This window comes from Nonomuraea sp. NPDC001699, from assembly GCF_053596455.1.
Genome location: NZ_JBSFGF010000013.1, coordinates 53,663 through 109,893, shown reverse-complemented (window position 1 = coordinate 109,893; position 56,231 = coordinate 53,663). Strand labels below are relative to the sequence as shown.

At 72.2% G+C, this 56,231-nt stretch carries 49 protein-coding genes and 2 pseudogenes (2 of these 51 running past the window's edge); 28 read left to right on the top strand and 23 right to left on the bottom strand.

Annotation, left to right across the window (positions count from 1 at the left end):
• The 3 genes in view from eccCa to ACWCSU_RS33085 are tightly spaced (at most 24 nt apart) and all read left to right on the top strand, a layout consistent with a single transcriptional unit that may run on beyond the window.
• Window positions 1–1,301, top strand: the end of a protein-coding gene (gene eccCa, locus ACWCSU_RS33095; RefSeq protein ID WP_449940218.1) for a type VII secretion protein EccCa. Its footprint begins 2,632 nt before the window's first position; only the last 1,301 of its 3,933 coding nucleotides appear in the window; its start codon lies off the left edge, out of view; it ends in the stop codon at window positions 1,299–1,301.
• A gap of 24 nt (window positions 1,302–1,325) precedes the next feature.
• Window positions 1,326–1,640, top strand: a complete 315-nt coding sequence (locus ACWCSU_RS33090; RefSeq protein ID WP_449940216.1) for a hypothetical protein — start codon at window positions 1,326–1,328, stop codon at window positions 1,638–1,640.
• Window positions 1,637–2,824, top strand: coding sequence for a transglycosylase SLT domain-containing protein (locus ACWCSU_RS33085; RefSeq protein WP_449940214.1), 1,188 nt, complete (start codon window positions 1,637–1,639; stop codon window positions 2,822–2,824). Before ACWCSU_RS33090 ends, ACWCSU_RS33085 begins: the two co-directional genes overlap by 4 nt.
• 53 nt (window positions 2,825–2,877) lie before the next feature.
• On the opposite strand, the gene ACWCSU_RS33080 is transcribed toward ACWCSU_RS33085, so the two are convergent.
• Window positions 2,878–4,935 carry a protein kinase domain-containing protein gene (locus ACWCSU_RS33080; RefSeq protein ID WP_449940212.1) on the bottom strand — a complete coding sequence of 686 codons (2,058 nt, stop codon included), beginning with the start codon at window positions 4,933–4,935 and terminating at the stop codon, window positions 2,878–2,880.
• Window positions 4,936–4,990: 55 nt separating this feature from the next.
• On the bottom strand, window positions 4,991–6,205 hold the full coding sequence (locus tag ACWCSU_RS33075; protein ID WP_449940210.1) for a S8 family serine peptidase: 1,215 nt from the start codon (window positions 6,203–6,205) through the stop codon (window positions 4,991–4,993).
• Between the two features lie 418 nt (window positions 6,206–6,623).
• Between ACWCSU_RS33075 and ACWCSU_RS33070 the strand changes: the two genes are divergently transcribed.
• From ACWCSU_RS33070 to ACWCSU_RS33055, 4 genes are read left to right on the top strand one after another with little or no spacing between them, the layout of a single operon-like run.
• Window positions 6,624–9,983, top strand: a complete 3,360-nt coding sequence (locus ACWCSU_RS33070) for a WD40 repeat domain-containing protein (protein WP_449940207.1) — start codon at window positions 6,624–6,626, stop codon at window positions 9,981–9,983.
• Window positions 9,984–10,042: 59 nt separating this feature from the next.
• Window positions 10,043–10,459, top strand: a complete 417-nt coding sequence (locus ACWCSU_RS33065; protein WP_357701750.1) for a DUF6313 family protein — start codon at window positions 10,043–10,045, stop codon at window positions 10,457–10,459.
• Window positions 10,456–10,755: a hypothetical protein gene (locus ACWCSU_RS33060; RefSeq protein ID WP_357701748.1), complete on the top strand. Its 300-nt coding sequence runs from the start codon at window positions 10,456–10,458 to the stop codon at window positions 10,753–10,755. Before ACWCSU_RS33065 ends, ACWCSU_RS33060 begins: the two co-directional genes overlap by 4 nt.
• Complete coding sequence (locus ACWCSU_RS33055) at window positions 10,752–11,693, top strand: hypothetical protein (RefSeq protein WP_449940204.1); 942 nt, start codon at window positions 10,752–10,754, stop codon at window positions 11,691–11,693. Before ACWCSU_RS33060 ends, ACWCSU_RS33055 begins: the two co-directional genes overlap by 4 nt.
• A 7-nt stretch (window positions 11,694–11,700) precedes the next feature.
• Here the strand turns inward: ACWCSU_RS33055 and ACWCSU_RS33050 are convergent, their stop codons facing one another.
• The gene (locus ACWCSU_RS33050; RefSeq protein WP_364092927.1) at window positions 11,701–12,189 is read right to left on the bottom strand and encodes a pyridoxamine 5'-phosphate oxidase family protein; all 489 of its coding nucleotides are present in this window, start codon (window positions 12,187–12,189) and stop codon (window positions 11,701–11,703) included.
• Window positions 12,190–12,621: 432 nt separating this feature from the next.
• Here ACWCSU_RS33050 and ACWCSU_RS33045 point away from each other — a divergent pair, with 432 nt between their 5' ends.
• Window positions 12,622–14,166, top strand: a complete 1,545-nt coding sequence (locus ACWCSU_RS33045; protein ID WP_449940200.1) for a hypothetical protein — start codon at window positions 12,622–12,624, stop codon at window positions 14,164–14,166.
• Between the two features lie 23 nt (window positions 14,167–14,189).
• Here ACWCSU_RS33045 and ACWCSU_RS33040 read toward each other — a convergent pair whose 3' ends face one another.
• The 4 genes from ACWCSU_RS33040 to ACWCSU_RS33025 all read right to left on the bottom strand — a co-directional run bounded on the left by ACWCSU_RS33040 (window position 14,190) and on the right by ACWCSU_RS33025 (window position 17,408).
• Complete coding sequence (locus tag ACWCSU_RS33040; protein ID WP_449940197.1) at window positions 14,190–15,380, bottom strand: MFS transporter; 1,191 nt, start codon at window positions 15,378–15,380, stop codon at window positions 14,190–14,192.
• A 55-nt stretch (window positions 15,381–15,435) separates the two neighbouring features.
• A complete protein-coding gene (locus ACWCSU_RS33035; RefSeq protein WP_449940195.1) occupies window positions 15,436–16,029 on the bottom strand; it encodes a TetR/AcrR family transcriptional regulator in 594 nt (197 codons plus the stop codon).
• 106 nt (window positions 16,030–16,135) lie between these two features.
• Complete coding sequence (locus ACWCSU_RS33030; RefSeq protein ID WP_449940193.1) at window positions 16,136–16,501, bottom strand: darcynin family protein; 366 nt, start codon at window positions 16,499–16,501, stop codon at window positions 16,136–16,138.
• Complete coding sequence (locus ACWCSU_RS33025) at window positions 16,491–17,408, bottom strand: NAD(P)H-binding protein (RefSeq protein ID WP_449940190.1); 918 nt, start codon at window positions 17,406–17,408, stop codon at window positions 16,491–16,493. Before ACWCSU_RS33025 ends, ACWCSU_RS33030 begins: the two co-directional genes overlap by 11 nt.
• A gap of 113 nt (window positions 17,409–17,521) precedes the next feature.
• Here ACWCSU_RS33025 and ACWCSU_RS33020 point away from each other — a divergent pair, with 113 nt between their 5' ends.
• Entirely contained in the window at window positions 17,522–18,475 is a 954-nt protein-coding gene (locus ACWCSU_RS33020; RefSeq protein ID WP_449940188.1) for a LysR family transcriptional regulator, read from the top strand.
• Window positions 18,476–18,497: 22 nt separating this feature from the next.
• Here ACWCSU_RS33020 and ACWCSU_RS33015 read toward each other — a convergent pair.
• From ACWCSU_RS33015 to ACWCSU_RS33000, 4 genes and pseudogenes are all read right to left on the bottom strand, one after another.
• Window positions 18,498–18,951: pseudogene (locus ACWCSU_RS33015) on the bottom strand (IS5 family transposase); the annotation flags it as partial.
• Between the two features lie 163 nt (window positions 18,952–19,114).
• The gene (locus tag ACWCSU_RS33010) at window positions 19,115–19,630 is read right to left on the bottom strand and encodes a hypothetical protein (RefSeq protein ID WP_449940186.1); all 516 of its coding nucleotides are present in this window, start codon (window positions 19,628–19,630) and stop codon (window positions 19,115–19,117) included.
• Window positions 19,631–19,666: 36 nt separating this feature from the next.
• Window positions 19,667–20,536 carry a hypothetical protein gene (locus ACWCSU_RS33005; RefSeq protein WP_449940183.1) on the bottom strand — a complete coding sequence of 290 codons (870 nt, stop codon included), beginning with the start codon at window positions 20,534–20,536 and terminating at the stop codon, window positions 19,667–19,669.
• A 275-nt stretch (window positions 20,537–20,811) separates the two neighbouring features.
• Entirely contained in the window at window positions 20,812–21,243 is a 432-nt protein-coding gene (locus ACWCSU_RS33000) for a hypothetical protein (protein WP_449940182.1), read from the bottom strand.
• 832 nt (window positions 21,244–22,075) lie between these two features.
• Here ACWCSU_RS33000 and ACWCSU_RS32995 point away from each other — a divergent pair.
• Both ACWCSU_RS32995 and ACWCSU_RS32990 read left to right on the top strand, forming a co-directional pair.
• On the top strand, window positions 22,076–23,470 hold the full coding sequence (locus ACWCSU_RS32995) for a DUF4241 domain-containing protein (RefSeq protein WP_449940179.1): 1,395 nt from the start codon (window positions 22,076–22,078) through the stop codon (window positions 23,468–23,470).
• Between the two features lie 218 nt (window positions 23,471–23,688).
• Window positions 23,689–24,138, top strand: coding sequence for a VOC family protein (locus ACWCSU_RS32990; protein WP_357701730.1), 450 nt, complete (start codon window positions 23,689–23,691; stop codon window positions 24,136–24,138).
• A gap of 209 nt (window positions 24,139–24,347) precedes the next feature.
• On the opposite strand, the gene ACWCSU_RS32985 is transcribed toward ACWCSU_RS32990, so the two are convergent.
• Window positions 24,348–26,678, bottom strand: a complete 2,331-nt coding sequence (locus ACWCSU_RS32985; RefSeq protein WP_449940177.1) for a hypothetical protein — start codon at window positions 26,676–26,678, stop codon at window positions 24,348–24,350.
• Window positions 26,679–26,764: 86 nt separating this feature from the next.
• Here ACWCSU_RS32985 and ACWCSU_RS32980 point away from each other — a divergent pair, with 86 nt between their 5' ends.
• The 7 genes from ACWCSU_RS32980 (at window position 26,765) to ACWCSU_RS32950 (ending at window position 34,406) form a co-directional block, all read left to right on the top strand.
• On the top strand, window positions 26,765–28,000 hold the full coding sequence (locus ACWCSU_RS32980; RefSeq protein ID WP_449940176.1) for an ROK family protein: 1,236 nt from the start codon (window positions 26,765–26,767) through the stop codon (window positions 27,998–28,000).
• On the top strand, window positions 27,997–29,220 hold the full coding sequence (locus ACWCSU_RS32975) for a 6-phospho-beta-glucosidase (RefSeq protein ID WP_449940174.1): 1,224 nt from the start codon (window positions 27,997–27,999) through the stop codon (window positions 29,218–29,220). The genes ACWCSU_RS32980 and ACWCSU_RS32975 overlap by 4 nt, the downstream gene beginning before the upstream one ends.
• Window positions 29,217–30,227 carry an N-acetylglucosamine kinase gene (locus ACWCSU_RS32970; protein ID WP_449940173.1) on the top strand — a complete coding sequence of 337 codons (1,011 nt, stop codon included), beginning with the start codon at window positions 29,217–29,219 and terminating at the stop codon, window positions 30,225–30,227. Before ACWCSU_RS32975 ends, ACWCSU_RS32970 begins: the two co-directional genes overlap by 4 nt.
• Before the next feature lie 174 nt (window positions 30,228–30,401).
• On the top strand, window positions 30,402–31,520 hold the full coding sequence (locus ACWCSU_RS32965; RefSeq protein ID WP_449940172.1) for a protein O-GlcNAcase: 1,119 nt from the start codon (window positions 30,402–30,404) through the stop codon (window positions 31,518–31,520).
• Window positions 31,514–32,749, top strand: coding sequence for an ABC transporter substrate-binding protein (locus tag ACWCSU_RS32960; protein WP_449940171.1), 1,236 nt, complete (start codon window positions 31,514–31,516; stop codon window positions 32,747–32,749). Before ACWCSU_RS32965 ends, ACWCSU_RS32960 begins: the two co-directional genes overlap by 7 nt.
• Complete coding sequence (locus ACWCSU_RS32955) at window positions 32,746–33,603, top strand: carbohydrate ABC transporter permease (protein WP_449940169.1); 858 nt, start codon at window positions 32,746–32,748, stop codon at window positions 33,601–33,603. The genes ACWCSU_RS32960 and ACWCSU_RS32955 overlap by 4 nt, the downstream gene beginning before the upstream one ends.
• Complete coding sequence (locus ACWCSU_RS32950; protein ID WP_357701715.1) at window positions 33,600–34,406, top strand: carbohydrate ABC transporter permease; 807 nt, start codon at window positions 33,600–33,602, stop codon at window positions 34,404–34,406. The genes ACWCSU_RS32955 and ACWCSU_RS32950 overlap by 4 nt, the downstream gene beginning before the upstream one ends.
• Before the next feature lie 46 nt (window positions 34,407–34,452).
• Here the strand turns inward: ACWCSU_RS32950 and ACWCSU_RS32945 are convergent, their stop codons facing one another.
• The 5 genes from ACWCSU_RS32945 to ACWCSU_RS32925 all read right to left on the bottom strand — a co-directional run bounded on the left by ACWCSU_RS32945 (window position 34,453) and on the right by ACWCSU_RS32925 (window position 38,739).
• Window positions 34,453–34,761 carry a hypothetical protein gene (locus tag ACWCSU_RS32945; RefSeq protein WP_357701713.1) on the bottom strand — a complete coding sequence of 103 codons (309 nt, stop codon included), beginning with the start codon at window positions 34,759–34,761 and terminating at the stop codon, window positions 34,453–34,455.
• Window positions 34,762–34,929: 168 nt separating this feature from the next.
• Window positions 34,930–35,979, bottom strand: coding sequence for a serine hydrolase domain-containing protein (locus ACWCSU_RS32940; protein ID WP_449940167.1), 1,050 nt, complete (start codon window positions 35,977–35,979; stop codon window positions 34,930–34,932).
• Window positions 35,980–36,110: 131 nt separating this feature from the next.
• Complete coding sequence (locus ACWCSU_RS32935; RefSeq protein WP_449940166.1) at window positions 36,111–36,770, bottom strand: response regulator; 660 nt, start codon at window positions 36,768–36,770, stop codon at window positions 36,111–36,113.
• Window positions 36,767–37,921, bottom strand: coding sequence for a sensor histidine kinase (locus tag ACWCSU_RS32930; protein WP_449940165.1), 1,155 nt, complete (start codon window positions 37,919–37,921; stop codon window positions 36,767–36,769). The genes ACWCSU_RS32935 and ACWCSU_RS32930 overlap by 4 nt, the downstream gene beginning before the upstream one ends.
• Entirely contained in the window at window positions 37,918–38,739 is an 822-nt protein-coding gene (locus ACWCSU_RS32925) for a CPBP family intramembrane glutamic endopeptidase (protein ID WP_357701706.1), read from the bottom strand. Before ACWCSU_RS32925 ends, ACWCSU_RS32930 begins: the two co-directional genes overlap by 4 nt.
• A gap of 313 nt (window positions 38,740–39,052) precedes the next feature.
• Here ACWCSU_RS32925 and ACWCSU_RS32920 point away from each other — a divergent pair, with 313 nt between their 5' ends.
• Both ACWCSU_RS32920 and ACWCSU_RS32915 read left to right on the top strand, forming a co-directional pair.
• Entirely contained in the window at window positions 39,053–39,970 is a 918-nt protein-coding gene (locus ACWCSU_RS32920; protein WP_449940162.1) for an alpha/beta fold hydrolase, read from the top strand.
• Between the two features lie 245 nt (window positions 39,971–40,215).
• Window positions 40,216–40,770 (top strand): dihydrofolate reductase family protein, encoded by a 555-nt coding sequence (locus ACWCSU_RS32915; RefSeq protein WP_449940160.1) that lies wholly within the window; start codon window positions 40,216–40,218, stop codon window positions 40,768–40,770.
• On the opposite strand, the gene ACWCSU_RS32910 is transcribed toward ACWCSU_RS32915, so the two are convergent.
• Complete coding sequence (locus ACWCSU_RS32910) at window positions 40,755–41,774, bottom strand: helix-turn-helix domain-containing protein (protein ID WP_449940159.1); 1,020 nt, start codon at window positions 41,772–41,774, stop codon at window positions 40,755–40,757. The two genes, ACWCSU_RS32915 and ACWCSU_RS32910, sit on opposite strands and share 16 nt — an antisense overlap.
• Before the next feature lie 71 nt (window positions 41,775–41,845).
• Here ACWCSU_RS32910 and ACWCSU_RS32905 point away from each other — a divergent pair, with 71 nt between their 5' ends.
• The 7 genes and pseudogenes from ACWCSU_RS32905 to ACWCSU_RS32875 all read left to right on the top strand — a co-directional run bounded on the left by ACWCSU_RS32905 (window position 41,846) and on the right by ACWCSU_RS32875 (window position 49,461).
• Window positions 41,846–42,169: a cupin domain-containing protein gene (locus ACWCSU_RS32905; protein WP_449940157.1), complete on the top strand. Its 324-nt coding sequence runs from the start codon at window positions 41,846–41,848 to the stop codon at window positions 42,167–42,169.
• A gap of 154 nt (window positions 42,170–42,323) precedes the next feature.
• Window positions 42,324–45,362 (top strand): BTAD domain-containing putative transcriptional regulator, encoded by a 3,039-nt coding sequence (locus ACWCSU_RS32900; protein WP_449940156.1) that lies wholly within the window; start codon window positions 42,324–42,326, stop codon window positions 45,360–45,362.
• 209 nt (window positions 45,363–45,571) lie between these two features.
• Window positions 45,572–45,775, top strand: a complete 204-nt coding sequence (locus ACWCSU_RS32895) for a hypothetical protein (protein WP_357701696.1) — start codon at window positions 45,572–45,574, stop codon at window positions 45,773–45,775.
• Between the two features lie 118 nt (window positions 45,776–45,893).
• Window positions 45,894–46,202 (top strand): annotated as a pseudogene (locus ACWCSU_RS32890) (MauE/DoxX family redox-associated membrane protein); the annotation flags it as partial.
• Between the two features lie 220 nt (window positions 46,203–46,422).
• Window positions 46,423–46,962 (top strand): TlpA disulfide reductase family protein, encoded by a 540-nt coding sequence (locus ACWCSU_RS32885; RefSeq protein WP_364092883.1) that lies wholly within the window; start codon window positions 46,423–46,425, stop codon window positions 46,960–46,962.
• On the top strand, window positions 46,959–48,809 hold the full coding sequence (locus ACWCSU_RS32880; RefSeq protein WP_449940154.1) for an ABC transporter ATP-binding protein: 1,851 nt from the start codon (window positions 46,959–46,961) through the stop codon (window positions 48,807–48,809). Before ACWCSU_RS32885 ends, ACWCSU_RS32880 begins: the two co-directional genes overlap by 4 nt.
• A 16-nt stretch (window positions 48,810–48,825) precedes the next feature.
• Window positions 48,826–49,461, top strand: a complete 636-nt coding sequence (locus tag ACWCSU_RS32875) for a S26 family signal peptidase (protein WP_449940152.1) — start codon at window positions 48,826–48,828, stop codon at window positions 49,459–49,461.
• Here the strand turns inward: ACWCSU_RS32875 and ACWCSU_RS32870 are convergent.
• From ACWCSU_RS32870 to ACWCSU_RS32850, 5 genes are all read right to left on the bottom strand, one after another.
• Window positions 49,388–50,377: a hypothetical protein gene (locus ACWCSU_RS32870; protein ID WP_449940151.1), complete on the bottom strand. Its 990-nt coding sequence runs from the start codon at window positions 50,375–50,377 to the stop codon at window positions 49,388–49,390. The two genes, ACWCSU_RS32875 and ACWCSU_RS32870, sit on opposite strands and share 74 nt — an antisense overlap.
• Window positions 50,377–51,021, bottom strand: coding sequence for a hemerythrin domain-containing protein (locus tag ACWCSU_RS32865; protein ID WP_357701686.1), 645 nt, complete (start codon window positions 51,019–51,021; stop codon window positions 50,377–50,379). The genes ACWCSU_RS32870 and ACWCSU_RS32865 overlap by 1 nt, the downstream gene beginning before the upstream one ends.
• 45 nt (window positions 51,022–51,066) lie before the next feature.
• Window positions 51,067–54,381: a BTAD domain-containing putative transcriptional regulator gene (locus tag ACWCSU_RS32860; protein WP_449940150.1), complete on the bottom strand. Its 3,315-nt coding sequence runs from the start codon at window positions 54,379–54,381 to the stop codon at window positions 51,067–51,069.
• A gap of 102 nt (window positions 54,382–54,483) precedes the next feature.
• Window positions 54,484–55,359: a sigma-70 family RNA polymerase sigma factor gene (locus ACWCSU_RS32855; protein ID WP_357701682.1), complete on the bottom strand. Its 876-nt coding sequence runs from the start codon at window positions 55,357–55,359 to the stop codon at window positions 54,484–54,486.
• Window positions 55,356–55,748, bottom strand: coding sequence for a VOC family protein (locus ACWCSU_RS32850; RefSeq protein WP_357701680.1), 393 nt, complete (start codon window positions 55,746–55,748; stop codon window positions 55,356–55,358). Before ACWCSU_RS32850 ends, ACWCSU_RS32855 begins: the two co-directional genes overlap by 4 nt.
• 217 nt (window positions 55,749–55,965) lie before the next feature.
• On the opposite strand from ACWCSU_RS32850, the gene ACWCSU_RS32845 reads away from it, so the two are divergent.
• On the top strand, window positions 55,966–56,231 hold the 5' portion of the coding sequence (locus tag ACWCSU_RS32845) for a cellulose binding domain-containing protein (protein ID WP_449940147.1). 877 nt of this gene lie beyond the right edge of the window; only the first 266 of its 1,143 coding nucleotides appear in the window; it begins with the start codon at window positions 55,966–55,968; the stop codon falls past the right edge of the window.

Here is a 56,231-nt window from a genome sequence, read left to right as displayed (position 1 = left end):
GTACGGTCGCCGAGATCTCGGGCATCCTCCAGCAGCGCGAGCGGGACTTCGCCGACCACGGCATCGACTCGATCGCCGCCTACCGCAAGCGGGTGGCCGACGGCAGCGTCGAGGGCGACGGCTGGGGCGACGTGTTCCTGGTCGTGGACGGCTGGCTGACGATCCGGCAGGAGTACGAGAGCCTGGAGCCGGTGATCACCGACCTGGCCACGCGCGGGCTCGGTTACGGCGTGCACGTCATGGCGACCACCAACAAGTGGTCGGAGTTCCGGCCGGGCATCCGCGACCTGTTCGGCACCAGGATCGAGCTCAAGCTCGGCGACGCCTACGAGTCGGAGGTCAGCCGCAGCGCGTCGCTCGCGGTGCCCGAGGGCACGCCGGGGCGTGGGCTCACCAAGGACGGCATGCACTTCCTGTCCGCCCTGCCGCGCATCGACGGGGTGCGCGGCGCCGACGACCTCGCCGACGGGCTGCGTTCCCTCGTGGAGGTCGTCAACGAGTCGTGGCAGGGCCCGGCCGCCAAGCCGGTCCGGCTGCTGCCGTCCCTGCTTCCCGCGGCCGCCCTGCCCGGCCCGGAGGAGACCGGCGGGAACCGCATCGCGATCGGCATCGACGAGGCGACGCTCTCCCCCGTCATGCTCGACTTCGAGGCCGATCCGCACTTCGTCGTCTTCGGCGACACCGGGTGCGGCAAGTCGAACATGCTGAAGCTGATCATGGAGGGTCTCGTCGCGCGCAAGACCCCCAAGGAAGCCAGGCTGGTCGTGATCGACTACCGCCGGTCCTTGCTGGACACCGCGGCCACCGAGCACCGCATCGGTTACGCCGTCTCCAGCGCGGCGGCCGCGGAGCTGGTGCAGGAGGTGCGCTTCGCGCTGCTCAAGCGCCTGCCGCCCGCCGACCTGACCCCGGACCAGCTTCGCGACCGCAGCTGGTGGCAGGGGTCCGACCTCTACATCGTGGTGGACGACTACGACCTGGTCGCCACCTCGAACAACCCCCTGCAACCGCTGGCCGAGCTGCTGCCGCAGGCGCGCGACATCGGGCTGCACCTGATCCTGGCCCGTCAGATGGGCGGCGCCAACCGCGCCATGTACGACCACGCGGTGCAGCGGCTCAAGGAGATGGCCAGCCCGGCGCTGATCATGTCGGGCAACCGGGAGGAGGGCGTGCTGTTCGGCAAGGTGCGACCGCAGCCTCTCCCGCCCGGCCGCGCCTTCTTCGTGGACAGGAGATCGGGAGACCGGCTGATCCAGACGGCCTCGTTGGAATCGGAGGAAAACGGGTCTCTCCAACCGTGATGATCTCTACTATGCTCGATCTTCATGAGCAAAGGCGTCGTTGATGTTTCCTACACAGCGCTCGACGAGTGCCGGACGCGCATCCATGTGGCGTCGAAGGACTTCGCCCTCGAAGAGATCCTCAAGGTCAGCCAGTCGAAGACGCCCGCCGAGGTGACGCCACCCGACCTGTTCGGCAAGCTCGACGGGGCGGGCGACCTGGCCGCCAAGATCAGCGCCACCTGGACCGCCGTCCGGGTCGAGCTCGGCAGCGCTCAGCGCAGGCTGGAGAACGTCGAGCGGGCGCTCGACGAGGTGGAGACCAACCTCCGCAAGGCGGCGACGGACTCAGGCGCATGAGCGACTCCATCGCCGTCCTCGCGCCGGACATCACCGAGATTCCCGGCGGGGGAGAGTTTCTGACGCTGCTCACCAAGGTCACGGGCAACCCCCAGGGCATCAAGGACATCGCCTACACCTGGGAGTCGTGCGGGTCGCACGCCGCCATCGAGACCGCCGCGCTCGTCAACAACCTCAACGAGGTCGACCGGAAGTGGGACGGCGACTCCGCGGACGCCTTCACCCGCTACATGCAACAGTTCCCCAAGGTAGGCGGCGAGTTCAACACCGACGTCCACGCCTGCGCCGCGGCGCTCAAGAACGTCGCCACGGCGCTGGAGAAGGCCGTTCCGGAGATCACGACCCTTCGCGACGACACGGTCGGCCACGCGCAGCGGTACATGGTGAACTATCTGATCAACCATCCCAACACCGTCGAGGCCGACGCGAGGGCCGCGATGTTCGCCGACCCCTGCTTCACCGACGTCGTGAACGCCAACCTTGAGCGGGCCAGGAGCCTGGTCAGAACGGCCCAGGACGCCGTCGGGGCCGCCGCCACCACACTGCGTGACCACGTCCGGCCTGGCTCTCTCGACGGGTTCGGCCGGTTCACCCACATCCCCGACCCCGGAGGCCCGGACTTCGACCCGGGCGACAAGAAGGTCGTCTGGACGAGGGCGGACCACCAGGACGAGACGCGGGTGTCGGGCGGGGGCCCGGGGTCCGGCAACGGATCCGGGGCGGGCAACGGCTCCGGGGCCGGCGGCGGTGGCTCGTCGGCGACGAGCACGCCCGCGCCCAAGGCCGAGGTGGTCGAGTGGATCAAGCAGGCGCTCACCGTCATCAGGTCACCCGAAATGGCGGAGGTCATGCGCCAGCGCGGCATCGACGTCAACGACCTGGACCCGAACGACCCCAAGGACGTCGAGCGCATCTGGACGATCATCTACCACGAGTCCGGCGGCAACCCCAATTCCATCAACACCTGGGACATCAACGCCAAGAACGGCATCCCGTCCCAGGGCCTGATGCAGACCATCCCGCCGACGTTCAACGCGCACGCCCTGCCCGGCCACGGCAAGATCCTCGACCCGGTCGACAACATCATCGCGGGCGTGCTGTACACCTACAGCCGCTACGGCAACCTCGCCAAACACCCCGGCATCGCGTCCCTGGAGCAAGGCGGCGGCTACCGGCCCTACTGACCTTCAGTGGACGCCCCCGCCCGGAGGTTCCCGGGCGGGGTACGTCCGCCGGTTCAGCCGCAGTTGGCCCAGCCCGCGGCGGTGCTCCCGGCACCGACGCTGCCGGAGAACTTCACGCACCTGCCCGGGGCGGCCAGCTTGACCGGCCCCGCGTAGTACTTGTAGTCGCCGCTGTCGGTCACGCTGTCCCCGTCCTGGACGTCGAGCGTCGCGCTCACCGGGCTCTCCTTGCCCACGCCCGCGTACTTCATCGTCACCACGCAGTTCTGCTTGGTGCCGCTGTTGTACAGCTGGAAGGTCTCACCGCCGTTGAACGACTGCGACCGCTGCACGTAGAAGCCGGACCCGCACACCTGGGTGGGCGTGTAGGGGTTCTTCGGCTCCGGCTCCGGCTGGGCCTCGCTCTTGGGCTGCTCCGGCTCGGGGGCCTCCGTCGTGGGCGGCGGGGCCTGCTGGGTGCTCTTGGCGGGGGCCGGAGCCTCGGTGCTCTTCTGGGGGCTCGGGGTGGGGGCCTCGGTGCTCTTGCGAGGCGTCGGCGTCGGGGGTTCGGTGCTCTTCCTGGGGGTCGGGGTCGGCTCCTGGGACTGCTCGGGCGTCCTGGTGTTCCTGGCCGTCGGCGTCGCCGTGACCGTCCTGGTCGCCTGCGGGCTCTTCGGCTGTGAGGCCGTCGGCTGCGGCGTGGTCGGCTGCGGGGTGGCGACCGGCTGGGTGGCGACCGGCTGCGTGGACGGCGGCGACGGCGTCGGCACCGAGCTGTACACGGGCGCGGTCGGGACGCCCGACGGCTCCTCGGTGGGCAGGATGAGCGGGCCCACCCCGTACGAGTCGGCGTCGGACGGCGTCGCCCACGGCACGTCCACATCGGCCTGGTCGGTGCCGGGCTCGCCCGGTTGCGGAACCGTCCCGTCGCCGGGACCCGTCGTCCCGTTCGCCGCCGCGTCGGCGGACCCGGTGGCCCCGTCGGTGGACCTGCCCTCGGCCGCGACACCGACCGAGTCGATCCGGTCCGCGTCCGTGTAGCGGCTGGCTCCCCACAGGCCCACCCCTGACAGCACCATGAGCGCGGCGACCGAAGCGGTCAGGCCGACCGGGAACTTCCGGCGCGGGGAGGCCGGGTCCACGACCGACGCCTGCCACACCTTGGGGCGCTGCGGCGTCTCCTGGATGGGCTGCTGCAGCCTCGGCGGCTCCCACGTCTGCTGCGGCTGCCCCGGCTGCTGGGCCGGCTGCTGGGGCTGGGGCGGCTGAACCGGCACGCCTTCGAGCGGTGCGGCGCCGTCCGCCGGCGGCAGGGCGGGAGGGGCGAACAGCGGGGTGAGGCCCGGGGCGTCCGCGGGCGGCAGCTTCGCCGTGACCTCCTGGTCCGCCGACGGGCCGCCGAGCAGGCGCAGCAGCGCCGCGTACGCGGCGGGCCGCTGCCTGGCGTCCTTCGACAGCGCCGCGGACACCACGGTGCGGAGCGGTTCGGCCAGCGTTCCCAGCTCGGGCGCGCCGGTCAGCACCTCGTCGGCGTCCTGACCGAACGGCGCCTTCCCGGTGGCGGCGAAGACCACCGTGGCCGCCCAGGCGAACAGGTCGGCGGAGGGGCCGTACGGCTCGCCTCTCAGCTGCTCGGGCGAGCGGTAGCCGATCTCCCCGGCGGCCTCGCCGAGGTCCAGGTCGGTCACCCGGACGCCGTCGGCGCCCATGATGACGTTGCCGGGGGTCAGTGCCCGGTGCGTGACGCCCGCCAGGTGCGCGGCGGTCAGCGCAGTCAGCGTCCCGACGGCCACCCGTTCCACCCCGTCGGGGTCGAGCGGCCCGTCGACGGCGACGATCTCGGCCAGGCCGCGCCCCTCGACGTGCTCGCGTACGACGTACAGGTGGCCCTCGTGCAGGCCGGCGTCCAGCGTGCGCGCAATGGACGAGCTGGAAAGGCGCCGGACCTTGGCGAAGCGCGCGACGCCTTCCGCGTCGGCGTCCGGCTTCGCGGCCAGCAACTTGATCACCCGGAGGGGCGCGTCCTTCGACTCGCGGCCGAGGAAGGCCGCCCCGCGCGGCCCCTCCGGCAGGCGTTCCGACAGGTCGTGGTCGCCCAGCCTCTGTGGATCGTCTGGCTGTAACGGGTGCATCGTAGGTTCCCTTCGTATCCAGGCGCTGCGCTGCGGGCAGCGCCTGCATCAGCGGTCAACTGACGTCATTGGGCGGGCCCGGGCGCCATCCGCGGCTTCTGCCGAGCGGCAGCACCAGTGCGAGGGCGCCGGCCACGGCGGTGAGGATCAGCGCTCCCGCGGTCACGGCCAGCGCGGTGTTCCGGGCCCCGGCGTTCTGCGGGGGTACCTTGGCGATCGCGTCCGCCGCGATGGGGGCGGGCGGGGGCGCGGCGACCATGGGCCGTCCCGCGGGCTCGAAGGGCAGCACGGCGCTGACCGCCTGCACCGGGTTCACCATGCCCGCCCCCGTGCCCTTGCCGACGGATCCGTCGGCCGTGGCGATGATGCGCCGCCGTACCTGCTCCTGGTCGAGCTGCGGGAACCGGGCGCGCACCAGGGCGGCGGTCCCGGACACGTAGGCGGCGCCGAAGCTGGACCCCTCGAGATCCAGCTTGTACGACCTCCCCGGCCACGGGGCGATGATGCCGACCCCCGGCCCCAGGACGCCGACGGGCGTGGCCGTGTTGGAGGAGTCGGCGCGCCGCCCGTCGGGAGTGGCCGAGCCCACGGCCAGCACCCCCTCGTAGGAGCCCGGATAGGCGGGCACGTCCTCCTTCTTGTCGGTGATGTTCCCGGCGGCGGCGACGATCACGACGTCCCTCGCCAGGGCGTTGCGGACGGCCGCCTTGAGCGCGGGATTGTCGGCCGCCTTGATCGAGATGTTGATGACGTCGGCCTTGAGCTGGACCGCCTTGTCGATGGCCGCCGCCAGGGTGGCGACGTGGCCCTCGGCCTGGCTGCTCTGCTTGAGCACCATGACGGTCGCCCGCGGGGCCACGCCGTGGAAGGCGACGCCCGGATAGACGCGCCCGGCGATGATGCCCGTGACGGCGGTGCCGTGGCCGACGCAGTCGGTGTAGCCGGTCCCGGTGAAGTCGACGAAGTCCGACAACCAGGGCAGTTGCGGGTGCTTGACGTCGAGGCCGCTGTCGATGATCGCCACCCGGACGCCGGCGCCGGTGCTCAGCCGCCACGCCGTCTTGATGTCGAGCCGCTTCTGCGCCCAGGGCTCTCCGCCGGGCAGCTTCACCACGCCCGGTTCGGGGTTGCAGTCGCCGTCCGCCGACGTGGCGGCAGCCGGGGCGGCGGCGACGCCGAGTCCCAGGACGGCGGAGAGCAGCACCCGGCCGAGCGCGCCCGCGCGTCTCCGGCCGCCGCGCCCCGGGCGTGCCGCCGAGGTCCGGGGCATCACGGAGGCGTGGCCCGCGTTCGTACGCGATCGCTCCACCGCTCCACCAGGGTCGTCTCAGCCATCCGGATCGAACCGCGTCCGACCGCCGAACGCGGCGATCGACAGGACCAGCGGGGCGATGGGGAACGCGGGCGTCCGCGCCCGGCCGCACATCTGTCCCGATCAAGTCGATTCGTTCGAGAGGCAATCCTGCGACGCCGGGTGATCTGTGTCGTTAGCGGAGAGTGCGAGATATCTTGGCGAGGAGCGCAGGCCGGCCGGACGTCCTCGCCTCGAAGGGTTCAGGCCGCGCCGTTCATTACGCGATTCCCCGTCTCGATCCCGTCGCCTCGGATCAAGATGAGAGACGTGCTGAGCATCCAGTCCCACGAGGCCGCCCCGGGCAAGCCGCGAGCACGGAACGATGTGATGACCATTGTCCAGCCTTGACGCGCTTCTCGATCTTGAGCGGCGATTCACCGCGCCCGGTGCTCCGGAGAACGCCGTCACGGCCGAGGAATGCTCCCGCCGGCTCATCGACGCGGGCCTGTGGTGGGACGCCTGCGCCGAAACGGCCCGCACGCACCCGGAGCTGCTGCATGCCTGGGTTCGTGATGGTTGCTGGGCGCTCGACGCCATCGACGACGCCGACACGCTCGACCTCGCGGAGCCGGGCGTCGACGGCTGGGGACGGGCCGCCACCGGCGCCTGGCACGTGGCCCGCATGGCCTGGCTGGCGAGCCGGACGCGGCCACCGGGCACCGAGGAGGCCGACACCCTGCTGGCCGCCGCCGTGCGACGCTGGCGTGACAGCGGCCTGCTGCCCGGCCATGGCCTCAGCGGGCTGCCGTCCCGGGCCGCCGCACGCCATCCGCACCTCATGAGCCGCCTGGACGAGCTGGGCGGCGGACCGGCCCGCTCGATGGTCGCGCTGGAGATCTGGTCGCCGGCCGCCCGGTCACGCCTGAGGTCGCGCCGGGAACACCTGATCAGGGTGTTGTTCGACGACGGCGACACCGGCCTGCTCGGGACCCTGCGCCTGGGCGTCCTGCGGGGCGGCCCGCCCGGGTTGTTCCCCGACCCGCGGACGATGTTCGACTTCCAGGCGGACGCGGCCTTCCAGGACGCGATCACCACGTCCTGGAAACGCCAGAGCGGCGGCGGGCGCGACATGCCGTGCGTGTTGTGGCGGTTGTCCATCGACGACGTGCGGTTGCGGCGAGTGTCTGGATCGTCCCTGGGAGCGGCGTTCGCGGTGCTGCTGGAGGAGACCCTCGGACCTCCGGCGCGGACGTCCTTCGCCGTGCCCGCCGTGCCCGCCGTCCCGCGCGTGCGCTGGGCGCTCGCCCGCCCGCTGCGCACCCCGCGCACGCGGCAGGCCGTCACCGGGCGCATCGAGCCGACCGGACGGCTGGGCAGGGTCGGCGGCCTGGCCGCCAAGCTCACCCGGGCGTCCCAGAGCGAGATGAGCGTCGTCGCGCCGAAGGCCAACGAGGACTCCGACGGCCATCTGGCCGACGGCGTGCGGATCTCCTGGGCCGATGACGTGGCGGCCGCCCGGCGTCACCTGTACCGGCTGGCTCCGCAACGGGTCGGCGTCCTGGCGGGGCTCGCGCTGCTCGTCCCGCTCGCGGTGCTGGGCCTGGTCGTGTGGCGTGACGACACCTCCGAGCAGCTGCGGACCGCGTTGTCGCGCCGCCTGGCGGAGGCCGGCTCGCAGGTGTCCGCCACGGACCCGCAGCTGGCCGCGCTGCTCACGGTGGCGGCCGGCAAAGCGGCGCCCACGGCCGAAGCGCGGCAGAGCATGTTGTCCGTCCTCGCCTCGCCCGCGCGCGCCGTGCTCGACGGGCACATCCAGGCGTCGCTGCACTCCGTGGCGCTGTCCCCGTCCGGCCGAACGGTGGTGACGGGCAGCGACGACGCCCGGCCGATGTGGTGGGACGTGCCGAGCCGCGCCCCCGCCGAACCGGCCAACAACGACTTCTTCTCCGGACGGTCGGTCGTCAAGGTCGTCTTCAGCCCCGACGGCCGTTACGTGGCGGCCACGCACAACCACGGGGGCGCGAGCCTGTGGGACGGCCGCACCCACAAGCCCCTGCACGAGTTCGGCCAGGGCAGCAGCACGACCGCGATCGCCTTCATGCCCGACAGCGAGCGCGTGCTCTTCGCCGATTTCAGCGGCCGCCTCTCACTGTGGGACATCGCCGGGCGCCGGGCGGTGGACGCCGGCTTCCCACGACTCGTCGGGTCCGGATTCCTCAAGTACGACGAACTCGTCCTCAGCCCCGACGGCACGACGCTCGCCGCGGTGTCCTCCGACGTCCGCGGCGAGGCGTCCGTCCAGCTCTGGGACGTCCCGACGCGTTCACGGCGCGGCCCGGCGACGCGCGTGGACGACGTGCGCCCGGCCTTCAGCGCGGACGGGAGCACCCTGGCCGTCGCGGACGCCGAGGGCAGGCTCGTGCTCCTGGACGCCGGCCGCGGTACCCGCAGGACGACGCTGCCGGCGGCCCGCGTCACGGCACTGGGCTTCGACGCCAGGCTGAACCTGTGGATCGCCGGGGACGAGGAGGGAGTCGTCCGGCTGTGGGACCCCGAACTCAAGGAGGCGGTCGGGATGGCGCTGACCGGCCACGACGGGGCCGTGCGGGCGATCGACGTGGACCGTGCGGGCACCACGCTCGTCTCCGGCGGCGAGGACGGCAGGACCCGGCTGTGGGACCTGTCGTACTCCCACCCCCTCCAGGGCCCGCTGACCGCCGGAGACGACGAGGTCACTTTGCTGGCCTTCTCCCCCGACGCGGCCACCTTGTGGACGGACGCAGGCTCGTCGTTCCGGCGGAACGGCGGCGGCTGGACGTCCAGACGCGACACCGAGCCGGTACGGGCCGTGTCCGGTGACGGGAGGATCTGGGCGTCCCAGCGGCAGGGCGGCCTGACGGCGGCGGGAATCGTCGGCCCCGGGCCCATCACCCTCCACTCCGCCTCCGGCGGGAAGCCGCTGCACACCATCGCCCGGGTCGACGGCCGCGTGCCCGAACTGCGAGCCCTGAACCGCGACGGGACCCGCGTCGCGGTCACGCTCGAAAGGGACACGTTCGGCGCTTCGACGGTCAGCGTGGTGGACGCGGCGACAGGGAAGACGGCCGGGAAGCCCGTCGAGACGCCGCTCGGCATCAGGCATCTGGCGTTCGGCAGCGACGGGAACTCGTCGATGGCGATGAGCTACCGGCCCGTCCCCGAGAGCCTGGACGAGCGCGTGGACCTGTGGGATCTCACCGGCCCTCGCTTCCTGCGCCGCCTGGAGGGCGACGCGGGCGTCATCGACGCCCTGGCGTTCAGCGGCGACGGAACCCGGATCGCCGCGGCCACCTCCGACGGCTCCGTCCGGCTGTGGAACGCCGCGACCGGGCGGCCGTCCGGTTCGCCCGTCCCCACCGGCCAGGGCATCGTCAGCCTGCTCGCCTTCGCGCCCGACGGGCGGACGCTGATGTCCAGCGGCGGACGCGGCGCATGGCGAGCCGCCGACCACAGGACCATGCGCCGGTGGGACATCGCGTCCGGGCGCGCGGTGGGCCCGCCGATCGAAGGCGGCTTCAAGGCGGTGGCCTTCACGCCGGACGGCGCCCGGATGGCGACGGGCGGCAGGAAGGGCCGGGTCTGGCTGTGGAATGTCAGCGTCCCGGCCGAGCTGGACGAGGCGTTGTGCGCGATGGCCGGGACGCGGCGGATCACGCCGCAGGAATGGCTGACCCACGCGCATCAGACGACCGCTCCGAACACCTGTACGCCATGAATCCGGTCTCCTCCGGCGTTTTCCGTTCGCGCCCTGTGACGAGTGGCTACCTTGTGCTCATGCCCCCGTCCGTCCCCCCGGGATTCGGAGTTCCCCCGCCTCCTCGCGAGCGGATCCGGCATCGGCTGCGCCGCTGGTGGCTCTCCCTCGGCGCCCACCACGGGGTCCGCTACTGGATGTGGACCCGCGGGCTGCCGATCATGGTCGCGGTCGGGGCGCTGTTCGGGGCCAACGGCCTGGTGATCGGCTGGCGCACGGCCTACGACGTCACCCTGGGCATCACCTCGCCCGCCGACACCGCGCTGCCGGTCCTGGCCTGGTTCCTGTCGATCGTGGGGTGGTTGCTCGTCCCGGCCGCGGTGGGAGGGGTCGCCGGGTTCATGGTCAGCCACGCGATCACGTCCCGGCGGACCAGGCCGGCCGAGGAACTGCTGGGGAAGAGCGAGCCCGTGCCGGTCGAGGGCGAGGCCGGATGATCCCGCTGCTGCGCGATCTGTGCTTCGCGCACCGGGAGTTCCGCGTGCCCGACGGCTTCGCCGTCTCGTTCATCAGACACCATGACAATGACTGGGAGCAGGCCGAGAAACACTGGGAGTACTCCGTCCGCCGCGTGCTCGACAGCAAGGACGTGCCGACCTGGGTCTCGACGGGCCAGGCGATGAGGATCGCCGTCGCCGGCGCCTCGACCCTGCTGCACGAGGCGGGCGAGAACGGGCCGGTGTGCTTCATCTGCGTCGAGGAGGCCCACAAGAGCGGCAGGAGGCGGCCATGAACGAGCGGCAGGGCGGTGAGTCCCTGGAGGACATCTGCGCCGAATACTTCGGTCTCGCCTTCCCGGACGCGGACGACGGCTGGGTCGGCGAGCGGGCCGCGTCGGTGGCCGGGCTCGCACGTCGGGCCATGCGCGCCGCGCACCCGCCCGCCGTCCCCCGGACGCGTGAGGACCTGACGCAGGTGTTGCGGCAGCTGAACGACCATGGGCTCTCCGCTCGCGCCGGCTCCGTCCGCGTGCGTCACCTCGACCTGACGATCACGGCCGAGGCGGGCGTGGGCGCGAACGGCCGTGGCGAGCTGACGCTGACCATGACCGGGCCGGGGGCCGGTGACGCCGGGACGTGGCTGGCCCTGACGGCCGGGCGCCCCGACCTCCGGTACCTGGCGAGCGTCGGCGGCGACGGACGGGCGGCGTTCACCGGCCTCCCGGACGCCGACTGGACCCTCGACCTGGTGGACGACGTGCCGCCGACGTCGGCGGTGATCCCGCTGCCCGTGGTGCGTCCGCTCTCCCGGGCGGCGGCCGCCGCCCCCCACGACTTCGTGCTCGTCCTGCCTGGCGGGGCGCTCTTCCAGGTGAACCGCTCCGGGCCGTCGGCCTCGTACGTGCTGGAGATCATGGCTGCTCCGGCCGGACCGCTCGTCTACGTGATCCGGTACGTGTCGGACGGGACTCCGTCCGACCTCCTGGTTCCGGTGACCGCGCACACCCCGGCCCGGCGCTCGCGCGTCAGGCTGCCCGGCTTCTCCGGCGACGGCAGGTGGGAGACCACCGAACCCCTGAGCCCGGCCGCGGTGCCGCCGGACGACGGCCTGATCGCCCGTTCGATCGCGGCCGCCGTGGACAGGGCCACCCTGCGCGCCTGGCACGGCCTCGTGCCCCAGCTGCCGCCCGACACCGCCGAGATCGTCACCACCCGCCTCCACCGGCGTTGACCTTCCGTCAGCGTTCTCCCGGGGCGTACCAGATGGTGCTGTGCAGGTCCGAGCCTCTGATCACCTGGATGCGCCAGGGCTCCAGGCGCAGGACGTGCAGTTGCGGATCGCCGGGGCCGCCGTGCCAGAAGTTGCCCAGGTCGTACCCGGCGCCCTTCGGGCTCGTGCGCCGGTACAGGTCCCACACGTGCCGCTTGGTCTCCAGGTCGCCGGTCCAGGCGGCGACGGCGTCGACGCTCACCGCGTTCTGCCGGGGCGTCCAGTAGGAGAACGTGGTGTGCGGGTTGCCCGCCAGGTGGGCGGCCTTGACCGGCGTCCGGTACGTGGCCAGCCAGCCCAGCGGAGTGCCGTCGACGGTCTCCCAGACCGGGATGAGCACTCGTGCGCGCGGCCGTCCCTTGGCGTCGACGGTGGTCATGGTGGCGTAGACGATGTCGCCGATGTAGGTGTCGAACTGGCTGGAGATGTCGGCGAACGAGGCGACTTGAGTGGCCATGGGGTTGTCTTCCCTTCTCCGGCGGTTCCGCGAGTGCCCGCCGGTTCCTTCTGGTGACTGACGGCATCGTCGGGCACCGCCCGTGACGACGGAAGACGGCACTTCCACGTCCCTCGGTCACCGCGCGGATACCGAGTCCCCGAGCGCTCCCGCTAAGATCATCCGATCGTCGCCTTCCTCCGGGCCGCCGTCGCCCACCACCGTTTCGGACGTCCGGCCGCCGCCGCCATCGCGCTCTATCTGACCGCCGCCGCTGTCGCCGCCTGGTACGACGGCGGGAGGTGGTTCACCGTCGTCGCGACGGCGCGTCCGCGGCCGTGGGGCGACGGGGACCGGCTCCTGCTCGCGACGATCTGCGCGTTCAACGCGTGGGCGCTGTGGCAGATCCTGCGCGGCCCCGCCACGCCGCGCGCCGCGACCCTGCCGCGCGACGTGGTGTGGTTGCGACGCCTGCTCTATGTGGACGTGGCCGGCGATCTGCTGCTCTGGGAGCTTCTGGATGGCCTGTCCGACGTCGCGAAGTCCGTCGCGAGCTGGGGCGTGTGGACCGCCACCGTGGTCCTGCTGGTGCGCGCCCTCACCGGGGTGTCGGTCCGGTTCCGGGTCCTCGCCCTCGGGCTCGCCCTGATCGGGGGCCTGGCCGGGGTCCTGGCCGGGGCGCTGCGGCCGTTCGCCGAACTCCCGGTGCTGAAGGCGCTGCTGCTGCCGGCGCTGGCGACCGCCGGCTGCAAGGCGATGATCCTGGCCGGGCAGGGGCGCGACCAGCGGTTCGGCGTCACCACGGTCGCCGCCGGTTGGACCGCCCTGCTCGTCCCGGAGGTCTACGGGCTGTTGCAGGCCGGACGCATGTCGTTCGACGGTCTGTCGCTCGCCGTGCAGGCGCTCGACGGGCTAGCCGTCGTGTGGGCGGCGCGCACCGCGCACGAACTCGCCGCCGCGCCCGTAGCCGGCGTCCAGGCGTCCGGAACCGGGCGCACGTACCGGTGGCTCGCCGCCGCCGCGGTCGTGTTCGTGCTGCCGACGGCGGTCGTCGGCGCGGAGAGGGACGCCCGGCTCACCTACACGGCCGCCGACGACGGCTGCCGCGGCCGGCTCCGTCCCGCGGCCGCCCTCGGGGCCGAGGAGCGGCGGCGGTCGTTCCTCTGCCTGGCCAGGGGCGAGACCTTCGCCGCGGCCGCGATGTTCCCCGAGGACCTGGCCGACCAGCGCGTCCTCGCCCACGGTGCGCGGCTTTGCGCGCTGCCAGACGTCCAGGAACGGCACGCGCTGCACAGACGGACGGGCGGCACGGCGGACTCCGTCGAGCTGGCCGCGGCCCTGGAGTATCTGTGCCCCGGCATCGTCGCCCGGCAGAACGCCGACGCCGACCGCCGTCAGGCCGAACGCGACCGGGAGATGTTCAGGTGGAAGGCCACGGCGAACGCCCGGTGCGCCGACCCGTGGCCCAAGGTGCGTGCCGGGCGGCAGGGCACGGCCGCGTACATGTTGTCCGAGGGGGGCGGCTACGCCGTCTTCGACGACCGCGACGACAGCGCGGGCGAGCCCGGGGACATCTACGGCGGCGGCCGCGAGTTCGCCGACATCTTCGACGCCGTCGAGGACGGGCTCATCGACGCGGTGGGCAGCGGAGCCGCCATCGTGACCGCGGAGGAGAACGCCGCGATGTGCCTGACGGTCAAGGCGTTCGCCAGCGCCCCGCCGCTCCGGCTCGCCGGCTGGGACGCGGTCGTCGAGGTGGGCATCGCCAGCCGCAGCGGCCGCCTGGTCGTGCCGGCCTACCCCGAGGGCGGCGACGGCGGGGCGGCCGGGCCGCTGCCGAACCTGGCCGTCGCCGGTCCGGGCCACTACCGCATGCGCGTCTACGCCCGCACGATGCCGTGGGACGAGAGCGACCCGGACGCGCCGCTGGAGGAGCACCTGATCGTCGTCCATCCCGGCCGCTCGGCGGAGAAGGTCGTGCACCGCTCGCGCGGCTGACCTCCTGCGTGCGGGCGGCGGCGTCAGTGGGTGGCGGATTCGACGGGCTCCTGAGGGAGGCTCGTCGCCGACGGCTTCGTCCTGGTACGGCCGAGTTCGGGCAGGAGGGACACCATCCCCAGCACGGCCAGCCCGACGCCCAGCCAGAGGGGAGCCCGCAGCCCGAAGCCGTCGATGACCAGCCCGCCGACCGAGGAAGCGATGATCACCCCGAGGGTGATGAAGGAGGCGTGCACGGTGTTGACCAGCGGCCCCGGATTGCCGACGCGCTGGACGCGTACGGCCATCGCCGGGTTCATGGTCACTCCGACCAGCCCGACGCCCAGCATGGCGACCACCGCCGGGACGCCGAGGTGGGCGAACAGCGCGAACCCGGCCAGGAAGACCGTGTTGAGGGCCAGGCCGGACCACAGGACGCCGATGGTGTGCTTGTCGGCCAGGCGTCCGACGACGTAGTTGCCGATCACGGTGGCCGCGCCGTACGCGACGAGCAGGAGGGGGACGGCGCGCGAGGTGAAGCCGGTGACCTGGGTGAGGATCGGGCTGAGGTAGCTGAAGGCGGCGAAGGTCGCGCCGATGATGAAGGTGCTGGTCGACAGCGCCAGCCACAGCCGGCCGTTCCTGAAGACGGCCAGCTCCCGCCTGAAGTCGCTGCCGCCGTCCGCGCGCCCGAGCCCGGGAACGCCCGCCGTGGTGGCGATCGCGGCGACGACGGTCAGGGCGCCGACGGCCCAGAAGGCGGCCCGCCAGCCGAGCTGCCCGCCGATGAACGTGGACAGCGGCAGCCCGAGCAGGGTGCCGAGCATCAACCCGTTCAGGACGACGGCGAGGGCGCGGCCGCGTACCTCTGGACGGCTCAGCTGGACCGCCACCGAGATGGCGACCCCGAAGAACGCCTGGGAGGCGACGCCGGTGACGACCCGCGCGACCGTCATGACCGCGTACGAGGGCGCGACGGCCGCGAGCACGTTGCCCGCCAGGAAGACGGCGAACAGCAGCAGGAGCGCGGGCTTCGGGCGTATCCGTACCAGCGCGACGGTCATCAGCGGCCCGCCCGCCGCCATGGCCACCGCGAACGCGGTGATCAGATAGCCGACCTGGGAGATGGTCACGCCGAGTCCGCCCGCCATCTCGGGCATCAGTCCTCCGACGGCGAACTCGCTGGTCACCATGGCGAAGATGCCTATGGCCAGGACGTAGACGGCTCTGGGCAAGGGGGACTCCTTTTTGCATCAATCGGTGCAGAATTCGGGCATGAAAAAGCCGGGGTCAGGCCAGGGCGTCCATGGCCGTGGCGGCGATGGCGGCGATGGCGTCGTCGTCGGCGCCGCCCTGGGCGGCCACCCGGATCCCGGCGATCACGGCGTTGAGGAACCTGGCCAGCTCGGCGGGATCGCGGGTGGAGCCGATGTCGCCGTCGCGCTGCCCGCTCCTGATGGCCGTGCCCAGGCTGACGAGCCGGCGCTCGGCGTCGCGGGCGAGCATCAGGCTGATCTCCGGGTCACGGGCGGCGAGCTCCATCGTGGTGTTGACGGTCAGGCAGCCGAGGCCGTGACCGTCACGCCGGTTCTCCGCCTCCGTCCGGAGGATCTTGGCGAACAGGGCGCGGACGCGGTCGATCGCCGGGAGTTCGGGGTCGTCGAGGATGCGGAGCTGGTCGGCGGTGGTGGCGTCCATGTAGCGGGTCAGTGCGCGCTTGAACAGCTCGCGTTTGTTGGTGAAGGCGTTGTACACGCTGCTGCGGTCAAGGCCGAGCGCCTCGCACAGGTCTCTGGTCGAGGTGGACTCGTAGCCGTTCGCCCAGAACGTGCGCATCGCGGTGTCCAGGGCCTGGTCCTCATCGAATGATCGCGGCCTTGCCATACGAGCACGCTACCGGTTTTGCATCGGTTGGTGCAATACGGGCTTCATGCGGCCGGGCCGGTGCTCCCCCAGGGTGAAGGGGGCACCGGCCGGTCAGGGAGCAGCGTCAGGTGGCGAGGGTGGCCACCGGGTCCACGTCGTAGGTGCGGGCGTAGCCGTTCTCGGTGCCCACGAGCAGGTCCACGACGTCGAAGTAGCGGTCCCAGAAGGGGGTCTCGCGCAAGGCGTCGATCAGCAGCCGGTAGGCGTCGTGGTCGTCCGCCTCCCAGACCCAGACGTCGGTGACCCGCGCCGAGTAGAACTCCGTGTCGTAGAACCGGGAGCGGACGCCGCGGGTGCGGGCCTCGATCACCGGGACGACCTGGGTGGTGAAGGCCTCGACGCGTTCGGTCACCGTCATCGCCAGCCACTCGGGCGTGGTCTTGACCAGCATGAACGCGGTGACCGCGGGTTCGGTCCGGTCAGCGGGCATCGACGGCCCCCGGGGCGGCGAGAACGGCGGGCTTGAGGGTCTCCGCGCACCACTGCGCGAATCCGGTGGCCCGGCCCGCCCGCGGCGAACGGGCGACGCCCGCGTCCAGGCCCTGGTCCTTGGCGCGCTTCATGTCGACGACGCCCTCGACGAACGCCTCGTTGAGGCCGTAACCGAGCAGGGTGGACCGCAGTTCGTCGAGCGGCTGCCGCCGGTAGCGGACCGGACGCCCCAGTTGCTCGGTCATGATGCGGGCCAGGTCGCCGGGCGACAGGTCCTGCGGGCCGAGCACCGGAACACTGCCGACGCCGGTCCAGGACCGGTCCAGCAGCAGCCCGGCCGCCGCCGCGGCGAGGTCGGCCACGGCCACCAGCGGGGCCGGACGGTCCGCGGCGACGGTGTCGGTGAAGACGCCGTGCTCGCGGATCGAGCCGGCCTCCTCCAGCAGGTTCTCGAAGAAGGACGGGCTGGCCAGCGCGCGGTAGGCGACGCCGGAGCCGGCGATCAGGTCGTCCATGGCCAGGGAGGCGGTGACCAGCCCGGCCCGGTCGGCCTGCGGGGTGCCGCGGCCGAGCGCCGAGATGCCCACGACGTGGCCGACGCCGTGGGCGGCGAACGCGCGCGCGGCCGGACGGGTGAAGCCGCTGAATGCCTCCTCCGGCGTGGCCGAGGAGTCCGGCGGCACCAGCCAGAAGACGGCGTCGGCCCCGGCGAAGGCGCGGTCGGCGGTCGCGGCGTCGCCGTGCGAGCCGGTGACCACCTCGACGCGCCCGCGCACGGCCTCGGGGAGCCGGGCAGGATCGCGGACCACGACGCGCAACTCCTCTCCGTGTGCGGGCGCGGCCTCGACCAGCAGTGACAGCAGTCGCCGGCCGATGTTCCCGGTGGGGGCGGTAATGACGATCATGAGAACCTCGCGGTCTGTCGGATCGGTTCGGTCCCCAGATCGTGCCGACCCGCCTCGTGTTGCCACAATGGGAACATCAGCAAGCAATCATTGCCCGAAACGGAATAACGCCGGTGAGCAGCCCGATCCCGAACCTCGACGCCAACCTCGCCGTCGCCCTCGACGCCCTGCTGACCGAGCAGAGCGTCACGCGTGCCGCCGCGCGGCTGCGTACGTCCCCCGCGGCGATGAGCCGTACCCTGGCCCGGCTGCGCCGGGTGCTCCAGGACCCGCTGCTGGTACGGGCAGGACAGACGATGGTGCCCACCCCCCGCGCCGAGGCGCTGCGGGACGAGGCCGCCGCGGTCGTACGCCGGCTGGAGGCGCTGCTCACCCCGAGCGGCCGGATCGACCCCGCCGCACTGCGGCGCACCTTCACCGTCCAGGCCTCGGACCTGGTCGGCGCGGCGCTGGCGCCGGGGCTGCTCGGGCTGGCCCGGCGCCAGGCGCCGGGCGTCTCGCTGCGGGTGCTGGCCGAGGAGTGGGAAGCCGGCCCCGCGCTGCGCGAGGGCCGGGTCGATCTGGAGCTCGGGGCGATCGACCACGTCGACCCGGAGACCCGGGTCGAGGAGCTGGTCACGCTGCGGATGGCGGCCGGCGTCAGGGCCGGGCACCCGCTCACCGAGGGCCCCTTGACGCCCGGCAGGCTGGCCGCCGCCGAGCACGTGGCGGTCAGCCGCCGGGGACGCTTCACCGGCCCGCTGGACGTGGCCCTGTCCGAGCAGGGGCTCAGCCGCCGGGTCAGCGCCGTCCTGCCCGGACACCTGGCGGCGATGGCGCTGGCCGCGGTCGGCGACGTGGTGTGCCTGGTCCCGACCGCGCTGCCGGGCGAGCCCCCTTCCCCCCTCGGCGACGCGGCCCACGCGCTCGGCCTGCGCCTGCTGGAGATCCCGCTCCCGCTGCCACCATTGACGATCGGCATGGCCTGGCACCCCCGCCACACCGCCGACGGCGCCCACCAGTGGCTACGCGACGCGGTCCGCCAAGTCCTCCGCACGCCCCAGGAGACCTGCGGACTGTTTTCCTAGATCAAGTTCGGAGCCAGATGACCTAGATGGCCAGGGTGACGGTGCCGAGGAAGATGTAGGCGCGCATGTCGTAGCGCGTGGCCACGGCCCGGAGGTTCTGCAGCCGGTTGATGGCCCGTTCGACGACGTTGCGTGCCTTGTAGCGGTCGGCATCGAAGCCGGTGGGCCGCCCCCGGCGGAGCCGCGCCTGTGGCGGTTGGCACGCTGGTCGCGCGGTTCGGGGATGGTGTGGCGGATCTTGCGGCGGCGCAGGTACAGGCGGCTGGCGCGGAAGAAGTACGCCTTGTCCGCGGCCACGCTGTCAGGGCGGGGGCGTGGGCGTCCCGGCTTCGGCCGAGGAACCCGTACGGCCCGCAACACCCGCTCCGACTGCGGGCTGTCGCCGTACTGGCCCGGTGTCAGGACAGCGACAGCGCCCGGCATCTGCCGTCCGCCGACAGGTGGATCTTGGTGGTGAACCCGCCGCGGGAACGGCCTGGGCATTACCCGGTCTGACCACCTCCGCCAGCCGGGCGGCCAGTGCGGCATGCTGGCAGCAGGGCCGTGCTCCGGTCGCCGGCGGCGGTGCGGGCCCTGCTGGCAGGCGGCGTCTTCGCGGACCTGGCCCTGGATGTCGGCCAGGTCACCGCTGCGGGCCCTCTAGCAGGAGGTGACCCAGTTGTGAGAGGCGACGTTGTCGTTGAGGGACTGACCATAACCAGCCGCGCTGGAACCACCCCCGTTGAAGGTCTGGTACCCCAGCGAAAGGTTGTCCCAGTGATTGCCGTTCGCCAGGCAGCGCCAGGCGCCCCTGTACAGACGCGAATAGAAGACTTTGACATCGTCGGCCCCGCCCGGGATACCGTTGTTAAACATCTGAGAAGCCTGGTCCAGCATGTTCACCGTGCTGCCGTCCCCGGATTTGCAGTCGTCCCAGTTGTTGTCGTCCCCTGCCCACCTGCAGTATTTGCCAACCCCGTTGGGGTGCTCGGCAGCGTAGAAATATCCGTCGAAAGCGGTGAGGTTCTGCGGAGTGACCGCGTTCTCCGTCGAGCCGTTCGCGGGAACGCTGGACGAGGTGGGGGCGGTGTCGTCGGCCCAGGCATGGCCGGTTGTCAGGACGGTGGCCAGGCCGGCGACGGCCAGGCCTACGGCCATGGAGGTGATGGTGCGCATGGAGATCCTTTCTCAGGGTTGACAGTCGGTCGATGGTCACGGGAATGCGATGATCGTTCGTGCTCGCGGAAGGGCGGAGAGCGCCAGACGACGCCAGGTCACCAGCTCTTCGCGATATTCGGCTTGGAGTCTCTGTTCGTAGTGCTGATCCAGGCGGTGCGCCGTTGCGGAGATTCCTGACTGCTGGGCGCAGGTGGCTTCGGTCACGGCGATCCGGCGCCACCGGGCTTCCGTCCCGCTCTGGCGGGACTCGTTGAGGGCGGCCCGTATCTCGCCAGGAGATCCGAACGCTTGGCCCTGGCCTCGCATGCAGTCGGCCCAGTTGCCCATGGCCGTGGCGAAGGCAGGATCACCGCTGACGTCGTCGTACTTGACCGCCCGTAGGTTCGCCTTGATCTCCTTGACGCGGAACCACGTCCGGGCATCGCCATAGAGCTGCTGCTGCGCCTGCGACGTGCAGCCGCGCGCGCTGTGCAGTACGCGGCCACCCGATGGAAGCGTCGCCTCGAACTGCTCGTCCGTCAGACTGCCGTGAATGGCGGCGAGCCAGGCCTGCCGCTGATCCGGCGGAAGGCTCATCCCGTGGACCTTGTTGGGATGGGGCGAGCTCTTGCCAGAGGCGGCGGTGCCGTATCCACGACCTCGAGCCACGTTCGCGTCGTCCAGGACGTAGGGAAAGTCCGGGGCCGGGTCGTTCTCGACGACCCAATAGGCGAAACCCCCTTGCTGCATGCACTGCTTGACGAGGAGCTGCTCCGCGTCATGCAACAGCACCCCTTCTTGCAGCGTGAGATCACGAGGAATGATGAGGGCCGACTCCGGGACCGCAGCCCCCGAGCCGGCGGCGACCGCCGCGAGAACACTGCCGAAGGCCAGGCACCGCTTCCACCACGAAAGCGAATTCATCGGCTCAGTAGCGGCCAAGGGCCCGGATGTCTTGAAGTCATGGACGCGACCTTTCGGGAGGAGGAGATACGCGGAAGGCCGGCCGGCTGAGGGCGGCAGATTGAGCGTCGCGCTGCAGGTCGGCTGGCTTGAGGCTCTCAGCTTTGGCTGCTGGCGGGTTGCCCGAGCCCCCCGATTCGCACCTCAGACAAATATGGGAGGTGAGGAGGAAGGGGCGTCAGGGCCGTCCTGGAAGCCAGTCGTAGGGTGCGTCAGACTGGGAATGTGGCCGGCCGTTACCCGTTACAGGGGTACGTCCAAGCGTTGATCCAGTTGATCTCCGAGAGTTCTTGCTCGAGAGCAAAAGCTCTTATGCCCGCCGCTGGGTTGCCGTCTTCTGCTCGGTGAACGCAAACCGGCCCCTCGAACTGGTCGCCCATGGTGCGGACCGTGACGGCGACATGATCCTCATTCTCCGGGTATCCGTAGTTGAACACTGAGCGGACGTACTTGTATGTCGGGCTGGACGAGCTGTACTTCCAGTCCTCGCCCCGTCCAATCCCGATCTTCGTTGCTGCGGACGGGACCTGTGTCGAGTACATGCAGATGTCACCTCGCGTGCAGCCGTACAGGGTAGCGGGAAGGCTTGCCGCGCTCGCAGGTGACGTGAACGCCATTACTGCCAGAGAGCCGGCAGCGACGGCAGCCGGGATGAATCTTTTCAGCATGAGATCTCCTCGTCATGTGCCTGAGCAAGCCCAAGCCGTGAAACGGCAGCCCGCCGAAACAGATGCCGGCAGGCAGGACCCAATCTTGGGTGGCTGATGGATTGTCTGAAAGGCGGATTCGCCCCCAAGACAAACTTGATCGCGGTAGTCGGGGTCGAGGAACGCGAGAACAATCACGAGCGGTACGAACTGTTCGGTCAGAGCCCTGCGGCACCGGCAAGGGCCATGGACAGCTTTCGCAGTTGCATGCCGCCAAGGTAGAAGAGCTCTGTTTGGTTCAGGTTGGTTCCCTGTTGGGCCCCCGACGCTGGGTAGGCGCTGGCGTGCGGGCTCCGTCAGCGTCGTGCGCCGTCACTGATCTCCATGGGCGCAACGGTGTCTTACCGTGCAGGCCACCATCGCGGCCTTCGTCTCTCACGCCCGCACGTGGCCCCGCGCTCAACGGTGCTCCCGAACCACAAGCTGCTGACCACCCGCCCGTCGGGCAGTGTGTGCTCAGCGGGACCGTCCGTCGACGTGAACCCGGCCTTGAGCAGGGATCGCCGGCACGCGGTGTTGCCCACCTCGACGCCCGCGTAGAGGTCCGTCAGTCCCAGGTGCTCGTGCGCCAGCCTGCCGCCGAACGAGAACAGTCGTGCACCCAGGCTCTGTCCGCGAAGCAGGCGGCTCACATCATGATCGTCAAGGTCCTGGAGGCGCGATCCCCCTGCGTCGGGCCGGATCCGGCTCGTTGGGCGAAGTCCATGGTCTTGGTAGCCGGGCGCTGTCGGTGCCGGGCGCTAGCGTGACGTCCGGCAAGATCCGTTCACGCTGGATGCGGGCAGGAGAGGGCATGACGACGGAGAACGTCGGCGCGGTTGACGTCACCTACTGCGAGGGCTGGGATCCACAGGTTCGCGCCGTCGTCGGTCCGATCTCGGAGCCGGAGGCCCGTGCCAGGGACGCGTCAGGTGAGCAGTACGCCGTCCTGCTGTCCGTCGGGGCGAGGCCGAAGGCCTTGTTCCAGGTCGACTGGGGTCACGGTCATCTCGGGTTGTTCCTGTTCGACGCGTGCGAACGGCGCAACAGGGAGTTGGAATACCGGCAACTTGAGCCGGGACAGCTGAACCTGATGCGCTACCAGGAGTGGCGCCACGCCTCTGACACCGATCCGGAGTTCCCGGAGCGTGGCCGGCAGTTCACGATGACGATCGATCCCGACGGACGCGCAAGACGAGAGCTGCACGAAGTCGACGGATCAAGTCACACCTGGACGACCGTCCCGGTCGAGCATCGTACGGTGGCCAAGGCGGAGTTCGGCGCGTGGACGGCCTACGTCGATGCGCAGATGCTCGGGCTGAACGGCCCGATCACCCTGGCGCCGGCCCAAGGCCCCGTGGACGGACCAGATGCGAGCACGATCCCCGCCTGGTCGGCCCCGCTGCCGCTGCGCCCCCGGCATCTCGAAGCGCTCTTCACCCCTGGCAGCCGCCTGGCCACCAGCGAGGGGCGGGTCGCACTGATCACCGAGCCCACGCACGCGGGGTCGCTTCACCTGCCCACCGGCTCGTTGATCGCGGCCGATCCCTTCTTTCTGGATGGCGCCGGCCCCTTCACCGTGACCGTGCCACCTGGCGACTACGCCGTCCTGATCGCCACGATGCGCTGGGAAGAGACGAAGTGGGACGGCGAAGACCTGGCCGTGATGGTGCGGATCCTCGACAAGCCGACCGTCAGCTGGGAGCCGGCGTTGCTGCCGGGACAGGACGTCCGGTTGCTCGGCGCCGGCCAGTTCTACGGGTTCGGCGTGGACGCCGGGATGGGCTGCTTCCTCGACGCCTCGGGCCGCGAGGAGCTCGAAAGGCTCGTCGAGGAGGTGGAGGACGAGTACAACGAGATGGAGCTGCTGTCCTCTGAGCTGCGTGCCCCGGAGACCGGCACCAACTTGATCGCCTACCAGAGCGGTTTGGGCGACGGCAGCTACCCGGTATGGATCGGCCGCGATGCCGACGGGGAAGTCACCTCGTTCGTGGCGGACATGCTCATCCTGCACGACGCCGACGCGCTGCCGCCCACGGTGCCATCGGCAGCCGTCTTCCTGCCGCTGTTCACCCCGGTGGCCGACGACCGACGCGCGGCCCCCTTCACGAGTCCCAGCGCCACGGCCGAGTTCATGGCGGCCCAGATCAGGCGCGTCGTGGACGATTGGGCCGAGCGCCCGCCACTGAGCGACTTCCTCGGACGATGACGTCACCTCCGGTCGCGCCGCAGCCTTCAGATGATCGGCGTGGACCGCGCGATGACATCTGCATCTGTTGGGTGACCGCTGAGAGGGGCAAGGTGGGCGTGTTCAGGCAGGGATGATCGCGGACGGGAGCCGGGGCACGGGTGTCGAGAATGCGGTGCCGGATCCGTCCCGGGGATGCCCGTGGTCACGGACTGGGTGTGTGATGGAGGAGATGCAGCATGACGGTTCAGCGGATGGACAACGTCCTCATCGTCGTGGACGACCTTGACGCCGCGATCGCGTTCTTCGTCGAGCTCGGCATGGAGCTGGAGGGCAGGGGTCCGGTCGAGGGAGGTTGGGCGGAGCAGGCGGAGCGCATCATCGGGCTCAGCGGGGTCCGGCAGGAGATCGCGATGTTGCGGATCCCGGGTGGGGGCGGCGGCATCGAGCTGGCGAGGTTCCACACGCCGAAGGCGATCAGCGCCGAGCCGGAGGTGGCGCCGGTGAACACCCTGGGCATTCGGCGCGTCATGTTCGCCGTGGACGACATCGAGGACGTCATCGCCCGGCTGCGTCCCCACGGCGCCGAACTCGTCGGGACGCTGGAGCAGTTCGAGGACAGCTACCGGCTCTGCTACGTCCGAGGTCCCGAGGGCATCATCGTCGGCCTGGCCCAGCAACTCGGCTGACGGTCCGTCGCGGCATGCCAGGGCCTCCTCGGCCGGGCCACGCGGAGGTCGAGAGCATCGCGACCGCCGTGGCCGGGGGTGTCGGAGGGGCGCCTGCCGGTCGGGGTCAGGTGCCGACCGGCAGGCGGAGGGGCGTCGCGACGGGGTTCCCCGGGATCACGAGGGTTTCGACGCGCGTCCCGGGGAGGTCGCCGGCGGGTTGCCGGAGGTCACTTCTCGGCGATGAACCCGTGGTAGCGGCCCATCCAGTACGGCAGCAGGTACGAGGTTCCGTCGTTCTCGCCGTACCCGTCGCCGCCCTGGTCCAGCTTGTACGGATCGTGGTTCCAGTGGCTGATCACCCGCTCGTCGATCGGCAGCACGGTGCCGCTGCGGAGCATGCCGAGCTTCTTCGGGTCGGCGTCCGGGCGGATGTGCTGGTTGAGGTTGACGATGTCGAGGCGCCGGCTGTTGCTCTGCTTCCAGTCGATCATGTTGATCGGGAAGCGCTTGAGGGTGTCGATCGACTGCTGGAGCCAGGGTCCGTTCATCTCCAGCGGGAACGGGCCGTAGGCGTCGGTCCAGACCTGGTCCTTCAGGGTGAGGCCGGCGATGAAGTTGAAGAACGGGTTGAGCTCGTACTGCTCCAACTGCCAGTAGTCGTAGAGGGAGCGGGCCCAGGTGGCCTTGAGGCCGGCGTCCTGCTCGTAGCGGAGCAGGTGGTAGTAGTTCATGAAGGCCATCTCGTCGTCGGACTGGTTGCCGCCCCCGACTCCCGCGGTGACCTTGGGCTGCTGGGTGTTCAGGTCGTAGCCGTTCTCGTCGATGAGCTTGGCCTTGACCTTGGCGTACTTTTCCGGATTTTTCGCGACATGCTCGGCGATGGTGAGGAAGGTGATGATCGTCTGGCTGTTGAGGCCGCGTTCCTCCCGCCGCCACGGGTTGCCGTTGAGCTCCTCCGGGTTGAAGAAGCCCCAGCGGGTGGGCTTGCCGTCATGGTCGGTCAGGGAGAAGTCGTGGTCGATCAGGTGGTCGGTGAGCCGGGTGACGACGCCCGCGACCTCGTCCTTCTCCGCCCCGGTCGCGACCAGGTCGTAGTAGAGCGCGTAGAGGAAGTAGTGGCCCACCAGCTCGTCGGAGCTGGCGTCGGTCTTCCAGAACCACTTGCCGTCGCCGCTCTTGGGCCAGCGCGGGACCAGGATCTTCCAGTACGCGTCGCCCTTCTGCTTGTCGCGGTCGTGCTGCTCGTTGTCCTTGATGTTGGGGTCGGTGGCCGTGGTCTCCAGGATCGTGCGGGCGATGAAGCCCTTGGGCGCCGGGTTGGTGCCGCTCTGGGTGACGTCCCCGAGGAACTTCAGGGCCTCGAACGCCTTGCGCGCGTTGGTCTTGGCCGTGGCGTCCTTGGTGGCGGCGTATTTGAACACCTCGGCCGCGCCGTACATGCCCGTCCAGAGGCCGTCGTTGTCGCTGGCGCCCTGGCCGTACTGGGTCAGATCGCCGGGCCTGGCCAGCCCGATGCCCTCGACGAAGCCGTACGGGGTGCGCTTGTGCCTGGCCTGGATGGCCTGCTCGTAGACGGCCGCCTTCTCCTCCAGCGTCGTACGGCGGGCCTCGATGACTCCGGCGGCCGTGGCGGTGCCGAAGTAGGCGTTGGCGTCGGCGTCCACGGCGATGGCGGCGACCGCGTCGTCCGGCAGCCAGCGGCGGCCCTGGCGGTACTCCCAGGTGGTGCCGTCGAAGTGCACGGCGCCCTTGGCCGTGCCGAGCCAGACGTCGCCGCCGGCGCCGGGGGCGATCGCGGTGAAGCCGAGCATGGGCAGACCTTCGGCGGGACCGTACTGCTTGACGGTGGCGCCGTCCCTGAGCCCGAGGCCGGTGGCGCCGGCCAGCCAGAGGCGGCCCTTGGAGTCGTAGGCCAGGTGGGTGGTGCCGACGGCGGGCGAGATCTGGGTCCACGAGCGGCCGGTCTGCTCAAAGACGGCGGTGGCGGTGGCGACGGCGACGGCACCGGACTCGGCGCGGGCCACGGCGGTGGCCTGACCCGGGAGCCGGTCGGGACGCCACGAGCCGCCGGGGCCCTTGCGGTAGAGGCGGTCGCCCTGGACGAGGATCAGGTCGTCACCGCCGACCAGCAGGGCCGTGGCCGGGTCCACCCCGGACGGAAGCCGATCGGCCCCTCCCTTGGCGGCGTCGGCCGGCTCGCCCTCCCCTGCCTTCCGGGCGGAGTCCTTGGCCGCGTTCCTGATCGTCAGCAGGCCGTCGGCGGTGAGGGCCACGAGGTCGTCGCCGCGCCAGACGACCTTGTAGGCGGCCGTGGCCGACAGGGAGGTCCAGGCGCCCGAGGCGTACAGCGCCAGGCCCTTGTCATGGGCGGCGGCGATCACTCCGCCGGGGCCGGCGGCGAGTGCGGCGATCTTGCCTGACAGGGCGGGCAGCGTCGCGCCGACCTGGAGGACGAAGGGGTCGACGACCGTGGCGGCCTCGGCGGGCACGGCCGTGGCGGCCGGTCCCAGGGAGAGCGCGACGGTCGCCGCGAGCAGGAGGTTGTGGAGTCGTGCCATGAGGGTTCCTCCGGATGAGGGGGCTGCGAGATACAGTAAAGAGTCTTTATTGCATTCGGGCAAGAGTCTTTACTAGAATTCACGTCATGTCCCAGCATGCGACGCTCACCACCCTGCGCGAGATCAACGCCTCCGTGGTCCTGGAGGCCATCCGGGCCGACCCGCCGATCTCGCGGGCCGAGGTGAGCCGCCGCACCGGCATGACCAAGCCGACGGTGGCCAACGCCCTCGACCTCCTCGTGTCCGCCGGCCTGGTCCGCCAGGCCCAACCGCCGGGCGAGATGCACTACGGCGCGGTCTACTTCGAGCCGGTGCACTCGTTGGCCCACGTCCTGGCCCTGGACATCGGCACCCGTTTCGTCCGCGGCGCGCTGTGCGACCTGAGCGGCACGATGCTGGCCAGGCACGACGAACGCATCGACGACTCCCGTCCGGCGACGATCCTGCGCGCCGCCGTGGCCGTGCGCGACGCTTTGGCCCCTGACACGGGTGGGGGGATCGAGCTGGTCGCGGCCGGGGTGCCGGGTGTCGTCGATCCCGAGGAAGGCGTCATCCGGCAGAGCAACCGGCCCGCGCTGGAGGGCATGGCGATCCGGGCCGGGCTGGAGGACGCGCTGGGCGTGCCCGCCGAGGTCGAGACCGACGCCAACCTGGCGGTCATCGGCGAGCACGCGCTCGGGGCCGGGCGGGGGGTCGCCGACTTCGCGTTCCTCTCCATCGGCGCCGGCGTCGGGGCCGGGCTGATCCTGGGCGACCGGGCGCATCGGGGTCACCGCGGGGCGGCGGGCGAGGTCGACGATCCGGCCCCCGGCGAGGACGAGCTGCCCGACAGCCCCTCCGGGGACGCCCTCATGAACCTCGCCCGCGCGTGGATCGCCACGAGCCTGCGCGACGGGGACACCGTGCTGCGGCTCGACACCACGCCGGAGGCCATCTTCGCCGCCGCCTCCCAGGGAGACGGACTGGCCTCGGCCATCGTCGCCGAGGAGGCCCGGCGGATCGCGTTGCGGATCGCCACCATCTCGCGGGTCGTCGACGTCGAGCTGGTCGTGCTCGGCGGTGGCATCGGGCTGGCCTGCGAGAGCATCCTGCCGCAGATCAACGCCGCGCTGGCGGGCATGCTGCGGCATCCGCCCGACGTCGGGATCTCGGCGCTCGGCAACGCCCCCGTGCTGACCGGCGGCCTGGCACACGGCACCCGCCTGCTCAGGGAGTCGGTCGCCACCCGGCGCATCTCGGCCGCCGCCAAGATCTCCGCTACGGCGAAGGCCGCCGGGACGGCCAAGTCCGCCACCACAGGTTCAGGGGCGGAGGGGCGATGAAGGTCACGGTCATCGGGGGCGGCTCCACGTACACGCCCGAGCTCGCCGGCGGGCTGGCCGAGCTGGAGCTCGACGAGCTCGTCCTCATGGATCCCGACCGGGAACGCCTCGACATCGTCGGCGGCCTCGCCTCCCGGATGCTGCGCGACAGGGCGGGACGCGTCAGGCTCACCACGAACCTCGACGACGCCGTCGAGGGCGCCGACGCCGTGCTGCTGCAATTACGGGTCGGCGGGCAACGCGCGCGGCACGGCGACGAGACCTGGCCGCTGGAGTGCGGCTGCGTCGGCCAGGAGACCACGGGAGCGGGCGGCCTGGCCAAGGCCCTGCGGACCATTCCCGAGGTGCTCCGCATCGCCGACCGGGTCCGCGTCCTCGCCCCCGACGCCTGGCTGATCGACTTCACGAACCCCGTCGGCCTCGTCACCCGCGCCCTGCTCGACGCCGGACACCGCGCCGTCGGGCTGTGCAACGTGGCCATCGGGTTCCAGCGGCTCTTCGCGCGGCTGCACGGATGCGAGCCGTCGGAGCTCACGCTGGGACATGTCGGGCTCAATCACCTGTCGTGGGAGCGGTCAGCGTGGGTGGACGGGGTCGACGTGCTTCCCGGGCTGATCGAGCGGCACGTCGCCGAGCTGGCCGGGGAGTGCGAGCTGCCCGCCGAGCTGATCACCGCTCTGGGCGTCGTGCCCTCCTACTACCTGCGCTTCTACTACGCGCACGACCAGGTGGTGGCCGAGCGGCGCGGACGCCCGACGCGGGCGCAGGAGGTGCTGGAGCTGGAGCGGCGACTGCTGGCGATGTACCCGTCGCTGGACGACAAGCCGAAGCTCCTGGAGCAGCGCGGCGGCGCGCACTACTCGACGGCCGCGGTCGACCTGCTCTCCTCGCTGCTCGCCGACCGGGGGGACGTTCAGGTGGTCAACGTCCGCAATGACGGGACCCTGCCCTTCCTGCCGGCGTCCGCGGTGATCGAGGCGCCGTCGCGGATCACCCGCGCCGGGGCCGTGCCGCTCGCCGTGCCCGAGGTGGAGCCCTTGCAGGCCGGGCTGATCGCGCACGTCAGCGCGTACGAGGAGCTGGCCGTACGGGCCGCGGCCCGCCCTGATCGGGCGCATGTGGAGGCGGCGTTGCTGGCGCATCCGCTGATCGGGCAGTACGACCTGGCGCAGGGGCTCGCCGACCGCCTGCTCGCTGCCCACCAGGCTTGGGCCTCATGACCGCACCCGCGGTCCTGGCGATCGACGCGGGCAACAGCAAGACCGACGTGGCGCTGGTCGGCGGCTCGGGCGAGCTGCTCGCCTGGGTTCGCGGCGGCGGTTTCCAGCCGCACGGCCCGAGACTTCCCGCCGCGATCGACCTGCTCGCCGACCTCGTGGCGGCGGCCGTGCGCGAGGCGGGCCGAACCCCCTTCGACGGCGCCGGGCCCGGGTACGTGGCGCGACGGGTGTCGGCCTTCCTGGCGCACTGTGATCTGCCGATCGAGCAGGAGCTCCTGCAGGCGGCCGTCGAAGCGCGGGACTGGGCCCCCGAGGTCACCGTGGACAACGACACCTTCGCGATTTTGCGCGCGGGCGCGGACGTGCCGTACGGCGTGGCGGTCGTGTGCGGCGGGGGGATGAACTGCGTCGCGCGCGGCCCCGACGGGCAGGTCGCGCGGTGGCCGGCGCTGGGACGGCGCTCGGGCGACTGGGGCGGCGGGGAGTGGCTGGGTGAGGAGGTGCTGTGGTGGGCCGTGCGCGACGAGGACGGCCGCGGCCCGCGCACCCTGCTGCGCGAGGAGGTCGCCAGGTGGTACGGCCTGGCGGACGTCGCCTCGGTGTGCGTGGGCTTCCACCTCGGGCACCTGCCCGAGGAACGGCTGCACGAGCTGGTGCCGGTGCTGTTCGAGGTCGCCGGACGCGGGGACGCCGTCGCCGTCTCGCTGGTCGAGCGGCTGGGCGACGAGGTCGCCGCCTGGGCCGCCGCGGCGATCGCGCGGCTGGACTGGGGCGAGGTGGGCGTGCCCGTCGTGCTGGGGGGCGGGGTACTGACCGGCCGGGACGCCCGGTTGATGGCCCGGATCGGCGAGGGGCTGCCCGGCGTGGACGTCCGGGTGCTGGACGCGCCGCCGATCGTGGGGTCGGCGCTGCACGGGCTGGACCGCCTCGGGGGGACGTCCGAGGCGGTGGAACGGCGGCTCAGGGCCGGGTTCGCCGGCCGGCGGCCGGCGGCACCTCGTGCTTGAGCCCGGTTGACGCCTAGTTTGGTGTAGAACGTGGTGGCCTGGGTGTTTCGCACGGCTATGCCCAGGCGATCGCCTCCCTAGGCAGACTTCGTGCCAGCTGCCCTGTCGTTCCGATTTTTGAGAGTTCTGGTAAAGACTCTTGCCTAGATGAAATAAAGACTCTTTACTGTCTTCATGAAGTCAGCCGGCTTTGCCGTCCGTGGAGTCATCGAAGGGTTCTACGGGCGTCCATGGAGTCACGAGCAGCGGCTCGACCTGCTCGGCTTCCTCGGCGCGCGAGGCATGAACACCTACGTGTACGCGCCGAAGGCCGACCGGCCCTCCTGGCGGGAAGCCGGCGTCCAGGGGCTCGCCGAGCTGGCCGCACGCGGCAGGCAGGCGGGGGTCGACGTCGTCCACTGTCTCTCCCCCGGCCTGTCGCTGCGCTACTCCGACGGCAAGGACGTCCAGGCCCTGTGCGTGGCGTTCGAGCAGGCCATGGAGGCCGGGGCCGCCGGGGTGGGGCTGCTGCTCGACGACATCCCCATGCGGCTGCGGCACCCCCGGGACGTCGCCGCCTTCGACGACCTCGCGCAGGCCCAGGTCGCGCTCATCGACGCCGTCTTCGCGCGCACCGGACGGCTGACGGTCTGCCCCACCGTCTACTGCGGAACCGGCGACCACCCCTACCTGCGGGCCCTGGGCCTGATCGACGCCCGGATCGACCTGTTCTGGACCGGCCGGAGCATCTGCTCCCCCACCCTCGACCTGGCCGACGCCGCCGCCGTCACCCGCACGCTGAACAGGGCCCCGCTCTACTGGAACAACTACCCGGTCAATGACGTCGCGATGAGCCACGAGCTGCACGTGGGGCCGTACCAGGGCAGGGACAGGCACCTGTACCGGTTCGCGACCGGCGTCGTGGCCAACGGCATGGAGCTCTACGAATCCTCGAAGATCGCCTTCGCCACGGTCGCCGACTACCTGCGCGACCCGGAGGGCTACGACCCGCAGGAGAGCTGGGAGCGGGCCCTGGCCGACGTCGTCGGCGACGGCCGGGACCTGGCCGCCTACCGGATCTTCGCCGACAACGTGCGCGGCTCCTGCCTGGAGCCGCACGACGCGGCCGGGCACCTGCTGCGCGGGCCGGTGCGGCGGCGCGCGCCGGTGGAGGAGGCCCGGCCCTGGCTGGAGGAGTTCGAGCGGGGCGCGCAGGCGCTGCTGGCCGCCGCTCGTCACGACTTACGACCGCACCCCCGTCGCCCCGCCCGCAAGCGGGTGTTCGGCGACTGTCTTGAGGAGTTCCCATGGTGAACAGGACGGCCGGGGCGCTCGCCCTGATGCTGCTGGTGTCGGCCTGCGGCGGCGGGCAGAGCCCGGCCACCGACAAGGTGTTACGGATCGCGATGAGCTCCCCGGGCGAGGAGCAGATCAAGGTGTGGAAGGACGTCGCGGCCCAGTACGAGAAGGCGCATCCGGGCGCCAAGGTCGAGCTCAACTTCCAGGAGGACGACCTCTACCAGACCATCGGCCTGCAGAACCTACTCAATGGCCGGCAGGCGCCCGACATCTACTTCGAGTGGGCGGGCGACCGGTTGCGCACCCGGGTCAAGGACGGCTTCGCGGCCGACATCTCCCCCCAGGTCACCACTGGCCCCCTCAAGGGCCTCATCCCGGACGAGGCATACAAGCGCACCACCATCGACGGCAAGACCGTCATGGTGCCCTTCGCGGCCGACGTGACCAACGTCCTCTGGTACAACACCAAGATCCTGGCCGACGCCGGGGTGCAGCCGCCCAAGACGTTCGAGGAACTCCTCACGGCCTGCGACACGCTCAACGCCAAGGGCGTCACCCCGATCGCCTCGGGCAACAAGGACCTGTGGGCCGCCGGCAACTGGCTGTCCCACCTGGTCTCCCGGGTCGTCGGCGAGCAGTCCTACCAGGACGTGCTGTCGGGCAAGGCCCCCATGGCCAACCCCGACTGGGAACGCGCGCTCGGCTACGTGGCCCAGCTCCGCGACCACCGGTGCGTGAACAAGAGCGCCAATGCGGCCAACGACAACGAGGGCGCGCAGCTGTTCTTCCAGGGCAAGGCCGCCATGCACCCGATCGGTTCGTGGCTGGTCAGCTGGGCCCTGGACGAGGCGCCCAAGCTGGAGTTCGACTACGTCAACCTGCCGGCGATGACCGGCGGCGCCGGTGACCAGGAGAGCGTGATCGGCGTCGTCACCGGCTACGTGATCAACGCCAGGAGCGCGAAGGTCAAGGAGTCGGCCGAGTTCCTGGCGCTGCTGAACTCCCCGGCCAACGCCGCCGCGTTCGTCAAGGCGGGCACCGTGCCCCAGGCCAGGGCGGCGGGCGCCGAGCAGGTGGACGCGCGCAGCACCCGGCTCAACGACCTGCTGGCCGACGCCAGGACCGTGGTCTCGCCGCCGGACACCGGCTACGACCTCAAGCGCGCCGACGCGCTCTACCGTGCTCTGGCCGCGGTGCTCGGCGGGGCGAAGTCTCCCAAGGAAGCGCTGGCCGTCGCGGGATGAGACGCAAGCTCACGCCGTACCTGTTCGCCGCCCCGGCGCTGCTGGTGTTCGGCTTCGCGGTGCTCGCGCCCGCGCTGGCGACCGGGGCGTTCAGCCTGACCGAGTGGACCGGTTTCGGGCCGATGACGTTCGTCGGCTTCGACAATTTCCTCAGAGCAGCCCAGGACACGATATTTATGGACTCGTTTGTTCATGTCGGTGTCTACATCCTTGTCACCATCGTTCTGGAGGTCGCGGTCGGGCTCGTCCTGGCCGGGCTGCTGGTCACCCGGCGCGGCGGGGCCCCCTGGTTCCGCGTGGCGCTGTTCACGCCGGTGATGTTGCCGATGGTGGTCGTGGCCGTGTTGTGGGCGTTCGTCTACAACGCCGACTTCGGCCTGGTCAACGCCCTCCTTGACGTCGTCGGCCTGCCGGGCAAGGTCTGGCTGGGCGACGAGGGCACCGCGCTGCCGGCCGTCTGCGCGGTCTCCGGCTGGGTGTACGCCGGGTTCTACATGGCGATCTTCTACGCGGCTTTCGCCCAGATCCCGTCGGACGTGGTCGAGGCCGCCCGCCTCGACGGCGCCGGCGAGCTGGCCATCTTCCGCCGCATCAAGGTGCCGATGATCAGGGACGCGGTCGAGGTCTGCCTGCTGCTCTGCGTCACGGGCGGTTTCCAGACGTTCGACCTGTTCTACGTCATGACGGGCGGCGGGCCGTACAACGCGACGGAGATCCCCACCACTTACCTGACCCGCGTGGTCTTCCGCGACGGCGAGGTCGGGTACGGCTCCGCCATGGCGGTGCTGATGACCGCGGCCGTCGTGCTCATCGGGCTGGTCTTCATGCGCCTGCGCAGGAGGACGGCCCGATGAGAAGGCTCTCAACCGTGCTGCTGGCCGTGGTGTCGGCGGCGTTCTTCCTGCCGTTGTTGTGGATGGTCGCCTCCAGCTTCAAGTCCAACGCGCAGATCTTCGCCGACCCGTTCGCCCTGCCCGAGGCGCTGGACTTCGGCCGCTGGGCCGAGGCGTGGGAGGTCGGCGGCATCGGCGGGTACGCGCTCAACAGCGTGATCGTGACCTCGGTGTCGGTGCTGCTGATCCTGGCGTTGTCGTCGGCGGCGGCGTTCGCGTTCAGCCGCTTCGAGTTCCGCGGGCGCGGGCTGCTCATGGGCCTGCTGGCGCTCGGGCTGCTGCTGCCGCTGCAGTCGTACTTCATCGCCCAGAGCACGATGTTCACCGAGCTGGCGCTGAGCGACACCCGGTGGGCGTTGATCATTCCGTACACGGCCATGGGATTGCCGCTGGCCACGTACCTGATCAAGGTCTACCTGGACGCGCTGCCGCGCGAGCTGTTCGAGGCCGCGCACATCGACGGCGCCTCCGACCTGCGGGTCTACCTGCTGATCGCGCTGCCGTTGCTGCGGCCCGGGCTGGCCACGGTGGCGGTGTTCTCGGCGCTGTCGTGCTGGAACGAGTTCCTGCTGGCCCTGCTCTACATCCAGGACGACTCGCTCAAGACCATCCCGACCGGTCTGCTGGCCTTCTCCAACCGGTACGTCACCGACTACGGGCTGCTGTTCTCGGCCCTGTCGATCATCACGCTGCCGATGATCGCCGTGTACGTGGTGTTCAACCGCCAGGTGGTGAGCGGGATCACGGCGGGGAGCCTCAAGTAGACGGGTACCCGTACGGCCGGGCGATGCCGGCCGTACGGGCCGCGGGTCAGGGGTTGTCGTAGCCGATCCACTGGATGAACCAGCCGAACTGCTGCGCGGCGGCCGGGGAGAGCGGTGAGGCGTCCCGCCACTGCACGTACACGCGGAACTTGGTGGCGGTGGCGTCGTAGACGGCGCTGGGGCCGACCAGGTTCCACTGGTTGCCGCCGGTGCTGCCGATGGAGGTGACGTAGACGGGACGGCCGGTGAAGTGCGCGGATGAGGTGTCGACGTCGATGTAGATGCCGTTGGGACCGTAGGGCTGCCATCCCTGTCCGGGGGTGGTCTGACCGGAGGCGATGCGGGCGGTTGGCATGAGGGGACTCCCTTCACCCAGAACTTTGTCGCTTTGAGTATTTGATCCACTACTGTTCGTGTCGAGCCATGAAGCCCTATCCCTCCGGGCGCAAATTCGAGCCGACGGGACGCCCCCGCCCCCGTCCCCGTCCCCCACGAGTCGGCCCGGCGGCGGGCGAGGCGTGGGCTACTGGCACAGGGCGGCGTCGAGGGCGGCGAACAGGTGCTTGTCGTCCTTCGGGGTGCCGGTGACGTAGACGGTGGCGGCCCGGCCCTTGCGGTCGCGGCCGCTGAGGACGCGGACTCCCGGCAGCCCGCCGTCGTGCATCCAGACCGGCCCGCAGCTCAGCGGGTACGCGTACACGCCGAGCCCGTACCGGCTGCCCTTGGGGTCGGAGGCGGGGACCGCGCCCGTGAGCATGCCGCGCAGCGTGCGCTCGGGGACGGCCTGCCAGAACCGGTTGAGGTCCTCAGGCGTGGAGACCAGGCCGCCGCCGGCGCCGAAGGCGTGGCCTGGAAGGCGGGTCATGTCCGTCTCGCCCTTTCCGGGGGAGGTGGGGTCGATGCCGTAGGTGTGGGCGTGCCGCCCGCGGAGGTCGAGCTCGCCCTGCTTGGGCCAGTACGTGCCCGGCAGCCCCTTGAGGACTCCCTCTTCGGTCACCCGGCGGAAGTCCTTGCCGGTCACCTTCTCGACGATCATGCCTGCGACCAGGTAGTTGGTGTTGGAGTAGGACCACTGACCGCCCGGCCTGCCGGTGAGGGGGCGGGTGAGGGCGAGCGCGAGGTGATCGGCGGGGGTGGCGGGCTTGGTCCAGTCGACCAGGTCGAAGTACTCGGGCAGGCCACTGGTGTGCTGGAGCAACTGGCGGACGGTGACACGGGCGCCGCGCAGCGAGCCGGGCAGGTAGTGCTCGACCTGTTCGTCCAGGTTCACCTTGCCGTCGGCGACCAAGCGCATCACCGTCACGGCGATCACCGGCTTGGTCACACTGGCCGCGCGGAAACGCCCGTCGCCGCCGACCATCGGCCTGCCGGTGCCGCGCTCGGCGGTGCCGGAGGTCCAGGTGGTCGTGCGGCCGTCGCGTTCGCGCACGGAGACCACGGCTCCGGCCAGGCCGTCCTGCCGGGTCAGCCGGTCGATCTCCCGCTGCGCGCTCCGGTCGGAGGCGGCCATGGCGGGCGAGGCCGCGCCGACCAGAACGGCTGCGGCGGCTGCGGCGGCAAAGTACTTACGCATCGGGGACATCTCCTCAGTGGGTGGCGATGTCCCCATCCTTGGGCGTTCCGCTTCCAAGATCAGTCACGTGGACCGGTTTGTTGCGGTAGGGCCTGCCCTACCCCGTGGCTTGGGGTCCTGCGCGTCGCCCCTCAGGTCACCAGGCCCCTGCGGTAGGCGTAGACCACCGCCTGGACGCGGTCGCGCAGGTCGAGCTTGGTCAGGATGCGCGACACGTACGTCTTGACGGTCTCCTGGCTGATCACCAGCGTGGCGGCGATCTCGCTGTTGGATCGGCCGTCGGCGATGAGCCGCAGCACCTCCAGCTCGCGCGGGGTCAGCACGGTCTCCTCGGACGCGGCCGGGGCGGGGCGGATGCGGGCCGCGTACCGGCCGACGAGCTGCCGCGTCACCTCGGGGGCCAGCAGCGCCGCGCCCGAGGCGACGGTGCGGATGCCCTGCAGCAGCTGCGCCGGCGGGGCGTCCTTGAGCAGGAAGCCGCTGGCCCCCGCGCGCAGCGCCTCGTAGACGTACTCGTCGAGGTTGAACGTCGTCACCACGAGCACCTTGACCGGGTTCTCGACCCCCGCGCCGGCCAGCAGGCGGGTGGCCTCGATGCCGCCGAGCACCGGCATGCGCACGTCCATGACGACGATGTCGGGGCTCAGCCGGCGGGCGAGGTCCACCGCGGCGCGGCCGTCGGCGCACTCCCCCACCACCTCCAGGTCCGGCTGCGCGTCGATGATCGTCGCGAAGCCGGTGCGGATCAGCGCCTGGTCGTCGCAGACCAGCACCCGGACGGGCGCGCTCACGACGGGCCGCCCGCGGGGATGCGGGCCCGTACCACGAAGCCGCCGCCCGCCTGCCGGTCGGCGCCGAACTCGCCGCCCAGGGCCTCCACCCGCTCGCGGAGCCCGGCCAGGCCCCGCCCGCTCCCCCCGGGGGAGGCGGCCCCGGAGCCGGGGCCGTCGGTGCCGACCACCACGCTGATCTCCTTCTCGCCGTAGCGCACCTGAACCACGGTCGGGCTGCCGTGGGCATATTTGAGGGCGTTCGTCAGGGCTTCCTGCACGACCCTATAGGTGACGAACTCGGCGCTGCCCGCCGATTCCGCCCGGCTGCCCGCCTCGGCGAACTCCACCGGCTGCCCGGCCCGGCGGGTCTGCTCCACGAGGGTGTGGAGCTCGGCGGCGGACGGCAGGCCGACGTCGGTGTCATGGTCGGCCTTGAGCAGGTCGAGCATGTGCCGCAGGTCGGCGATGGCCCGCCGGCCGGTGTCGGTGACGGCGCTCAGCGTCGCGTCGAGACGCTCGGGGACGGCGGTCAGGTACCGGGCGGCCTCGGCCTGCACCACCATCGCCGTCACGTGATGCGTCACGACGTCGTGCAGCTCGCGGGCGATCCGGGTGCGTTCGGCGGCGCGGGTGGCCTCGGCGAGGTGGCGGCGGCGTTCCGCCTCGGCGGCGCGGGTGGAACGCAGCCACGCGCCGATGCCCCAGGCGAGGACCAGGGCCAGGTAGAACACCACGTACCCCTCCACCCGCTCGGTCGCGCCGAGCCGGTCGAGGGCGAGCGCGAGCGGCACGTACACCACCGACAGCAGGACCACGGTGACGCGCCGGTGGCGCTCCAGATGGGCGCCCGCGCTGATGAGCGCGATGGGCAGCACGTTGCTCGCGAACAGGTGGTAGGCGCGGAGCTGGTCGAGGACGAAGCCGAGCGACACCAGGGCCAGGCACACGGCCGGCCACCGCCGGCGGACGGCGAGCGGAAGGCACTCCAGGGCGATCACCGCGTACGCCAACGCGTCGAACGGGCGGGCCGGCAGGTCGCCGACCTGCGTCCCCTTGCCGTGGAGCGCCGGCAGGAGGGACGCGACGGCCAGCAGCAGCCCGAACAGCAGGTCCCGGACCACGACGTCGCACCGCCGCCACAGGTCCGTGGCACGCCGCAGATCGATCACCGGGCGAGCGTAGCGCTCGTGCCGCGCCGGAACGGGACCACGGTGCCACGGCGGCGGGCCAGCCACATGAACCCGGCCATCAGCAGCAGACCGGCCACGACCGCGTACGGGCTCGCCTCCGGACCGAACGCGCCGCCCGTGAGCAGGGCCGGGCCCGACGTCACACCGTGCAGCAACCCCTGCGTCGCGCCGTTGCCCGAGACCTCGGCGCTGAAGATGCCGGCCGCCGCGAAGTTCCAGCCGAAGTGCACGCCGATCGGCACCCACAGGGTACGGGTGGCGGCGTAGGCGGCGGCGAGCATGCCGCCCGCCTCGATCGCGACGGCGATCGCGCCCCACAGGTCGGCGTGCGGGTTGAACACGTGCGACAGGCCGAACAGCAGGCCGGTCAGCACGAGCGCGAGCCACGTCCCCATGCGTTCCTCGGCGATCCGGAACAGGATGCCGCGGAACAGCAGCTCCTCCGAGACCGCGGCGGCGGCCATGAAGCCGAACAGCCCGGCCGCGCCCGCCGGCGAGCCCAGGCCGTCGACGCGGTAGCCGCCGACGAGAGCGAGGTTCAGGATGACGGCCGCGAACAGCGCGACGCCGAGCAGCGTCCCCCGTGCGAGGGCGCGGGCCGCGCCGCGCGTCGCCACCTCCGCCGGCGCGCGCCGCTCGGACCACCGCACCACGCGGGCGTACACGAACAGCGCCAGGGCGGCCGTCCCCAGGCCGAGGAGCAGGGTGAGCGGCGGGCTCCCCTGTACCGCGCCCACGACCGCGCCGCCGGCGAAGGCGACCACCGCGACGGGCACGAGCTGTTTCAACAACCGCATGACGACTCCCTCACCTGACGGACGGCTCCACGGCGGAGGCCGCCGCGATGCCGGAAACGCTAGAGACGCGGCGGCCTGGAATCGTCCCCGTGCGGTGGACACTCTCGGGTAGCTCGTACGGGGGACGGCGGCCCTTCCCGCGGGCCGTGCTTGTCCCCCGTGCGAGCTACCGGTGAATGTCCACCGTGCGGTGAAGATCCAGACACCGCCCGGTCCGTAGCGTTGCGGGCGCAGCCACGGCGTTCCGGTCGCGTTCTTCCGCTCGCGCCCGCCGTGCGCATCACCCCGGCGTCGACGCTCACTGGAGGACCTCGTGCTCGGCAAGATCAAGACACCCGTTGTGGCCGTGCTGTGCTGCGTGGGGCTCGGGGCGGGGGTCGCCGGTTGCGACGGCGACGCGATGGACAACTGGGACCCCTTCGCCCCCTCCTCACCGACCTCCGGGGCCGCTGCGATCTCCGGCACCGAGAAGATCACCGTGGCGGGCCGGTCGGTGAACGTGTCCTGTTCGGGCGAGCCGGCGAAGGACAGGCCGGTCGTCGTCCTGCTGCACGGCGGAGGCGACGGGCTGGACAAGATGGCCGCCCTGCAGAAGGCGCTGAGCGCGAAGAACCGGGTCTGCTCCTACGACCGGCTCGGCGCGGGCGCGAGCGACCAGCCGGACGGCCCGCAGGACTTCGCCGGCACCGGCCGGATCCTGACCGGGGTGCTCGACCGCGTCGCCGGTGACCATCCGGTCGTCCTGGCCGGTCACTCGCTGGGTGGCCTGATCGCCGCCAGGTACGCCCCCGACCACCAGGACCGGGTCAAGGGGCTGGTCCTGTTGGACGCCACCCCGCCCACCATGACGAACGACATCGAGAAGGCGATCCCCCAGACCGCCGAGGGCCCGGCGGGCGAGCTGCGCGCGCAGAACCTGGCGATCTTCCAGGGGCGGAACCCGGAGAAGCTCGTCGTCGCCGACGGCGAGGTCCGCTCCGCCGGCGACATCCCCGTCGAGGTCGTCCGGCACGGCAAGCCGTACCTGGAGGCCCTGCCCGAGTACGGGCCGCGCCTGGAGCGGGCGTGGGCCGCGGGCCAGCGCAAGTGGCTCGCCCTGTCCAGCCGCGGCAGGCTCAGCACGGCCGCGGACAGCGGGCACTACATCTACGTCGACCAGCCCGACGTCGCCGCCCGGGCCATCGACCGCGTCACCGCGGAGGCCGCCCGTCAGGCGACGCAGGGCGGATGACCTGCGCGACGCTCACGGCCCCCTCAGGTTCTGATACAAGTCTGGATCATGACCGCAGTGTTCGTCAGGTTCGCGCCCGAGGATGTCGATGACCTGGTCGCGTTCCTCGGTCCCCTGGCAGGACGAGCCCGGCGCCTGACGGTTCCCGCCGGACAGGGCGGCATCCCAGGCACCCGGCCGCGATGAGTTTCGGCGCCCCGCCGGGTCCTCACCCCGGACGACCCCTACGACCAAGGAGGAGTTTCATGGGCCAGGTCTTCTACTGGATGAACACCTCGATCGACGGCTACATCGCCGATTCCGACGGCGACATGGCCTTCATGGACCCGCCCGAGGACTTCCGCCAGGAGGCGAACGACCATGTCCGCCGGACCGGCGCGTTCCTGTTCGGGCGGCGGCTGTACGAGGCGATGGAACAGCCCTGGACGCAGGACCTCGGCGGCGACGGCGCCCCGGCCGTCGAGCGGGAGTTCGCCGAGCTCTACAGGAAGACGCCGCGGTACGTCTTCTCCGACACCCTCCAGACCGTGCGCGACGGGGTCACGATCGTCCGGCGCGAGGACGCCGCGTCCGTGGTGACGCGCCTGAAGCGGGAGATCGACGGCCCCCTCCAGCTCGGCGGCCCCGAGCTGGCCGTCTCCCTGCTGGACCTGGTCGACGAGTTCTGGATGTACGCGTTCCCGGTGATGGTCGGGGGCGGCAGGCCGTACCTGCCCGTACGGGAGAACCTGCGGCTGCGCCTGGTCGAGCACCGTGCCCTGGCCTCGGGAGTCACGTTCCGGCGCTACGTGCGCCCCTGACGGGCGGCCGGTTCCGGCGGTGGCGTGCCGCCCGGCCGCGACGACGGGCCCTCCTCATGGCCGCCGAAGGAGCGCCGGTAGGCGGCGGGCGTCGTGTGCACCAGGGAGTGGAAGCGTCTGCGGAGGTTGGCGGCCGAGGACAGGCCGACCTTGGCCGCGATCGCCTCCACCGGGAGGTCGGTCTCCTCCAGCAGGGCGCGCGCCGCCGTGACGCGCTGCTGGAGCAGCCATCGTCCGGGGCTGACACCGAGCTGTTCGGCGAACCTGCGGGCGAGGGTCCGCGGGGAGACCTTGGCCCGGGCGGCCAGGTCGTCGAGGGTGAGGGGCGCGTGCAGCCGTTCGCCGGCCCAGTCGAGGACCGGCGCCAGGGACTCCGGCAGGCGGTCGGCAGGGGGCACGGTGCTGTACTGCAGCTGGCCGCCCTCGCGGTGCGGCGGCATGACCATGTGGCGGGCGACGTGCGCGGCGTAGGCGGCGCCGTGGTCGGCTCGGGCCAGGTGCAGGCACAGGTCGATGCCCGCGGCGGTGCCGGCGCTGGTCGCGAGGTCGCCCAGGTCGATGTACAGCGTGTCGGGTTCCACCCGGACGTCGGGGAAACGGGCCGCGAGCTCGGCGGCGAGCCGCCAGTGAGTGGTCGCCCTGCGGTGATCCAGCAGCCCGGTCTCGGCGAGCAGGAAGGCGCCCGAGCAGATCGCGACGAGGCGGGCGCCTCGCCGGTGGGCCCGCCGGAGCGCGTCGATCACCGCGGGCGGAGCCGGGTGGTCGCGCCGGTGCCAGCCGGGGATCACCACCGTGTCGGCGGCCTCCAGCGCCGACAGGCCCTCGCCGACCGCCATGTCGTATCCGGCCAGGGTCGGCACGACCCCCGGACGTTCGGCGCACACCTGGAACGCGTACCGGGGCGGCAGGCCGGGACGGCGCACGCCGAAGACCTCGGCGGCGCACGCCAGCTCGAACGTGGACTGCGGCGGCAGGACCAGCGCGACCACTCGCTGAACACTCATGGCAAGAAAATACCCGCAGACGTCAATCCAGACACTGGGCGGGGTGCCGCGTCCGCCGGGACGATGGCGTCATGACGCAAGAGACGAGTGACGTACAGATCCTGCATGTCGACGAGGTCGACCCCGTCGAGGTCGTTCCCGGGATCATCCGGCGGCGCCTGCCCGCCACCGAGTGGGCCCGCGGCTGGATGTACGACTTCGCCCCGGGGACCGAATGGCCCGAGGTGGACGTGCACGAGGGCGAGGAACGCTATTACGTGATCTCGGGCGAGTTCGTCGACCGGGGGCGGCGGCTCGGACCGGGCAGCTACGTCGTGTTCGCGCCGGGCAGCACGCATCGCCCGCGTACGGAGACCGGCGCCCGCATGCTGGGCATCAGCATCCTCACCCGGTAACCGTCATTGAAAGTGAGACGTGCGCGCGTTTCCCTCCGTACGCGAAAAGACAGAATAATCCTTGCGCCTCATGACGGGACGGGTAAAGCTCTTCGGGGCGAGCCGCCGCCGGATCGCTCTGGAACTCATTATCCTTCGGTGAGGGCAACGAGTAATGGAGAACCTGAGTGCCGAACTGCGTCTGCGACGTGAACAGGCCGGCCTGACCCAGCAGGAACTCGCCGCCCGGTCCGGGGTGAGCGTCGCCGTGATCCGCGACGTCGAGCAGGGCCGCACGCGCCGTCCGCGCGCCGAGACCCTGCGTCGCCTGTCGGACGTCCTTCCGCTGGTCACGTCCGGATCGGGCGATCCCCTCGGCGGTCCGGCGGCGTCGTCGGCGGTCTGGCTGCGCATACTGGGCCCGCTCGAAGTGCGGACGCACGGATCGTCGGCCGCGTTGGGCGGTGAGCGGCAGAGAGGCATTCTCGGACTGCTCGCGTTGTCCGCGAACCAGGTCGTGCCGATGGAATCCATCGCCGACGCATTATGGGGTGACGCGGCCGGCGACGGTCATGTACGAGCGGTGCACGGCCATGTCAGCAAGCTTCGCCGCACATTGCATCACGGGGCCCGGGACAAGAAACTCATCATTTGCCGTCAGCACGGTTATCAGCTGTCCGTGACGGACGGCGAGGTGGACGTCCTGGCGTTCCGGCGGCTGGTTCGCCAGGCGCGGGAACATCGCGACAGGGCCGAGCTCGACGCGGCCGCGGTGTCGTTCGGGCAGGCGATGGACCTGTGGCGGGACAGCCCGCTGCTGGACGTCCCGGCGCTGCACAACCATCCGAGGGTGTCCGCCTTGAGCGCCGAGCGGGTGACGGCCGCGCTGGAGTTCGCCGAGGTGGCCGACTCTCTCGGCCGGCACGAGCTCGCCCTGTCGCCGCTGCGTGCGATCACGCAGGTGGAACGGCTGCACGAACGGGCGCACGCGCGGCTGATGATCGCGCTGGCCGGCTGCGGCGAGCAGGCCGCCGCGCTGGAGGTGTTCAGCGGGATCAGCCGGCGACTGGTCGACGACCTGGGGGTGTCCCCGGGCCCGGAACTCGTGGACGCGCAGCTCCACGTGCTCCGGCAGGGAGCAGGCGACGCCGTGGAGCTCCGGACGGCGGAGCCGGGCACCGGCACGCCCGCCGCTCCTCGCGAGCTGCCCCCCGTGGTGCCGGGTTTCGTCGGGCGGTCGGGGCTGATCGACGCGCTCGTGCGCGACGTGGTCGGCAGGCGTCCGCAGCCGATCCTGATCTCCGGCTGTGGTGGCATCGGCAAGTCGGCGCTGGCGGTCAAGGTCGCCTGGCAGGCCGCCCGCCATTTTCCCGACGGGCAGTTCTACCTCAACCTGCACGGCTCGACGCCGGACCTCGAACCGCTGGAACCCCTGCGCTCCCTCGGCCGCCTGCTGCGGTCGCTCGGCGTGGACCGGGCCGCCGTCCCCACGGACGTGGACGAGGCCGCCGCCCAGTTCCGGTCCCGCACCGCCGGTCGCCGCATGCTGTTCGTCTTCGACAACGTGCTGGACGTCCGGCAGGTACGCGCGCTCCTCCCGGCGAGCCCGACCTGCGGCGTCATCGTGACCAGCCGCAGGACGCTCGCCGCGCTGGAGGGCCGCGTCCCGTACGAGCTGGAGGTGCTGCCCGAGGAGGACTGCCGCGCCCTGCTGACCCGCCACGCCACCGATCCCTCCACCGGGCCGGACGACATCGAGGCCCAGAACGCCGTCGCCCGGCAGTGCGCCTACCTGCCGCTGGCGCTCTCGATCGCGGCCGCCCGGCTGTCGGTGCGGCCCGCGTGGACCTGGCGGACGCTGGCCGAGAGGCTGGCCGAGGAGGGGCGGCGGCTCACGGAGCTGGAGCTGGAGGACCGCGCGGTCAGGGCCAGTCTCATGGTCGGCTACCGGGATCTCGACCCGGCGCAGGCCCGCATGTTCCGGTGCATGAGCCTGCTCGGCGTCACCGAGCTCGGCGTGGACACCGCCGCCGCCCTCGCCGGCCTCCCGGTCCCGACCGCCGAGGACCTGCTCGACCAGCTCACCGAGGCGCATCTGGTGCAGACCGCCGCCCCCGGACGTTATTGCGTGCACGACCTGACCCGGCTCTTCGCCCGGGAGCTCGCCGCGGAGCACGACCCGCCGGAGGAGCGACGGCATGCCGTCCTGCGCGCGCTGCGCAGCCGGCTGGCCGTCGCCAGGGACGCGAGCAGGCAGGTGATCCCCGTCGCCGTGTGGCGTACGAGGCTGGGGCCGGAGACGCCCGGCGCGGGGCCGGGCTTCCGCGACCGCCACGAGGTGTACGCGTGGGTCGACGCGGAGGCCGCCCAGCTTCCGGCGGTGCTCGGCAGCGCGGCGGCGCTGGACGCCGACGACCTGGTCACCGCCCTGTCGGCGGCGCTGTTCTTCCCGCTGTACGAACGAGGGCGGTGGCGGGAGCTGTGGGAGGTCAGCGAGATGGGCGCCGCCGCGGCCGACCGCCTGGGCGACCCCCATCACCGGGCGGTCACCCACGGCGACCTCGGTTACGTGCTGGCCGACCTCGGCCGGTTGGACGAGGCGCTGGTCCACCTGCAGGTGTCACTCTCACAACACCGGCTGACCGGCAACCGCCGGGGAGCGGCCGCCCAGCTCGACCGTCTGGGGGTGGTCCACAGCAGGCTGGGCCGGTTCGCGGAGGCCATCGGCCACTTCCGCCTCTCGGTCGACCTGGAGAGCGGCCAGGGCAACCGGTACGGCGAGGCGATCACGCTCACCAACCTCGGGGTCACCTACCTGCGCAGCGGCGACCCGGAGGCGGCCGTCACGGCCTTCGGCGACGCCCTGTCCGGCACCCGCGAGATCGAGGACCTGGTGGGTACGGCCATCGCGCTCGGCTACATCGCCGAGGCCCACCGGCGCATGGGCCGCCACCAGGAGTCGGAGCGCTATTTCCGGATGGCGCTGGACGCCGACCGCGCGGCCGACGACCTCGGCAGCTGCACGGAGGCCCGCCACTGGTGGGGGCTGGGCCTGGTCCACCGTGCGCTCGGGGCGGAGGACCGTGCCCGGGAGTGCCGGCGCAACGCCGTGACGATCCTGCACGACCTCCGCCTCATCAGCGCCGGCGAACGGTCCCGCATCGAGACCGGCGACGACCCCGGCACGCCGGACGTCATCCTCAGGAACCTGTGAGCGCGACGGCCGTACTCCTTCCCGTACCGGGGGCCGCATTCTGCCGCTGGGCCACCGTCGTCCCAGGTCAGCACGTCTGCCGGGTGCGGGAATCCGGGTACGGCGACCGCCACAAAATCGCAAGATCCGCCGTTCAGGATGGGGTGATCCATCGAGGAACGGCGAGTCCGGGCCTCGCTGACGACCAGTTGGTGAAGGAGAGCGGAACCATGATCGCGACGATCACGAGAATCAGCGACCGCCTGCTGGAGCGGGTCGTGCCCAAGGCCGAGGCGTCGGCGACCGCGGCCGGCTGCACCTGGCGGTACATGTGCTGCACCATGGGCGGCCAGGTCGTCTACGGCAAGAGGCTGTACGACCTCGTCCACGGCACGAACTGCTCCGCGTGCACGGTCATCTCCAGCTACTGCTAGCCGTTGAGCGCTTGTCCGCCCGGCCGGGCGGACAAGCGCGTTTTGATCTCCGTATCGAGGAAATCTGGTGGAGTTTGTCGCTTTTGGCGGCCAGTGTCTGATCGGTGTCGTCTTCGCGATGTCGGCACTGAGCAAGGTCCGCGGCCGCACGGCCTTCGCCGAGTTCGTCCGGGCGACCGGCGCCCTTCTCACCGCCCTGCTGGGGCGCGGCACGGGACCGCGGACCGCCCGCCGGGCCGCGGTCGTGGTCGTCGTGGCCGAGTCGGCCGTCCCGGTGCTGATCGCCGCACAGGTCCTTCATCCGCTCGCGTCCGTCGCGGGGTCGGCCGCCGCAGCCGTCCTGCTCGGCCTGTTCAGCGCGGCGATCGTCCGTGCCCTGCGTCGCGGCGTGCGCACGTCCTGCCGGTGCTTCGGGACGTCCCAGGCCCCCTTGGGACGACGCCATCTGGCCCGCAACCTCGGCCTCCTGGCGGTGGCCCTGACCTGCGGAGCCGCCCACCCGCAGGCATGGTCGCAACCGGCCGGCACGGCGGTCGCGGGCGGCGCGGGAGTGGTGCTGGCCGTGCTCGTCAGCCGGCTGGACGACCTGGTCGAACTGTTCGTGTCCCCGGCGGCGAACGCCGGACCGGTGCCGAAAGGAGAACGTCATGTCGATGCTCGTCACCGGGATGATCCTGGTGGGGGCGCTGTGCCTCTTCGACCTGGTGCTGACGCTGGGAGTGGTCAGACGGCTGCGGGAGCACACCGACCAGCTCCAGAGCCTCCTGTCCCACGGTGACCGTTCGCCGGGGAGGGTCCGCGGGAGCGTCGGCGACTTCCTTGCCACCACCGTCGACGGCGAGCCGGTCTCCCGCGACCTGCTGACGGGCGAGACCCTGGTCGCCTTCTTCAGCCCCGGCTGCACGACGTGCCGGGAGACGCTGCCGGAGTTCGTCGAGTTCGCCCGCGGCCTGCCGGGCGGGCGGCGGCAGGTCCTCGCCGTCCTCGCCGGTGACCGGGAGGACAGCGACGAGATGGTCCGCACGCTCACGCCGGTGGCCCGCGTGGCCGTCGAGGAGTTCGACGGCGAGCTCAGCCGGGCCTTCGCGGTCGACGGGTTCCCCGCGCACTACGTCGTCGACAGCACCGGCGCGCTGCTCGCCACCGCGCCCGACGTCGCCCTGCTGCGGGCCACGAGGGCTGCGTGAGCCGGGAGCCCCGGACATCCCCCGGCGCGTTCGCGGCCACCGCGACGCGTGCCGTGGCGCTGACGTTCCGGTCGACGCCCCTGCACGGCCTGGCGTACCTGGTGTGCACGGCGGCGGTCGCGGTGGTCCCGATCGCGGTGGCCTGGCTGACGAAGACCGTCCTGGACCGGTTGACGTCCGCGCCGGGCTCGCCGTCCGGGCTGGTGGGGCCCGCGGTCGGGCTGGCGGCGGCGGGGGTCGCGCTCGGGGTCGTGCCGCGCGTCGCCCAGTACCTGCGGGCCGAGATGGAGCGCAGGGCCGCCCTCCGGGCGCACGACGAGCTGTTCGCGGCGGTCGAACGGGTGGTGGGGGTGGCCAGGTTCGAGGATCCGCACTTCCAGGACCGGCTCCGGCTGGCCCAGCAGAGCGCGTCCGCACCGGCCAGGACCGCCGACGCGGTGTTCGAGGTGGTACGCGGGGCGCTCACCCTGGGCGGGTTCCTCGGCTCGCTGACCGTGATCAGCGCGGAGTTCACCGTCGTCGTGCTGGCCGCCGCCGTCCCCACGGTGGTCCTGGAGCTGCAGCTGTCCCGGCGGCGCGCCGCGATGATGTGGCGGATCGGCCCGATGGAACGGCGGCAGATGTTGTACGGCGACCTGCTGGCCAGCGCGGCGGCGGCCAAGGAGATCCGGCTGTTCGGCCTCGGCGCCTATCTCCGCGGCCGGCTGGTCGCCGAGCGGCGCGCCGCCGACGACGCCCGGCGGCGTACGGACCGGCGGGAGGTCGTCGTCCAGGGGGCGCTGGCGGCGCTGTCGGCGGTCATCGCCGGTGGCGGCCTGGTGTGGGTCGTCGTCGCGGCCGGGCGGGGGCAGGTCACGGTGGGTGACGTGTCGATGTTCGTGGCCGTCGTCGCCGGACTGCAGGGGGCGCTCGGCGGGCTGATCACGTCGATGGCCGGGGCGCACCACCAGGTGCTCCTGTTCGGCCACTACGTCGCGGTCGTCGACGCCGGGCCGGACCTGCCCGCCCCGGACGATCCGGCGCCGCTGCCCGCGCTCCGCCACGGCATCGAACTGCGCGACGTCTGGTTCCGCTACAGCGACGACCATCCGTGGGCGCTGCGCGGCGTCACCCTCTTCCTCCCCCATGGCGCCTCGACGGCACTGGTCGGCCACAACGGCGCGGGCAAGAGCACGCTGGTCAAGCTGCTGTGCCGGTTCTACGACCCCACCCGGGGGGCGATCCTCTGGGACGGGGTGGACCTGCGCGACGTGCCCGTGGAGGAGTTGCGCCGCCGCGTCGGCGCGGTGCTCCAGGACTTCATGACCTACGACTTCAGCGCGGCCGACAACATCGCCATGGGCGACCTGACGGCGCTCGGCGACCTGGAACGCATCCGCGGCGCGGCCGTCCGGGCCGGGATCGACGGCACCCTGTCCCGCCTGCCCCAGGGCTACGGGACGCTGCTGACCCGGCTGTTCTTCGCCGACGACGAGGCCGACGACCCCGGGAACGGGGTGATGCTGTCCGGCGGCCAGTGGCAGCGGGTGGCGCTCGCGCGGGCCTTCCTCCGCGAGGACCGGGACCTGATGATCCTCGACGAGCCGAACGCGGGCCTGGACCCCGAGGCCGAGCACGAGGTGCACGAGCGGCTGCGGAGGATGCGCGACGGCCGCAGCAGCCTGCTCATCTCCCACCGCCTCAGCACGATCCGGGACGCCGACCTCATCGTCGTCCTGTCCGGCGGGCTGGTCGTCGAGCAGGGGCGGCACGCCGACCTGCTCTCCGCCCGGGGCACGTACGCCCGGCTGTTCACCGTTCAGGCGGCCGGTTACGCCGAGGAGCCGGTGGAGCCGGTGACGCGATGAGTGGAGGGGAACGCCGTTGAGACCCGCCTTCGCCCTGCTGACGGCGGTGGGGTGTGTGCTCGGGGCGTCGGCCGCGATCGCCGTCCGGCTGCGCCGTCGCTACCTCGTCATCACGGTGGCGGGCGTGAGCATGGAACCGTCCTACCGCGACGGCGACCGGGTGCTGGTCCGGCGGGCGTCCCTGGACGCGGTCCGGCGCGGCCAGGTGGTGCTGCTCGCCGGCAGCCTCACGGAGATGTGGCCGGAGATGGCGGCCGAGGCCGCGCTCACCACCGACCCCCGCGCGCCGTCGGGCCGACCCGTGAACGGCCGGGAGCCGTCCGGCAGGCCCGTCGCGGCGCGGGAGCCCGTGGACGAGCCGTTCCGGGTGGTCAAGCGCGTGACCGCCGTGCCCGGCGACCCGGTCCCCCCTGAGGTCGCCTCCTTGCCGGACGCTCCCGGCCGGGTCGTGCCCGACGGATGCCTGGTCGTGCTCGGCGACAACGCCGCCGCCTCACGCGACTCGCGGCACTTCGGCTACGTACCGGCGGACTGGCTGCTCGGCGTGGTGGTCCGGCGCATCGCCCCGGCGCCCGGCGTCAGGCACGAGGACGGCGGACGCGCGGCACGGGCTGACCGCGCCGGGCCGCCTCGGCCGCCAGCCGCTTCCTGAGCAGCCTCCCCTGACCGAGGAACGAGCGGCCGCGCTCGCGGCGGTCGCCCGGCAGGCTCCAGTCGTTCAGCGCCCGCTCGACCCGCACGCTCAGCCGGTCGCCCGCTCCGGCCGCGCTGCCGACCAGCACCACGTTCTCCTGCCACTCCATGGCCGGGCCGTGCCGGTGGAAGGTCAGGCACACCGGCCCGTCGGCCGCCTGGACGCCTGCGGGCAGCCGCAGGTCGAAGCCGTCCCCGGTCCGTACGGCCGATCGGGTGCGCACGGCCAGCGGCAGGCCGTCGGCGACCATGGTGACGACGGGCCCGCCCAGGCGGGCGGCACGGTCGGCGAAGGGCCGCCAGTCCACCGGCGGCGCGGACCGGCTCGGCAGCCGGGGGCCCGTGGGGGCGGGGTCGGAGGCGGGCGCCACGACCCGCGCCGAGCTCGTCCAGACGTCGGGCGTCCTGGACAGGTCGCCGTCGGGCCACCGGACGATCCGCTCGGGGGTCACCTCCACCCAGACGCGGGCGAAGTACCATCCCAGCCGCTTCACCACGAACCACGGCATCCCGGCGAACCCGGCGCCGGTCTTGGCCATCGACTCGCGGACGTACCGGTCGGTGCCGGCCTGCAGGTCCGCGTCGCGGACGGTCGCCCGGCCCTGCACGAGGACGACGGGCGCCCGGTCCGGCCCACCGTCCCCGGAGCAGAGCAGCGCGACGCGCGGGTCGCGGCGGGCGCGCTCGGCCTTGTCCGGGTAGGTGAGCCCGGTGCTCACGTCGAACGTGCCGCCCGCGCCGACGTACGGCGTGACGGGCCAGGTGACGGGCCGGCCGTCGCGGGTGAGCGAGGCGTACTCGCAGACCAGGGCGCGGTCGAAGATCTCGGCCACCTCGTACGCGGTCGGTGCGGATGTCGGTACGGACGCGGTCATCACGGCTCCAGGATCGTGATCGCGGGGACGGGGGCGGCGTACAGGCGGGCGAAGCGCCGCCGGTAGGCCGGCCACCAGAACAGTCGGAACATCAGCCGGGCCACCACCGGCAGGTCGGCGTACGACGCCGCGAGCAGGCCGGCGTCCGCGCTGGAGGCGAGCCAGCCGAGGATGACGGGGACCCGGCGGCGGCCGAAGTCGTCCATCGCCCGGCGTCTGTCGGCCTCGACGTCGGCGGGGGTGAGGTGGCCGAGCATGAGCGGCACGGCGGTCCGCTCCTCGTGGTCGAGGTGCTCGTTGACGAGCTCGTGCAGCCGCCGCAGCGTGGGCGCGCGCTCGGCCAGGGGCGTCCGGCGGTCGGCGGCGGCCTCGATGAGCGGGTCGAGCAGGGAGTGCTCGGACTCCAGCTCGGCCAGCGCGTGCGCCGCCTCCGGGGCGCGGCCGGCGAGCTTGGGCCACAGGGTGGCGTCCTCGTGCGAGTGGTGGGCGTGCAGCATGTCGAGCACGAGCGCGAGCTGCTCCTCCAGCAGCTCCTCGTGCGCGTCGTCACGCGGGTCGCCGCACGCCTCGGCCAGGCGGCCGAACTCGGCGCGGAAACCGGCGTGCATCATCAGGAAGCCGGTCAGGTGTTGTGGTGTGATCATCAGTCTGTTCCCTCACGTGTCGGGAACAGAGTGCGCGGCCCGTCTCTATGTGCACTTGTCGAGGGCTTGGCGGGCCCTTGTCAGCCAGTAGGCCGCGCCCGCCCGTTCCAGCAGGCGCACCGCCGCCCGCAGGTGGGCGCGTGCCCCGTCGTGGTCGCCGAGCGCCAGCAGCGCCTCCCCCAGGTGGCCGTCGTACGCGCCGTCCACCGTGGTGCAGGTGCCGTTCACGTGCAGCAGCCCGGCGAAGGGGCGGAAGGCGTCGTAGACCTCCCGCACGACGTCCGCCTCGCCGAGCCGGATCGCCGCGTGCAGCCGGCACATGGTGGCCATCGCCCAGTGGTAGTCGCGCGGCGGCGCAGGCGTCTCGCGCAGGAGCCGGCGGGCGCGTTCGTGCTCGCCCAGGTCCGCGAGCCCGCTCGCCAGGGCGTAGGCGGGCCCCGCCAGGCCGGTGCGCCGGGCCGCCTCCTCGATCCAGGCCACCTCCTCACCGAGGCGGTCCTGCTGGATGAACGTCTCGGCCCGTTCGGCGAGCATGGACACCTCGAAGTAGGCGAGGTCGGCGAACGACAGCGTCGCCCTGACGGGCTCGACGTGCCGGGCCGGTTCGGGCACGCCCTGGAACAGGTCGAGCCCCACGTGCGCCACCGCCGCCTGCAACGCCAGCGTGGGATTGTGCAGCTCGCGCAGCGGCGTGCCGAGCTCCGCCAGCAGCTCCCGGGCCTGCGCGACCCTGCCGTGCACCGTGAGATGGACGACGAGGTGGAGCTGGGCGATCACCCGGAGCTGGACCGACAGGTCCGGCTCAGCCAGCAGCCGCCGGGCGGTCCCGGCACGTTCCTCGATGAAGTCCTGTCCCTGCATGGCGAGCAGCCGCAGGTGGAGCACGCGCCGCAGCAGCTCCCGGTCGCCCAGCCGCTCGGCCGCCGCCACGGCCGCCGACGACACCGCGCCGACCTCGTCCTCGCGACCGGTCTGCGCGAGCACGACGGCCCGGACGGCCTGCGCCGTCGCCCAGGCCGGCGAGGACGGCGGCAGCTCGCGCACGGCCCGGTCCGCCGCCTCCCGCAGGGCGGCCACGTCCAGGCCGTACCGGAAGGGCACCCAGACGCCGTGGCCCATCGCGATGTCGGCGGCCCTGACGGCCCGGTCCAGGTCGTCGCCGGCCATGGCGAGCGCCTGCTCGACCGCCTCGTAGCCCTCGTCGTACCGGCCGGCGGCATAGCGGCTCTCCGCCAGCCCGACGGCCAGCTCGAACCGCTCGCCCGCGCCGGCCCCGGCGGGCTCGGCCGCCGCCAGCGCCTCCTGCCAGGACACGGCCGCGTCGTCGGGCGCGTGCCGCCGCAGGGCCGCCCGCGCGGCGCGGGCGGCGTAGTCCATCGCCATGCGGGCGGGCTCGGCGCCCAGCTCCGCCGCCGCCAGCCAGTGCCGCGCGATCACCGCCGCGCGGTCGTCCCGGTCCCCGTGCAGCTGGGTCAGGACGCTCGCGACCTGCTCGTGCACCCGCGCCCGCCACAGCCGCGACCGGCGCGACGACAAGGCGTCGGTCACCAGGGCGTGCGCGAACTCGTAGCCGCCCAGCCGGTAGGACGACTCCCGGATCAGCCCGGCGGAGAGCGCCGCGTCGAGCGCCGGCAGCAGGTCGCCGACCGTGCCGCCGGCGACCCGGGCCAGGACGACCGCCTCGAACTCGTCGCCCATCACGGCGGCGAGCTCCAGCACGCGGGCCGCCTCCTCCCCCAGGCCCGCCACCCGGTGCAGCACGACGTCCAGCACGCCTCGGGGCAGCTCCTCGCCCGCGCGGGCCAGCTCGGCGAGGAAGAACGGGTTCCCGGCGGTACGCCGGCGCAGCTCCTCGGCCCCGCCGCTGCCCGGGTCGCGCCCGGACAGCTCCCGGACCAGCGTGCGCACCTCGTCGGCGGCGAGCCCGTCCAGGCCGAGCCGGCGCGCGCCGAGCCGCGACAGCGCCGACAGCGTGGCGGTGAGCGCCGACGCCTCGTGCCGCCGGAAGGTCGCCACCACCAGCAGGCCCGGCCGGGCGGTGGAGGCCACGTGGACCAGCAGCCGCAGCGTCGCGTCGTCGGCCGCGTGGACGTCCTCCAGCACGACGACCGCCGGGCCGACGGCGGCCAGGAACGTGCCGACCGCCTCGAAGAACCGCAGCCGCGCCCCCTGTGCGTCGGACGCCGGGACGGCCGCCGGCCCGCCCGACAGGAACGTGCCGACCTCGGCGGGCAGGGCGGCCCGCGGGGCCGCGGCGGCGAGGTCGCGCAGGACCCGTTCCCAGGGCCACAGCGCGGGCGCGGTCTCGTGGTCGGGGCTCGCCCCCCATCCGACGGGCACGTCGGCGGTCGCGCGGAAGCGCTTCAGCAGGCTCGTCTTGCCGACGCCCGGCTCGCCGTCCACCAGCACGACCTGCCCGGCGGCGGACGACGCCTTCGCCGCCTCGGCCAGGAGCTCCAGCGCGCCCTGCCTGCCGACGAAGGGCGGCCCGTCCGCGGGAGGCTCGGGGGTCCCGGCCGTCCGTGCCCGCGGTCGCTGCGGGGAAGACGGGGTGGCGGGACGGTCCGGCGCGAGCGGAGTGGCGGGGCGGTCCGGCGCGAGCAGTGCGGCGTCCTGGCGCAGCACCGCGCCTTCGAGGTCGCGCAACCGCGGCCCCGGGTCGATGCCCAGCTCCCCGGCGAGCACCTCCCGCACCCTGCGCAGGCACGCGAGGGCCGCCGCCTGCCGGCCCGCCCGGTAGTGGGCCAGCACCAGCAGTTCCCAGGCCCGCTCGCGCAGCGCGTGCTCGCGGACGAACGGGTCCAGCCGCGCGACCACGTCCGTGTGGCGGCCGAGTTCCAGCAGGGCGGCGGCCAGCCCTTCCACGGCGTCCAGGCGTACCTGTTCCAGACGGGCGATCTCGGGCTGCGCCCACTCCAGTGCGCGCACGTCCGCGTACGGGTCGCCCCGCCACAGGTCGAGCGCCTCGGTGAGGGCGTCCGCCGCCTGCTCGTGCCGTCCGCCGGCCAGGTGGCCGGACCCGGCCGACACGAGCGTCCCGAAGTCGGCGGTGTCGAGGGCGAGGCCGGCGGTCATCAGTCCGTACCCGTCGGCGGCGCTCACCAGGACGGCCGGGGTCGTGCCCGGCCGCCGGTCGGGCTCCAGGCGGCGGCGCAGGTTGGAGACGTACACCTGGAGGCTCGCCTGGGCGCTCGGCGGCGGGTCGCCGGACCACAGCCGGTCGGCCAGGAGGTCGGCGGGGAGCACGCGGCCGGCGTGCATGACGAGGAGGGCCAGCAGGGCTCGCTGCTTCGGCGGTCCGACCGGTACGACCTGCCCGGCCACGACGAGTTCCATGGGCCCGAGGACGTTCAGCCGCACGCGCCCATGGTAGGGGCCGCCGTTGAACCGGTCCAGATGCCGCATTTCCCACACTGCCCGGACCGGCTCGTCAGGGGAAGGACCGGTCCGGGCGGACCCGGCTCAGGCCGGGGCGGGCAGGTCGATCGCGGCGAGCCTGGCCGGGTCGGAGACGATGTGGATGCGGGTGATCCGGCCACCGGTGACGACGAAGGCGATGACGGACAGCGGGGTTCCGTCGGCGCGCCAGGACATGTGCCCGGGGATGCCGTTGACCAGCACGGGCCGCTGGGCGGCGACCTCGCCGCCGAACCTGCGGGCGCCGGTCGCGACCGCCGTGGCGCCGAGGGTGACGACCATGCCGCCGGGGGTGTCGACGGTCAGCTTCACGTCCGGGTCGAGGACGCGCAGCAGCGCCTCGAAGTCGCCGCCGAGCGCGGCGGCGCGGAACGCCCGGACGGCCTCCCGATGCTCCCGGCCGGAGCTCACGGGCCGGTCCGTGGCCCGTACCTTGCGGCGGGCGCGGGCGGCGGCCGTCTTGGCGGCGTCGGCCGACCTGCCGAGGATCTGGCCGATCTCCTGGAACGGCACCGCGAACAGATCGTGCAGGACGAACGCCAGCCGCTCGCCCGGGGAGAGCGAGTCGAGCACGACGAAGAGGGCCAGTCCGACCGAATCGGCCAGCACCACCTGCTCGTCCGGCGCGGGTTCGTCGGCGGGCGTCACCACGAGGTCCGCGAACTCCTGCCCGTAGGCCGTCTCGGGGTGGGCCCGGCGGGATCTCAGGAGGTCCAGGCTGATGCGGCCGACCACGGTGGTCAGCCAGGCCGCCAGGTTGTCGATGGCCGCCTCGTCCTGGCGGACCAGGCGCATCCAGGCTTCCTGGACCACGTCCTCGGCGTCGGCGTGCGAGCCCAGCACACGGTACGCGACGGCGCGCAGCCGGTCGCGCTGGGCCTCGAACGCCTCGGTCAGCAGGCCGGACGGGTGGGCGTTCACGGCTTCCGCTGCTGCCGGAGCGAGACCCGGTTGCCGTCCGGGTCCACCGCCTCGACGCGCACGCCGAACGGGTAGTCCACGGGTTCCGGCTCCTCGAAGGTGACACCGCGCCGGCGCATGATCTCGAAATCCTTGCGCAGGTCGTCGGATTCCAGGATCAGCGGGCCGGGCGAGCCGTTGCGGTCCGCGCCGCCCGGTTGCCCGGCGGAGTCGGCGTGGGGCCACAGGAGGATCTGCACCGGGCTGCCGGGGACGCCCACGGTGAGGAATCGCCCGCCGGGCGCGGGGGCGTCGATGCGCTTCTCCAGGCCGAGGCCCTCGGTGTAGAACTCCAGCGCGCGGTCCTGGTCGGTGACGTAGACCGTCGTGTACATGATGGTGGTCAGCATCCTGCTCTCGTTTCACTCGTCGGTGCGACGACCGTTCGTTCTCGGTCGTCACCCCCATGACGAGCGCCGGCGGGAAAAGGTAACACGGCTGGTCCGTCCCGATTCGCCGGCCCGGCGCAGTCACGGCTTTACGCGGGGGGGAAAACTCGTTCACGATCACTGCGAGGGGGTGCCGGCTCGATCAGAAGGGAGCCCCATGCGGCTCTGCAGACGGTCCTTGGGAGCGATTGGCCTCACCCTCGGATTCCTCACTCTGGCGTTGTTCCTCGCCGTGCTGGCGATCGGCCCGACCGGGGGGACGGCGCTGGCCTCCGTCCCGAAGGCGAAGGGCGTCCCTGTGGCGCGGGGCGTTGCGGCGAAGGGGGTCGCGGCGTCCGCCGACGCGCCGCCGACCCGTCCCGGCGGGCTGCGGCCCTGTCCGGTGCCGTTCGCCGCCAACCCCACCGGTTACGCCTCCATCTGCTGGTCCGCCTCCTCGGACGA

Coding starts and splice junctions, on each gene's coding strand:
- ACWCSU_RS33090 (WP_449940216.1), top strand. CDS start 1,326: ATGAGCAAAGGCGTCGTTGATGTTTCCTACACAGCGCTCGACGAGTGC.
- ACWCSU_RS33085 (WP_449940214.1), top strand. CDS start 1,637: ATGAGCGACTCCATCGCCGTCCTCGCGCCGGACATCACCGAGATTCCC.
- ACWCSU_RS33080 (WP_449940212.1), bottom strand. CDS start 4,935: ATGCACCCGTTACAGCCAGACGATCCACAGAGGCTGGGCGACCACGAC.
- ACWCSU_RS33075 (WP_449940210.1), bottom strand. CDS start 6,205: ATGCCCCGGACCTCGGCGGCACGCCCGGGGCGCGGCGGCCGGAGACGC.
- ACWCSU_RS33065 (WP_357701750.1), top strand. CDS start 10,043: ATGCCCCCGTCCGTCCCCCCGGGATTCGGAGTTCCCCCGCCTCCTCGC.
- ACWCSU_RS33060 (WP_357701748.1), top strand. CDS start 10,456: ATGATCCCGCTGCTGCGCGATCTGTGCTTCGCGCACCGGGAGTTCCGC.
- ACWCSU_RS33055 (WP_449940204.1), top strand. CDS start 10,752: ATGAACGAGCGGCAGGGCGGTGAGTCCCTGGAGGACATCTGCGCCGAA.
- ACWCSU_RS33050 (WP_364092927.1), bottom strand. CDS start 12,189: ATGGCCACTCAAGTCGCCTCGTTCGCCGACATCTCCAGCCAGTTCGAC.
- ACWCSU_RS33035 (WP_449940195.1), bottom strand. CDS start 16,029: ATGGCAAGGCCGCGATCATTCGATGAGGACCAGGCCCTGGACACCGCG.
- ACWCSU_RS33030 (WP_449940193.1), bottom strand. CDS start 16,501: ATGCCCGCTGACCGGACCGAACCCGCGGTCACCGCGTTCATGCTGGTC.
- ACWCSU_RS33025 (WP_449940190.1), bottom strand. CDS start 17,408: ATGATCGTCATTACCGCCCCCACCGGGAACATCGGCCGGCGACTGCTG.
- ACWCSU_RS33010 (WP_449940186.1), bottom strand. CDS start 19,630: ATGCGCACCATCACCTCCATGGCCGTAGGCCTGGCCGTCGCCGGCCTG.
- ACWCSU_RS33005 (WP_449940183.1), bottom strand. CDS start 20,536: ATGAATTCGCTTTCGTGGTGGAAGCGGTGCCTGGCCTTCGGCAGTGTT.
- ACWCSU_RS33000 (WP_449940182.1), bottom strand. CDS start 21,243: ATGCTGAAAAGATTCATCCCGGCTGCCGTCGCTGCCGGCTCTCTGGCA.
- ACWCSU_RS32995 (WP_449940179.1), top strand. CDS start 22,076: ATGACGACGGAGAACGTCGGCGCGGTTGACGTCACCTACTGCGAGGGC.
- ACWCSU_RS32990 (WP_357701730.1), top strand. CDS start 23,689: ATGACGGTTCAGCGGATGGACAACGTCCTCATCGTCGTGGACGACCTT.
- ACWCSU_RS32985 (WP_449940177.1), bottom strand. CDS start 26,678: ATGGCACGACTCCACAACCTCCTGCTCGCGGCGACCGTCGCGCTCTCC.
- ACWCSU_RS32980 (WP_449940176.1), top strand. CDS start 26,765: ATGTCCCAGCATGCGACGCTCACCACCCTGCGCGAGATCAACGCCTCC.
- ACWCSU_RS32975 (WP_449940174.1), top strand. CDS start 27,997: ATGAAGGTCACGGTCATCGGGGGCGGCTCCACGTACACGCCCGAGCTC.
- ACWCSU_RS32970 (WP_449940173.1), top strand. CDS start 29,217: ATGACCGCACCCGCGGTCCTGGCGATCGACGCGGGCAACAGCAAGACC.
- ACWCSU_RS32965 (WP_449940172.1), top strand. CDS start 30,402: ATGAAGTCAGCCGGCTTTGCCGTCCGTGGAGTCATCGAAGGGTTCTAC.
- ACWCSU_RS32960 (WP_449940171.1), top strand. CDS start 31,514: ATGGTGAACAGGACGGCCGGGGCGCTCGCCCTGATGCTGCTGGTGTCG.
- ACWCSU_RS32955 (WP_449940169.1), top strand. CDS start 32,746: ATGAGACGCAAGCTCACGCCGTACCTGTTCGCCGCCCCGGCGCTGCTG.
- ACWCSU_RS32950 (WP_357701715.1), top strand. CDS start 33,600: ATGAGAAGGCTCTCAACCGTGCTGCTGGCCGTGGTGTCGGCGGCGTTC.
- ACWCSU_RS32945 (WP_357701713.1), bottom strand. CDS start 34,761: ATGCCAACCGCCCGCATCGCCTCCGGTCAGACCACCCCCGGACAGGGA.
- ACWCSU_RS32940 (WP_449940167.1), bottom strand. CDS start 35,979: ATGCGTAAGTACTTTGCCGCCGCAGCCGCCGCAGCCGTTCTGGTCGGC.
- ACWCSU_RS32925 (WP_357701706.1), bottom strand. CDS start 38,739: ATGCGGTTGTTGAAACAGCTCGTGCCCGTCGCGGTGGTCGCCTTCGCC.
- ACWCSU_RS32915 (WP_449940160.1), top strand. CDS start 40,216: ATGGGCCAGGTCTTCTACTGGATGAACACCTCGATCGACGGCTACATC.
- ACWCSU_RS32910 (WP_449940159.1), bottom strand. CDS start 41,774: ATGAGTGTTCAGCGAGTGGTCGCGCTGGTCCTGCCGCCGCAGTCCACG.
- ACWCSU_RS32905 (WP_449940157.1), top strand. CDS start 41,846: ATGACGCAAGAGACGAGTGACGTACAGATCCTGCATGTCGACGAGGTC.
- ACWCSU_RS32900 (WP_449940156.1), top strand. CDS start 42,324: ATGGAGAACCTGAGTGCCGAACTGCGTCTGCGACGTGAACAGGCCGGC.
- ACWCSU_RS32895 (WP_357701696.1), top strand. CDS start 45,572: ATGATCGCGACGATCACGAGAATCAGCGACCGCCTGCTGGAGCGGGTC.
- ACWCSU_RS32885 (WP_364092883.1), top strand. CDS start 46,423: ATGTCGATGCTCGTCACCGGGATGATCCTGGTGGGGGCGCTGTGCCTC.
- ACWCSU_RS32870 (WP_449940151.1), bottom strand. CDS start 50,377: ATGACCGCGTCCGTACCGACATCCGCACCGACCGCGTACGAGGTGGCC.
- ACWCSU_RS32865 (WP_357701686.1), bottom strand. CDS start 51,021: ATGATCACACCACAACACCTGACCGGCTTCCTGATGATGCACGCCGGT.
- ACWCSU_RS32850 (WP_357701680.1), bottom strand. CDS start 55,748: ATGCTGACCACCATCATGTACACGACGGTCTACGTCACCGACCAGGAC.